The sequence below is a fragment of the Stappia sp. genome, from assembly GCF_965276915.1.
Taxonomy (GTDB): domain Bacteria; phylum Pseudomonadota; class Alphaproteobacteria; order Rhizobiales; family Stappiaceae; genus Stappia.
This window is the reverse complement of the sequence record NZ_OZ255709.1, coordinates 1-57,248: the sequence shown is the minus strand read 5'-3', so window position 1 is coordinate 57,248 and position 57,248 is coordinate 1. Positions and strand designations below refer to the sequence as shown.

Here is a 57,248-nt window from a genome sequence, read left to right as displayed (position 1 = left end):
TGGCCGTGCTGGACGATCTCGAGGTGCTGTCCGCCAAGCCGTGGGACGAGGCGCTGAAGGCGGCCGGCATGCAACTCGTGATGAAGGTCGGCGGGGCGTCCGGTCCGCTTTACGGGACGCTGTTCATGACGCTCGGCAAGACGCTCGACACGCCGCCGACGCGCGCCGGGCTCGTCGCAGCCTTCGATGCGGCCATCGAGGCGGTGATGGCGCGGGGCAAGGCGCATGCCGGGCAGAAGACCATGCTCGATGTGGTGGTGCCGGTGGCCGCGGCCCTGAAAGAGGGCAAGGGGCCTGCGGAAATCGCCGCGGTGGCCGCCGACGCGTGCGCGGCAACCCGCGACATGCTGGCGACGAAGGGGCGGGCGTCCTTTCTCGGCGAACGGTCGATCGGTCACATCGACCCGGGCGCCCGGTCGAGCCAGATCATTATCGAGGCGATAGCCGCCCGTTTTGGAGATGTGAAATGAGCAATGTCGGCATCGCGATCGTGTCGCATTCGCCGCTGGTGGCGGAAGGAACTGCGGACATGGTCCGGCAGATGGTCGGCGACGAGGTTCCGCTCGCCTGGTGTGGCGGAGATCCGGACGGAGGGCTCGGCACCAGTGTCGAGGCGATCCTGAAGGCCATCGACGCGGCCTGGTCGGAAGCGGGCGTTGCACTTCTCGTCGATCTCGGGGGGGCGGAGACGAATTCGGAAATGGCCGTCGAAATGCTGCCGGCCGAACGTTCGGGCAAGGTTGTCGTGTGCAACGCTCCGATCGTCGAGGGGGCAGTGATCGCCGCCACGGAAGCTTCGGGCGGTGCTTCGCTTGAAGAGGTGCGGCGCACTGCCGAGGAACTTTCGGGTCTATGAGGACGAATGACATGAATGACGTGGTGCTGACGGCCAATGTGCTGCTGGAGCACGAGGTGGGCCTGCACGCCCGGCCATCGGTGAAGCTTACCAAGCTTGCCAAGACCTTCAGCGCAGCGGTCGAGGTCAGTCCCGGCCCCGATGGTCCCTGGGTGGATGCCAAAAGCATCGTCAAGGTGATGGCGACACGCGCCCCGAAGGGCACGATCCTGCACTTCCGCGCAAGCGGGGAGACGGCGCAAGCCGCGCTCGATGCGCTGGTGAAACTGGTTGAAGACGACTTCGAAACGGGCACGGGCGATACGGATTGACGGCAATGGTGCAGGTCGGGCGGCAAGCTGAAACGCGAAAGGGACGGGCCGCCTCGCCGGGACTGGCCAGCGGACCCGTCGTCCCGCTTGAAGCGACCGCCATCCGGGCCGAGGCGACGACGGCTCGTCCGGCCGACCCGGCCGCAGAGCTTGCGCGGCTGGCACAGGCGCTTGAGGATGCCTCCGCGCAACTGAGTGTCCTGATCGAACGTGTCGATGAGGACGCGGCCGAAATGCTCGAGTTCCAGTTGGCCATGATCGAGGACGAGGAACTGTCGGCTCCGGCCGTCGCGGCGATCACGGGCGGAGCCGCAGCGCCGGTGGCCTTCGAGGCGGCGCTGGATGCCGCCATTTCCGGATATCTTGCATCGGACGACGACTATTTCCGTGCGCGATCCGCGGATCTTGTCGACATCCGCGACCGGGTGCTCCGCCTGCTTTCGGCGCCCGGTGCCGCTGAAAGTTCGCGTGGCCCGAAGGGTGCCATTCTCACGGGCGTCGACATCACGCCGAGCCGGTTTCTGGAAACCGACTGGAGCGAGGGGGGCGGTATCGCGCTTGCAGAGGGGAGCCCTTCGAGCCATGTCGCGATGCTGGCGCGCGCCCGCGGCGTGCCGATGGTCACGGGCCTCGGGGCCCTGGATGCCGCCGGGCGCGTGACGGCCATTGTCGACGGAGAGACGGGAACCGTCTGGTTCGACCCGGACGCGGCGGTGCAGGCCGAGCATGAGGCTTTGCGAACCCGGCGCGCGCGCGAAGCCGGCGCCGCGCGGGCCTATCTCGACAAACCGGCGCGCACCGCCTGCGGCGAACCTGTGTCGGTAATGGTGAACATCGCCGAGCCCGACGAGGTGGACGGGATCGATCCCGCGCATTGCGACGGGGTCGGCCTGATGCGAACCGAATTCCTGTTCCACGGACCCGGAGGGCTGCCGGACGAGGAGACGCAGTACCGTGCCTATCGCAAGGTTCTGGAGTGGGCGGGAGGGCGCAGCGTCACCATCCGCACGCTGGACGCCGGTGGCGACAAGCCGGTACCGGGACTGACGATCGCCGAGGCAAACCCGTTTCTGGGGTGCCGTGGCATTCGCCTGTCATTGCTGAGACCTGAAATCTTCCGCGTCCAGTTGCGGGCACTCGCAAGAGCTGCGGTGCACGGAAACCTTCAGGTCATGTTGCCGATGGTCAGTCAGCCGGACGAGATCGAACGTGCCGGAGAACTGTTCGATGCCTGTATCGAGGAGTTGCGCGCGGAAGGCATTGAGGCGGTGAGGCGCCCGCCGCTCGGCATCATGGTCGAAGTGCCGTGCGTGGCAATCACGCCGGAGAGGTTTCTTGCCGCGGACTTCTTCTCCATCGGGTCGAACGACCTGACACAGTATGTGATGGCGGCAGGGCGCGACTCCGCCGAGGTGGCGGAGATCGGGCGGGCGGACGATCCGGCCGTGCTGGCGCTTGTCGAGGCGACGGTGCGCGCGGGACAGGCGGCGAAGCGACCGGTCAGCCTGTGCGGTGATGCCGGCAGCGACCTTGCCGTCTTGCCGAAGCTGCTCGCCCGGGGGCTGCGGCGGGTGTCGATCGCGCCGGCCGCGCTGGCCCGGGTGAAAGCCGCGATCGCGGCGACGCGGCTCGATGCAGATGGCTAGGGATCCCGTCAAGGAGCCGCCCGACAGCGCCCAGATGGTGGCGCTCTACAAGAGTGTCCTCCAGAAGGTTCTGGACAAGCGCCCTTCCGGTACGCGGCAACGGGTTGCCGCCGCCCTTGGCAAGAACCGGAGCTTTGTTTCCCAGATCTCCAACCCGGCCTACTCCACGCCGATCCCTGCCGCGCATGTTGAGCAGATAATGGAGATCTGCCACTTTTCGCCAAAGGAACGGGAGGCCTTTATCGAGGCCTATGCGCTTGCCCATCCCAGGCACCAGGGCCTGGTCGACAAGGGGCCTAAGGTGCGCGCGCGGACGCTGTTCCTGCCCGATCTTGGCGACATGGAGCGCAATCGAAAGCTCGACGCCCTCATCGACGACTTCATCCGAAACCTGTCTGATCTCGTCGATGACGGTGGCGGATAGCGGTACTCTTTTCCGGTTTGGGAGGACTGAATGAAAAAGCTGATCAACTCCGTCGACACCGTCCTGAGCGACAGTCTCCGCGGGTTTTGCCGCGCGCACGGGGACATTCTTGTCGCGGGCGAAGACCTGAAGTTCATCCGGCGCAAGGATCTCAAGCAGGGCAAGGTGGCGCTGATTTCGGGAGGTGGTTCCGGTCACGAACCGCTGCATGGCGGTTTTGTCGGTCACGGAATGCTCGATGCCGCGTGCCCGGGCCAGGTTTTCACATCGCCGACGCCCGACCAGATGATTGCCGCCGTCGAGGCGGTGGATACCGGGGCGGGAGCCCTCTTCATCGTCAAGAACTATGAGGGCGACGTGATGAATTTCGAGATGGCGGCCGAGATGGCCGCCAGCGAGATCGCCACGGTGCTGACCAATGACGATGTGGCCGTGGAGGACTCCCTTTACACGACCGGCCGGCGCGGGGTCGCGGGAACGCTGGTCGTGGAAAAGATCGTCGGGGCCGCCGCCGAGGCGGGCGGCGATCTCGCCAGCCTCAAGGCGCTGGGCGACAGGGTGAACGCCCGTACCCGTTCGATGGGCGTGGCATTGACCAGCTGCACTGTCCCGGCCGCCGGCAAGCCGATGTTCGAGATCGGCGATGGCGAGATGGAGATGGGTGTCGGCATACACGGCGAGCCTGGGCGACGCCGCGTGAAGCTTGCCACGGCCGAGGAGATCGCCGCCGAGATGACCGGCGCGATCCTGCGTGACCTGGGCGATGCGGCTGCCGGCGAGGTGCTTCTCTTCGTCAACGGGTTTGGCGCGACACCGGCGATGGAGCTTTATCTGATGTATGGCGAGGCGGCGAAGAGCGTGGATGCCGCCGGACTTTCCATCGCCCGTTCGCTTGTCGGAAACTATGTCACGGCGCTCGACATGGCCGGCTGCTCGATCACCGTGACGGTGCTCGACGAGGAGATGAAGAGGTTCTGGGACGCATCGGTTCACACCGCCGCGTTGCGCTGGGGGATGTAGGAGCAGGGAACGCCCGTTCGGACGGCGTTTCCGGCAGCGACAGGGAGGAGACAGTCATGAAGACGATGAAGGGGCCGGGGATTTTCCTGGCACAGTTCGCGGGCGATGCCGCGCCGTTCAACTCGCTGCCGTCGATTGCCGACTGGGCGGCGTCGCTCGGCTATGCCGGCGTCCAGATCCCGACCTGGGACGGGCGGCTGTTCGACCTCGACAAGGCGGCGGACAGCCAGGACTATTGCGACGAGGTTGCCGGCATCTGCCGTGCGGCAGGGGTCGAGATCACCGAGCTCTCGACCCATCTGCAGGGCCAGCTCGTTGCCGTCAATCCGGCCTATGACGCCGCCTTTGACGGGTTTGCCGCCCCGCATGTGCGCGGCAATCCGAAGGCGCGGCAGGAATGGGCCGTCGACCAGATGATGAAGGCCGCCAGGGCCTCGCGCCGGTTCGGGCTCGACGCCAGCGTCTCCTTCCCGGGCGCGCTCGCCTGGCCCTATGTCTATCCCTGGCCGCAGCGGCCGGCCGGTCTCGTCGACACGGCCTTTGACGAACTTGCCAGGCGCTGGCGCCCGATCCTCGACGCCTATGACGAGGTCGGCGTCGATGTCTGCTACGAGATCCATCCGGGCGAGGACATTTTCGACGGCGCGACGTTCGAGATGTTCCTGGAGAAGGTCGACAATCACCCGCGCTGCTGCATCAATTACGACCCCTCGCATTTCGTGCTGCAGCAGCTCGACTATCTCGCCTTCATCGACATCTACCACGAGCGGATCAAGGCGTTTCACGTCAAGGACGCGGAATTCAACCCCGACGGACGGCAGGGGGTCTATTCCGGCTACCAGCCCTGGGTCAGCCGGGCCGCGCGGTTCCGTTCTCTGGGCGACGGGCAGGTGGATTTCGCCAGTATCTTCTCCCGGCTCGCCGCGCATGACTACGGTTCCTGGGCAGTGCTCGAATGGGAATGCTGCCTCAAGCATCCCGAGGACGGTGCGGCGGAGGGGGCTCCCTTCATCGCCCAGCACATCATCCGGGTGACGGAGAAGGCCTTCGACGACTTCGCCGGAAGCGGCGCGGACGAGGCAGCCAACCGCCGGATGCTCGGCATCGACTGAGGTTTTGACAAGGGATCGGCACCGGGAGGATCACGAGATGGCGATTGAAGGTGGAAAGGACAACGCGGCCGGCGGCCGCATCCGGCTCGGCATGGTCGGTGGAGGCGAGGGCGCCTTCATCGGCGGTGTGCATCGCATCGCGGCGCGTCTTGACGGAGAGTTTGACCTCGTTGCCGGCGCCCTGTCGTCGGATCCCGACCGGGCGCGAGCCTCCGGCGCCGCCCTCGGCCTGATGCCGGAGCGCAGCTATGCCTCTTTTGCCGAAATGGCGAAACGCGAGGCCCGCCTGAAGAACGGCATCGAGGCGGTGGCGATCGTCACGCCCAACCACATGCACTATCCGGCAGCGCGCGAGTTCCTCAAGCGTGGCATCCATGTGATCTGCGACAAGCCGCTGACCTCGACGCTGCCGGATGCGAGGAAGCTCGCGGCATTGGCGGAAAAATCGGGCGCGGTCTTTGTGCTGACGCATAACTACACCGGCTATCCGATGGTCCGCCAGGCGCGCGAGATGATCGCCTCCGGCATGCTCGGCCGCTTGCGGGTGGTGCAGGCGGAGTATCCGCAGGACTGGCTGAGCGAGCGGCTTGAGGCGACCGGTCAGAAACAGGCGGACTGGCGCACCGATCCGGCCCGCTCCGGCGCCGGTGGCTGCGTCGGCGACATCGGCACCCATGCCTACAATCTTGCCTGTTTCGTCACGGGTCTTGCCGCCGAGGAACTGGCCGCCGATCTGACCACCTTCGTCGATGGCCGCAAGCTCGACGACAACGTCCACGTCATGCTGCGATTTTCGGGCGGGGCGCGTGGCATGCTGTGGGCGAGCCAGGTGGCGCCCGGCAACGAAAACGGGCTCCGCCTCAGGGTCTATGGCGAAAAGGGCGGCCTCGAATGGGAGCAGGAACAGCCCAACCATCTTTGGTACACGCCCTTTGGCGAGGAAAAGCGGCTGATCACCCGGGGAGGGGCGGGCGCGGGTGCTGCCGCTGCGCGGGTCAGCCGTATTCCGGCCGGCCATCCGGAAGGCTATCTTGAAGGCTTCGCCAATATCTATCAGGAGGCGGCCCGTGCGATCCGCGCCGCGCGCGACGGCGGGGGGCGACCGGACCCGGATGTCCTCTATCCGACCGTCTCGGACGGACTCGCGGGCATGGCCTTCATCGACGCGTGCGTGCGGTCGTCGGCACGCAACGGGCAATGGGTCCGTCTTTGAACCGCTGATCTGCCGGTGCGGGCGCCAACCGGACAGAAAGTGCCCGGTGCTGGCGTTTTCCGTGTGAGGGCCCTATGTGGGGGGCGCATGACCAGAAGGTCATGCGCCCGTTCCCTCAAAACCGGACCGCAACACCCGCCCATGGATTCACTTACCCAGTTCGTTCTCGGCGCGGCGGTCTCGACGGCCCTGCTCGGCAAGACGCTCGGTCCCCGCAGGGCCGCGCTCGTTGGCGGTGTGTTGGGGACGTTGCCCGACCTCGATGTCTTCCTTCCCTTTGACGACCCGGTCGACAGCTTCGTCCTGCACCGCGGCGCGACCCATTCGCTCTTTATCCAGGCGCTGGCGGCGCCCGTCTTTGGCGAGGTGCTGCGGCGGCTGTTCAAACCGCTTCGGGACAAGCGCCTGCTGGTCTGGCTGACGGTCTATCTGTGTTTCGCCACCCATGCCCTGATCGATGCGATGACGGTCTACGGAACGCGGCTGTTCTGGCCGCTTTCGCCCGATCCGGTCGGGATCGGCTCCGTCTTCATCATCGATCCCCTCTACACGCTGCCTTTGCTGGGGGTGGTCGTCTGGGCGCTTTTACGCAGCACGTGGTCGCCGGGACTTGCCCGCGGCACCGTGGCGGCCCTTGTGGTGAGTACCGGCTATCTCGGGCTTTCCGTCCTGTTGCAGGCGCATATGGAGAGCCGGGCGCGGACGATCTTCGCGGGAGCGGGGTTGGCGCCGGATCGTGTCTTTGCGATCGCGGCTCCCCTCAACACGGTCCTTTGGAAGGTGATCGGTCTGGAAAACGGCCGCTACCACAATCTCTACCTGTCGTTTCTGGATGGCGACACGCCCCCGGTGATCTACACGCACGACCGGGGTGGAGACATGCTGGGATGCCTTGAGGGGAATCCGGCTTTCGCCAAGCTCGACTGGTTCAGCCGCGGTTATTTCCGCGCGGAACATGTGGGAGAACATATCGTCGTGTCCGACTTGCGCATGGGACTGACGCCGGCCTATGCGTTCCGCTTCGCCATCGCTAAACGCAATGGCGCGGGTTTCGAGCCGATCGTGCCGGAACGTGACATGACCTATCGGCGAACCAGCGAAGGCGATGCCGACTGGCTGCTGGCGCGTGTCGGCGGACAGCCTTCACTTCGGCGCGCCGAAGCGGATGCGGCGGGCGCTCTTGGGTCGTTCTCCGCCGGGCTTGCGGGACGTGCGTGCTGAATCTCATTTTGCCGTAACGGCAGCATGGCCGTTCCCTGGGTTTGCCGTTGAAACGGTGCCTTGGCGGATGTAACCGGGTAGGACCACAAGAAACCGCGCCCGGTGGAGACGCGGTTCGCTCCCGGGAAGGACGCCCAGACCATGCAGGCTCGCGAGACCCACGACGCTGGCGGCGTCGACAGTGCGTATGCGTGGTTGCGCCTCGGCCTGTCGATGTTGCTCGCCACGATTGGCGGTGCCGGCATGTGGTCGGTGATCGTGGTGTTGCCGGCGGTGGAACGCGAGTTCGGCGTCGATCGCGCGGACGCCTCGCTGCCCTATACCGCGACCATGGTCGGTTTTGCCCTCGGCAACCTGTTTATCGGACGGTTCGTCGACCGTTTCGGAGTGACGGCACCGCTGGCCATCGCGTCGGTGGCGCTGGGCTCCGGGTTTCTCCTGGCGTCACAGGCCGGGTCGATCTGGATTTTCACCGTGTTGCAGGGTGCGCTGATCGGCTTCGGTTCGGCCGCGACCTTCGGACCGCTGCTTGCCGACGTGTCACACTGGTTCGACAAGCGGCGCGGCCTTGCGATGTCCGCGACGGCTTCGGGAAACTATCTGGCGGGCGCGATCTGGCCGCTGGTGCTGCAGGCGGCGATGGCCGAGCACGGCTGGCGCGGAGCCTATGTACTGGCCGGCACGGTCTGCCTGGCGGTGCTGGTCCCGCTCGCCTTTCTGCTTCGCCGTCCGCCGCCCCACATGGCGCGCAAGGGGGCTCCGGTCCCCAAGGCTCCGCCGCCGCCCAAGCGGTCGACGTCGCTTTCTCCGGGCATGTTGCAGTTCCTGCTGATCATCGCCGGGCTTGGCTGCTGTGTCGCCATGTCGATGCCGCAGGTGCATATCGTCGCCTATTGCGTCGATCTGGGTTACGGGGTGGCGCGCGGGGCGGAAATGCTGTCGCTGATGCTTGCCGGCGGTATTGCCAGCCGGCTCGCCTCGGGATTGCTGGCCGATCGCATCGGCGGGCTGCCGACGCTTTTGATCGGAGCCGTGCTGCAGTGTCTCGCGCTGCTGCTCTATCTTCCCTATGACGGGCTCGCCTCGCTCTATCTCGTGTCGCTGATTTTCGGCCTGTCGCAAGGCGGCATCGTCTCGAGCTATGCGATCGTGGTGCGGGAGTATCTTCCCGCACGCGAGGCAGGTCGCCGGGTTGGCGCGGTGATCACCGCGACGATCGTCGGCATGGCCATCGGCGGCTGGATGTCGGGCTGGATCTACGACCTCACGGCATCCTACCAGGCGGCGTTCCTCAACGGCATCGCCTGGAACCTGCTCAACATCGCGATGATCGTGCTGATCTTTTGGAGGAGCGGCCGGCCCCGGGGGACGGCCGTGACGGCCTGATCGCCGCGATATCGTCCGGGGCCTGGGCTTAGTCGAGAGACGCTCCGGCGTGGACACGCCCGACCAGCGCCAGGGCCTGGCGTCGGCAATCCTTTTCCGCGAGCCAGGCAAGGATCAGCCCGGCCGGCGCATCGCCCAGGTTGTCGGGCAGCACCGACAGATCGAAGTCGCGTAACTCGCTTCCAAGCGAGACGACAAGCCGGCCGTTCTCGCGCGCCATCTCGTCGGGAACGGCGAGCCTGTGTTCCCCGACCGGCCACGCAATTCCGTCGTGGCGGCCGGCGGCGCTGCGCAGGGTGACCGAGGTGGCGGTGTCGGCGTTGCGTCGCCACAAGATGAGTTCGCCGGCGCGCACGCAGCGCGGGCCGGAACTGTCGGCGCTGACATCCCAGACCCCGGGCGGCGGAGGAATGTCGCTGGCGCCGGTGCGGGCCGCGCCAAGAACGGTGGAACTGGCTTCCGGCGAGCCGATCAGCCGCTTCAGCATGCTCCAGTCGGCATCGGTGTCGCCGGTCCTTGAATTGTCCGCAAGAGGAACCGGGCCGTCGAACGCGCCGTCGAGGTTCGTCATGCGGCCACTGCGTTCGATCAGTGTCAGCCTGGCGCCTTCAGGCAGCGAAAGGCTCTCGTCGGTCGCGATCTCGGTGCCAGGGGCGTAGGCGGCGGGCGCCTGGGTCGCGGCAACGACGACATAGTCGGCAAGGGCCGTCGTCGGAGCAATCGCCATTGTCGCGGCGACAAGCAGGTAGGTGGCTCGCATGCGGTCTGTATCCCGTTTCCGTGTCGCTCACCCTCCTGCCACGGGTGATGTCTACTTGCCCTCAAGCACCAGTGTCGCCCCGTGCTCGCCATCCTGCAAGCGCTTCAGGTGAAGACGCGCGAGCGGATCGCCGGGGCGCTGACGCAGCACGGCCTCGAATGCGCTCGCCGCTGCCGGGTCGTCCGCCTTCATCAGTTGGTAGGCGCGAAGGTAGCTTTCAACCCGGGTGACGTCTTGGCCGTCGTCAGGTCCAAGAGGCACGTAACAGGGCAAGGGCGACGAGCGGCCTTTCAGGACGAGTTCCGCCGCAGGCCGAACCGGGTGACCGGTATTGCCGGCGGCAACCGTCTCGCTCATCAGGACGCGCGTGCCGAGGAAACGATTGGCGCCCTCGAGCCGCGCCGCCGTGTTCACGGTATCGCCGATGCCTGTGTAGTCGAAGAACCGGCTTCCGCCGAAATTGCCGATCACGGCTTCCCCGCAATGCAGGCCGATCCGGGTCGCGCCGAGGGCGATCCCGCGTTCCGCCATTCGCTGCCGGTAGTCCTGGGCGAAGCCGTCAAGTGCGAGGGAGAGGGCCACTGCGTGGGTTTCCTGCTCGGGATCGTCGTCCGGAGCTCCGAAGAAGCCGACAACAGCGTCGCCGATGATCTTGTCGATGGTCGCGCCGTGCTCCGTCATCAACCGGCACATCTCGTCGAGATAGGGATTGAGGATGTCGGCCAGTTCTCCCGGGGGGAGCTTTTCCGACAGGCCGGTGAAGCCTTCCAGGTCGGTGAAGACATAGGTCACGCGCCGCTTTTCACCGCCCAGCGCCAGCGCCAGACGGCCGCTTGCGATGCGGGCAACGACCGGGGGGCTGACATAGCGCGAAAACGCCAGCCGCAGGAAAGCGCGCTCGGAGCGTTCGGCCTGCCAGCGCGAAAGGGACATGAGGGCGGCGGCGGCGAGCGCCGCAAGCGGCGGGGCAACCAGAGGCGGAAGAAGAGAACCTGTGCCGACAAGCCACAGGCTGGTTCCGGTCCAGGCGACGAGGGCGATTGCCAGACAAAGGGTCAGCCAGCGCGGCGGCCAGGGCAGCAGAAAGAGAAAGGCGGCAAGCAGCGCCGCGCTTCCCGTCATCGCGACGCGCATCGCGGGCGGTGCCACGGGAAGGGACAGGCCGGCCAGTCTCTGGGCAAGAATATGCGCGTGGATGACGACCCCGGGTATCGTCCCGGCCTCACTGCCCTGCCCGGTGACGAAGGGCGTCGGGTGCCGGTCGATCGTTGGCAGGTCGGTGCCGACCAGAATGTATTTTCCCGAAAGCCAGTCGTTCGGCAGCAGTGAAACGACATGGGCAGGATAGACGGGAAACGGGGCGGACGGGGCATCCGGTTCCGCTGCTTGCTTCGCGGAGTAGAGGATGCGGCTGGACCCCGTCGTGTCGCCAGGCATCGCAACGGCGGCACCGGCGATGCTCGCGGCGAAGGTCGGAAGCCGTGTGCCGCCATCGCCCCTCGGTTTCGGCAGATGGCGGACCACACCGTCGATCTCGTCACGCCCCAGTGCAATCAATCCGTGTCGGCGCGGCAGGACGTGCCGTTCGACATACGCGTTCTGGCGTTCGGTCAGCCCGTCCGCTTTGGTTGCAAGCGCCAGCGTGACCGGTACGCGGGCGCGGTCGATGGCGGCGAAGAAAGCGGTGTCCTTGGCCGGATCGCTCGGCTGGTCGACGAGAATATCGATGCCCACCGCACGGGCACCGGCGGCGTCAAGCCGGTCGATGAGCGCGGCAAGAAAGCGCCGGTCGATGGGAGAGCGATAGGGAAAGGCGGCAAGCGTGTCCTCGGTCACCACCACGACGGCGACATGCGATGTGACGCCTCCTGTCGGGGCGGGTGCCAGACCGAGGGCAAGGTCGCCGGCAAGAGGTTCAAGCCGGGCCGCAGCCAGTAAGGCGATGGCGGAGGCGACCACGGCGACGAACAGGGCCAGTTGCCAGCGGCGGCGGGACTGCGGCGCGCTGGCGGAAGGTCCGGCGGACGTGGCGGTCATTGCGGGGCGTCGAACCGCTTCACGCCTGAACGCGTGCCGTCGCGATAGGTCAGTTCCACCGTCACAAATCGGGTCGATGCGGGTATGTCGGTATGGACCGTCGAGCCCGGACCGGAAGAGGGAACCGCATGCGGATTGTCCGGATCACAGGGGCCTGTTTCGAAGACCCGGTCGGGCGTTTCCGTGTCGAGGCCATAGCGCACTTCCTCAATGGCGCAGCGGTAGCTGATCAGGTGGGTAAAGTAGACAAGCCGCTTGCCGTCCCAGTCACGGAAACTGAGCCAGCCGGTGGACAGTCGCTCCAGAATGTCCTTCTGGCCGGACACAAGCGCATCGCCGGGGGTGAAGCTCACCTTGAACGGGCCCTGCCGCTCGCCGCGGATATCGCGGTAGCTCACTTCGATTTCCGTGTCGCCGGCGTTGCCCGGAAGCTCGAAGGCCGGATAGGGGATCGGCCTGCCGGTGGTCGGGTCGACCGCGCCATTGACGAAACCGGTGGAGCGTTCGTCTTCGCCGGGTAGGCGGACGAATATTTCCTGCGTCCTGTCGGCGATGGCCAATGTCAGCATCCAGCCCTGGTTGGAGCGCATGGCATTGAGGCGCACCGGGTTGGCCATCGCGGCCGGGTTGATGAATGACAAAGCGGCAAGGCGCGTCTTGGCGTCCTCGATCTGCTCCGCCGCCACCTGCTGGTCGAGATAGAAACGCAGGAAGTGGCCGTTTTCCACCTCCTCCATGAAGCGGCTCAAAAGGGCGTGCTCGCGTGTCTTGTCGGAGGCCGATTGCTGACCGAGACGCGCGATGCCGTAGTCCTGCGACAAGGTGTAGAGGGCGGGCGAGAAGTCGGGATTGGCGTCGAGGAACGCGGAAAGGCGACGAACGCGCTCGTCACGCTCCTCCAGCAGGATTTCGGCGAAGAGCGTGGTCGCGTCGCTGCGCCCCTGCGACAGGGCACGGTAGATCTCCTGTGCGCCATTGCGCCCTTCCTGGATCTTGAGGACAGCCTGGAAGCGCAGGTGCGGGTCGACCTGGGGCATGCCGAAGGCGAAGTATTTCAGATAATCCTGGCGTGCGCCGGGGTAGTCGCCGCGGATCTCGCGCAGACGGGCGTTGGAATAGAACTCGTGCGGTTGGGTCGGGTTCTCGACGATCAGCGAGCGGCTTGCAAGCTGGGCGAAGAGACGTTCGACGTCGGCGCCTCCCGCACCGGTGCCGGCATCCTCGAGCCGCGCCTTGGCAAGGGCCGCGAATGCCCCTTCCGGGTAGCGGTCGAGATAGGTCCGGATCTGGTCGGCCGAGCCGCTGTCCTTGACGTCGTTCCAAAGCTGCAATTCGAGCTGGACGACCGAACTTCCGGCCGTGCCGGTCGAGCCGGCGAGAGGGCGCGTGGCGTCGGGCAGGAAGGTGATTTCGGCAGTCAGCGAAGAATGGTCCCAGGGGACCTGCTCGCCGCCGGTTTCGGTGACGACGCGCCGCCGGACGGCCTTGAACACCGCCTCGATGCTGCGGCCGGGTACGAGAAGCTCCGCCGCGATGGCCGAGGTGTAGGGGCTGTTCAGCCCCGTGCCGTCAGCCGCCGTGCTGCCCGGCGCGGTGGCAAACGAGATGAAGCTGCCGCGCGGCGTGCTCTGCAGGAGGGCAAGCCCGTTGCCTCCGGTTCCGGCGGAACGGCTGAGCGCGGTGTTTCGACAGGCATCAAGGATGACGATATTGGCCCCCTTGTGGGCCTTCTCCACGGCGGACAGGACCCAGTCGACCGCCAGTGCCTCGAACTCCGCATCGACCTCGTCGCGCAGGTCCGCGCCGATCGGGGCGAGATAGTTGCGCCCTCCTGCCTGGAAACCGTGACCCGAATAGTAGACGGCGGCGATCGAACCCTCGCCCGCCTTGGAAAGGGTGTCGGTGAAGTCGCGCACGGCGCGCTTCATGCCGCGCAGGTCCGCATCGAGCACCGTGTCGACGGTGAAACCCGCCTGACGCAACGTATCGGCGATCAGGGCCGCGTCATTGGTCGGGTTCTTGAGCGGCGACAGGGCGTCGCCGGAATAGCCCCCGTTGCCGATGACCAGCGCGAGCCGCTCGGCTGCCCGGACCGGGCCGGCAAGCAGGATTGCCAGAATGGCGAGGATTGCGGCGAGCAGGAGAGACAGGCTGTTCCTGTCCGTGTTGTGGCGGCGTTGCGTCAATCTCATCCTGGCACGTCCTTGTTCTTGCTACGCTCGACCCGTCACGGAGGATTCCAGCCGATCCGGCCCCGGGCGTCAATTGCTGCATTTCGAAAGTGCCGCCCCTTGCCCTGGCGCCGGCGATCTCCCAGGATCGCCACCCTGTCGGAAAAGAGGATTGTACATGACGCTGCGCGTTGGATTTTCAGGCTTCGGAGCCGCCGGCCGGTTTCTGCATGCCCCGCTTGTGGAAGCCGCAGGGATGGAGATCGCGGCGGTGGCGACATCGCGCGCGGCCGAGGTATCTGCTCTCCACCCCGGGGCGACGATTGTTTCCGGTTTCGAGGCTCTGCTCGATGTTCCCGGTCTCGACCTGATCGTGGTGGTGACACCGAACGCGCTCCACGTGCCGCAAGTCGAGGCCGCGCTGGAGGCCGGATACCATGTGGTCGTCGACAAGCCGGCGACGCCGACACGGGCGGAAGGCGAGGCGCTTGCCGACCTCGCCGAAGCGCGAGACTTGAAGCTTTCCGTCTATCACAATCGTCGCTGGGACAGTGATTTTCTGACTGCGCGCCGTGTGCTGAGTGAAGGACGCCTGGGGGAGTTGCGCGGGCTTCGCATGCATTGGGACCGTTTCCGTCCGCAGGTCCTCGACCGCTGGCGCGACCGGCCGGCCGTGGCGTCCGGCAATCTCTACGATCTGGGATCGCACCTGATCGACCAGGCGCTGCTTCTCGTCGGGATGCCGGACTGGCTGCAGGCGGATGTCTTCGCGCAGCGCCCCGGCGGGGTCACGGATGACGGGTTCGAGATCCTGATGGCCAGGGGAGACCTGCGAATTTCCCTGGGTGTGACGCTGATCGGCGCAACACCGCGCGACCGCTTCCGGCTGGAGGGGCTGAACGCCGCCTATCGCAAGACCGGCCTCGACGTGCAGGAAGACCAGTTGCGCGCGGGCGTTTCGCCGTTCGATCCCGCTTTCGGCATCGAGCCTGAAAGCCAATGGGGTGAGATCGTCGACGGGGAGGGTGCGCGCAACCCCGTGCGCCCCGAGCGCGGGCGTTGGCTTTCTTTCTACGAGAAGATGCGGGAGGCGATCCGCGGGCAGGGAGAGGTGCCGGTGACCATGCGCTCGGCGGCCAGGACGATCGGTGTCATCGAGGCGGCACATGCCTCCGCGCGCGACGGGCGGAGGATCGCGCTCGACGCCGAGGGGCGCTGGCAATGAAAGGCCCGAACCCGTCGCCGCGCTTTTCGCATCCCTATCTTGCCGAACCCGGGTTCCACGCCTTCGCCCATCGCGGCGGCGGGCTGGAGAACCCGGAAAACAGCCGGCAGGCTTTCGCTGCTGTCGCGGCAATGGGTTATCGCTACATCGAGATCGACGTTCAGGCCTCGCGTGACGAGGAGGTTTTCGTGTTCCACGACGACACGCTGGAGCGGACGACGGACGGTGTCGGGATTGTCGCTGAAAGGGCCATGTCGGACCTTGGCGGTGTGCGGATGGCGGGTGGCGAGACACTCGTGACACTGGCGGAAGCCCTGGAGAGCTTTCCGGCCATGCGTTTCAACATCGACATCAAGACGGATCATGCCCTCGAGCCGACCCTCGACCTGATCGCGCGGATGAACTGCCTGGACCGTGTCTGTGTCGCGTCTTTCTCGGACGCACGCCTTGCGGCGGCGCGCAGGCGTTTCGGCCAGGCTCTTTGCCTGAGTTCGGGGCCTCGCAGTGTCGCCGCCCTCCGGTTCGGCGCCTGGGGCATCCCGGTGGCGTCGCCCGACGTCGCCTGCGCGCAGATCCCGCTTGCCCAGTATGGCATCCCCCTGGCAACCGCCGGTTTCGTGCGCCACTGCAACGCGAAGGGGGTGGCTGTCCATGTCTGGACCATCGACGAGGAAGCCGAAATGCGGCGCCTGATCCGGTTGGGGGTCAATGGCATCGTGACCGACCGGCCTTCCCTCTTGCGCCGTGTGGCGATCGAGGAGGGCGTCTGGCCGGGTGGTGCAGGTGCTTGATTCCGCGCGGCGGGTCACCGATATCTGGCTCGCCCGGTTCGCCATTGCGGGCAAGGCCGTTGGCGGACAAGGCAACATGACGATCAGCACAGCGAGTGAACGGGGTTTGCAACAACAATGAGCACTGAGCAGAAGACCGCCGACGCGAATGGCGCCGCTCCGCAGAGCCATACCTTTCAGGCCGAGGTTGCGCGCCTGCTGCATCTGATGGTGCACTCTGTTTATTCCAACAAGGATATTTTCCTGCGGGAGCTTGTCTCCAACGCGGCCGATGCGTGTGAACGCCTGCGCCATGCGGCGCTGACGGATCCCGACCTCACACGAGACGATCCGGATTTCGCGATCCGCCTGTCCGCCGACAAGGCGGCGGGGCGCCTTGTCGTTTCCGACAATGGCATCGGGATGACGCGCGAGGAGATGATCGAGAACCTCGGCACCATCGCGCGGTCCGGCACGCGCGCGTTCATGGACAAGCTCGGCGAGGCGAAGGACGGATCGGCGCTGATCGGCCAGTTCGGTGTCGGGTTCTACTCTGCCTTCATGGTGGCCGACCGCGTCGAGGTGACAAGTCGCGCCGCGGGTGCGCAGGACGGCTGGCGCTGGCGTTCCGACGGGCTCGGAAGTTTCACCGTCGAATCGGTCGCTGCCGACGACCCGGACCTGCCGGCGCGTGGCACGCGCGTCGTCCTGCATCTCAAGGACGATGCCAGCGAATATGCGCAAGCCGCGACCATCGAGCGGATCGTGCGGGCCTATTCGGCGCATGTGCCGGTTCCGATCCTTCTTGCCGAGGCGGCGCCGGAGGGCGATGACGCCGACGCGGGGAAGGGATCCAAGGAGCGGCAGCTGGCCGACGGCTCGGCGTTGTGGACACGGCCGAAATCGGATATCGGCGAGGACGAGTACCGCGAGTTCTACGGCCACGTCTCGGGCCAGTTCGACGCGCCGGCGCTGACGCTGCACTACCGCGCGGAGGGGCGGCACGAATATTCTGTGCTGCTGTTCCTGCCGTCGATGAAGCCGTTCGACCTGTTCGATCCAGATAGGAAGGGGCGGGTGAAACTCTATGTGCGGCGGGTCTTCATCGCCGACGATGTCGACCTTTTGCCGGCCTGGCTGCGCTTCGTGCGCGGCGTCATCGATTCCGCCGACCTGCCGCTCAATCTTTCGCGCGAGATGCTGCAGCACAATCCGGTGCTGGAATCGATCCGCAAGGGCGTCACCAACCGGGTCCTGTCCGAATTGCAGAAGCTGTCGGAAAACGACGCCGAGGCTTATGGCAAGCTTTGGGAGACCTTCGGGCCGGTGCTGAAGGAAGGCATCTACGAGGATTTCGCACGCAAGGAGAAGTTGCTGGGGCTTGCCCGCTTCCGGTCGGCCAAGTCCGGTGACGCCGGTTGGCGCTCGCTGTCCGACTATATCGCCGACATGCGCGAGAACCAGACGCAGATCTTCTATGCGACGGGCTCAAGCCTGGATGCGATCAAGGCGAGCCCGCAACTGGAGGGCTTTCGTGCCCGCGGCGTCGAAGTGCTCTATCTCTCGGATCCGGTCGACGCCTTCTGGGTGCAAGTGGCGCAAGGGTTCGAGGGCAAGCCGTTTCAGTCGGTGACGCAAGGCGCCGCCGCACTCGACGGGATCCCGCTGGAGACGGACGAGCCCGTTGAAAAACCGGATGACCAGGCGGCCAGCAAGGGCACCGACATCGGACTGGTCACCGCCTTCCTGAAGGAAACGCTGGGCGAGCGCGTCTCGGATGTGCGCGTTTCCGCAAGACTTGCGGAAAGCCCGGTCTGTCTTGTCGCACCCGAGAACGGCCCCGACCGGCAGCTCGAGAAGCTGATGTCGCGTCAGCAGGGTGCTGAGAGGGGATTGTTCGTGCCGATCCTGGAGTTCAATCCGTCGCACGCATTGCTGAAGCGGCTTTCGGGCGCCCTGTCGGGTTCGGGTGACAAGCAGCATCTCGCCGACACGGCCTTGCTGCTCTTCGACCAGGCCCTGATCCTTGACGGAGAGGTGCCGGCCGATCCGGTCGCATTCGCGCGCCGGCTTTCGGCCGTCATGGACAAGGGGTTCTGATGCAGGATGGCGCGGGGTCCCCGTTTTCGGGATCCCGGCTTCGACAGTCGCCGTTCAGGCCCGCTCAAGGATGACGGGCACCATCGAGGCGACCAGGAGAACGGCCATCACTATGTTGAAACCGCGCGCAAGCTTGGGGTTCTCCAGGAGCGTTCCGACCGCGGCGCCGAAGGCCAGCCACGGCAGGCACCCGATGGCGGCAGCAACGACAAAGACACCGGCAAGCGTGCCAGCCTGATACAGAGCGCTCTCGCCATCCGGTTGCATGTAGGCCGTGATCGCGCCGGCCGCGACGATCCACGCCTTTGGATTGACCCACTGGAACAGGGCAGCACCGATGAAGCCGCCCCGTCGGCCGATGTCGCGCGGGCGCATTTCATCGCCGCTCGCGGGCGGGCCCACGGGTGCGGTCGCGATTTTCCAGGCGAGCCAGAGCAGGACGAGAACGCCGACGATCCGGATCGCGTCCATCACGTAGGCAATGGTGAAAAGGGTTCCCCCCAGGCCGATGGCAAGCGCGAAGATCATTGCCGCGAAACCGAAGACGATGCCCCAGAGTGCAGGCATGCCCCGGCGAATGCCGACACTGCTACCGATGGCCGTCAGAAGCACATTGTTGGGGCCGGGCGTCGCCGAGGCGACAAAGGCGAAGGTGGCGAAGGCGATCAGTTGCTCAGGTGCCATTCAGGAAATCCGCCAGAAGGGCGACGACAGACAGTGTCGTTGCCGCCAACAAGACCAGTGCTCCGGCCCACCTGACGACAGGGCAGCCAGTGCGGTGCTACGCCCGTGCAGGCGGGCGCGAGTAGTCGGTTTCATCGACCATCGACCAGCCTGCCCCGGCATAGTCGTAGCCGCCAAGTTCATTCGGTCCGGCAGAGGGATCGCGCGCGGTGGCGTAATAGACCCGCACCTCGTTGATCCGTCCTTGCGGAGTGAAGGCGAACACGTCGACGCCGCGAAAATAGATTTTCTGGGCCGGTTTCACGGCTGTCCACTCCGCCACTGCCGACAGGCCTTGCGCATCGGCAAAGGCGGTGTCGAGCAACCAGTAGGACCCGTTTTCGTCTGCATCCCTTCGCCATTGCCCGAACAGGCTTTCCACGTCCCTGAACGGGCCGAACATGCCCTTGGGCAGATAGTGGCAGGCACCCTCCTCGAACAACTCGAAGAAAGCACTTCTGTCGCCAGAGTTGCAAGCGTCAAAATAGGCACGTACGGCAGCGACGGCGTGGTCTTGCGAAGAGGTCATGCGGCATCCTTTCGGCTTGCAAACAGTTCCGCCGGTGTGAAGCTCAAGGCCGTCGTCGGGGCGATCGATGCCAGTGCCGCAGCTTCCACCACTGACGGTCGTGCGAAGCGTTGCCCGCCCGCGCCTTCGGGCAGATACCGGCGCACGAGATTTTTCGCGCGCGCCAGATAGTTCTCATCGTTCTCCTGCTCGATTGCCTCGACTTCGTCGATGAAGTGCCTTGCCGCGTTTTCGAGAGCGTCCGCGTGGATTTCAAGACGACCGTCGGGCAGGAGAAGAAGTGCGCCGTGCTCTTCCAGCATGGCGAGCAGGATCAGGCCCGTGCCGCTGTCGAAATTGCGATACCAGTCGGGCTCCAGCGGGTAACGGAACGCGCGATCGAGCAGGATGAACTCGGCGACCGCGTCGCCGTCGGGAATGCCGCCGGCGCGGCAGGCGAGAAGCGACTGCAGGTCGACCTTGATCTCTTCGAGAAGGCCGGTGAACCAGCGGGTCTTGATGGAGACATTCCGGTTGAACGGACGCGGACCCTGATGATGGAAATAGTCGTGCAGATAGCCCCAGACACACCGCGCCTTGTAACAGGCGCGGGGATCCGGTGCGGTCGGGTTGGCGATCCCGATACCGGACGTGGCACGGTGCGCGGCCGGAAGCGTGATCTCGTTGAAGATGCGATGGAACTTGTTGAAGAAGAAGACGGCATAGGCCTGCCGGGCGACCGGCGTCGCGGCCTGGATGTTTTCTGGGAAGAAGACAATGTTGTTGCCTTCCAGCAACCCCCGGCTGCCGGCAATCAGGTGCGACGACTGGCATATGTTGGCGGGATGGGGAAACCGCTGGTAGAGGTCGACATAGGCGGCGTCGCCCGGTTCTTCGCGCAGCGAAAGGAAAGTCTCGAGACGCCAACCCTCGCGACCACCATTTGCCAGACGCAAGGGGCCTGCGAAGAAAAAGGGCTCGCCGTCATCGGGTGGGCGGATGGCATCGCGCGCCGCGGTGAAATCGGGGGGCGTGGCAAGGCCTGCCTGACGCCAGCGTTCGGCATCCGCGCAAAACGCGGCACCGAAAGCGGGCTGCCCGCAGATGCCGGCAATCTCCTTCGTGTTTGCCGCGATGGCGGTCAGCAGGTGTTCAGCCTTGCCGTGCAGGCCCGGCACGATGCTGCCGTCGGCTGCCTGCAGGGAGCCGAGCGCCTCGACCGCCTGGATGAAGGACGGTCCGAGAAGGCTGTCGATGCCGCCGGTCCTGCCGATTGTTGCTGTGACGGCCATGCATCACGCTCCGGGAGTGGGAACGTGGATGGTGAAGCCCATCGGCACCGCACCGTGGTCCTTGAGGACTGTCAGCCCTTCCTGTCGCGCGGCGGCCAGCGTGGTGATGCAGGCGTCCACTTTTCCGCTCCGGCAGAGGCGCGCCGCTTCCGAGTTGCTTGTGGCGAGATGAGCCTCGACGCCGCCAGGAACGAGGGAGCGCGGCGCGGGATGGGTCGCGACGGTGCGGATCGGGATGCCGGTGTCGCGAGAGGCCAGAACCATGTTGAACGTGTCGAAAAGAAACAGGTCGGCCAGCACCATGCGCCCGAGATATGGAAAGACGAGCTGGTGCAGGTCCGGATAGACGACACAGCCCAGAAGCGCGGAGCCCGGTTCGTCGATCACTTTCTCGATCGCATCTTCCAGGGTGGCGTGGAGGGCCACGTCCGCCTTGAGGCCTCGGGCATTGCAATAGTGATGCGCCGCAGCCTCGCAATTGGTGCCGGCCGGGCCCAGGGTGCGTATCAGGGTGATGGTTTCGGTTGCAGTGCCGGGAACATGGATGTTCATGCGATGGCCTCCTGTACGGTGGACGCGGATCGGGTGAGTTGCAGATATCTGTCGCGCAAACCGGCCGTCAGCGGGCCGCAGGGCAAGGTGCGGCTGTCGAGACGGCTGACCGGCATCACCTCGTAGGCCGTGCCGGTAAGAAAGATCTCGTCCGCCTGATTGAGGTCGGCAAGCGTCAGGGGCACGACATCGAGCGGTGCGATCCCGTCGAGCAGGTCGATCACAGTGCGGCGCGTCAGTCCGTCCAGAAAGGATGTGGCGGGCGGTGTCGCAACACGGCCATCGCGGACGATGAAGATATTGGCGCCGGTGGCTTCGGCGACCATGCCGTCATGCGTGAGGACCAGGGCATCGTCGAAGCCGGCCTTTTCGGCGGCACGGCGGTTGATGCTGCCAAGCAGGTAGCCGGCGCTGGCCTTGGCCTGAACGGGGAAGCTTTGCGGTGACGGGCGCCGCCACGGAACATCGCTGCTGAGGGCAAGCCCGCGTCGCGAGGCGTTGTCGCCGAAAACGGCCGGCCATTCCCAGATCAGCAGCCCGAGGCGGGTGTCGTTGGCAGGAGCGTGGACGCCCAGATCCGGCCCCGCGTTGTAGACCACGGGACGCAGATAGGCGTCATCGAGCTGGCTGCGGACGATGATCTCGCGGCACAGGTCGATGCATTCGGTGACCGGCATGTGAAAGTCGAGGCCAACCAGTTCGCAGGAATGATACAGGCGCTGGATGTGCTCGCGCAGCAGGAACGGGGCCCCGCCATAGACCCGGACGCCCTCGAAGACGCTGGTGGCGTAGTGCAGCGCGTGGGTCCACAAGAGGTTCGCCGAACCATGCTCGATAAAGCGTCCGTCCTGGTAGGCGAGCCCTGACTTCATCAATGTGCCTCTTGGTTGAATGTGTATGTATATGCAACCAAGAGTTATTGCCGTCGATGGTGTCAATTTTGTGTTGAGAAAGAGGGCTGACCAATATCGTTTTCGAATGGCAAGTAGCTGTTTTGGATAATATTTCCGGTTCGCGAAAACGGCGCGCGAATGGACTTGCGAAACCGTCTGTCGGGCGGGTGCCCACAGATTCCGGCGTGGCGAGGCGCTCAGCCTGTTGGGTGGCGCTTGAACCTGGGCTCCGGTTCCCGGAGGATGCCGGTCGCGGTGATGGCCGCGCCGTCGGGAGGAAGCGCGGGCATGTTCGAGTTGAAGGATGTCGAGATCCTGCAGGATATCGTGCGGGCAGGCGGGTTTCGCGCGGCGGCGCAGAAATACGGCCTGTCGCAATCGGCGATATCGAACCGCGTGCTGGCGCTGGAAAAGCGCCTCGGCATCCAGCTCTTCGACCGTGGCAAGCGCCAGGTGCGTCTCACGCCCGTCGGGCGCCGTTTCCTGGAGGAGGCGCAGCGCCTCAGCGCCGCGCGCGACCGGCTGGTGCAGGAGATCACCAGGCCCGGCGGTTTGAGCGGCACGATCCGCATCGGCGTGGCGGAGACGATTGTTCACACGATCCTCAGCGAACTCCTCAACCAGTTGAAATTCGCGCATCAGCGCGTTCGGTTCGAGCTGTCCGTCGACACGTCGAGGCAGCTCGGTGCAGCGCTTGCCGACGACCGCCTGGATGTCGTGATCATGTTGCGCGAGTGCGTGCCGAACGGTGCCGCCGTGGTGCCGCTGTCGCCGCAACCGCTTGGCTGGTACGAGAGCGCTGCTGCCAGCAGCGCATCGGGCGACGGTTTCAGTGACACGCCGCTGGGCCTGCGGGATCTTGCTGCCAGGACGATTGTCACCTTTCCAAAGGCAACGCCTCCCTTCAGGGAACTCGAGGCCATTCTGGCCGCGCCGGACCTGCCGCAACCGGATCTGCATGGCTCCGCGTCGCTGTCGACGGTGATCCATCTTGTCGCCGACGGCTTCGGCATCGGCGTGCTGCCGGTTCGGATGGCCGAGGCCGACCCGTTTCGAAGTGGAATTCGCCGGTTGAGGGTCGAAGAGGCCGCTGTCCTGAGCGCATTGCGGTTCGTCGTGGCCTACATGCCGGAGCGGAATCGGGAAGTGGGAGAAGAGGTTGCGGCAAAAGCACTGGCCTGTGATCAAAGCGATCTTGAAAAGAGATCATAAAAATATTAAACTGATAACTTGACAAGATCATGAAGGCTCGCAATCCTCCTTGGCAAGAATGAGGAGGGGTGAGCGTGTCTGTGTCTTCCGCGATCGACAGCGCCTTGGCTTCAGGCGAGGGTTTCCGGCAGCTTTCCGCACCTGACCTGCGCCGCGCCATTCGTGGTGGAGGCTTTCGCGGCCCGACTGCCGGCTACGGCCGCGGCTGCCTGCAGGGCAACCTTGCCATCCTGCCCGTGTCGCATGCGGGCGACTTCCTTCGTTTCTGCATCAACAATCCCAAGCCATGCCCGTTGATCGGGGTTTCCGAGCCGGGTAGCCCGCGTCTGCCGGCCCTGGGAGCGGATCTCGATATTCGCACCGACGTCGCCGGCTATCGGGTGTTTCGCCGGGAGGAGGACGGATACCGGTCCGCCGCCAATCTTCTCGATGTCTGGCGGGATGATCTGGTCACGTTCGTTCTCGGCTGTTCGTTCTCGTTCGAGGACGCCATCCTGCGCGCCGGCATTCCGCTCGCGCATGTCGAGGCCGGCCGCAACGTGCCGATGTATGTGACAAGTCTCAAGACGTCTCCTTCAGGGCCGTTCGGCGGCCCGGTCGTCGTCTCGATGCGTGCCTTTTCGGCAGCCGACGCGATCCAGGCTGTCCTCCTGTCGGACCGCTACCGGCTTGCGCATGGCGCGCCGGTGCATTTCGGCGATCCGGCGGAGATCGGCATCGCCGATCTCGCGAAACCCGATTTTGGCGATCCGCCGAACCTGCGTTCCGGCGAAGTTCCCGTGTTCTGGGCCTGCGGCGTGACCCCGCAGATGGCGATCCGCCAGGCCCGGCCGGAGATCGCCATCACCCATGAGCCCGGCCACATGTTGGTGACCGATCTCTCTGCCGATGCCGCGGAATTCTCCCTCGGCGGCGTTCGGCCCGCTTCGACGTGAACGAAAACCAGAGGAGTCCCACATGAAGCGCATTGCATCCAACCTTCTCGCCGCGACGGCCCTGTCGCTGGCTATCACGGCCCCGGCGGCGGCCGAGACGCTGTCGGTCGTCGGCAGCTGGTCCAACCTGCCGCTCCACCAGCAGTTCGAGGCGCCGTTCTGGACCGAGACACTGCCCGCCGCCGATGGCGGCATCGAGGTGCAGCTCACCACGCACAACCAGATGGGCATCCAGGGCGGCGACGTGTTCCGCATGCTGGGCGACGGTGTCTTCGATGTCGGCATGACGGTCGGCGACTATGCCGTCGGCGATGCGCCGGAGCTCGAAGGCCTCGACGTGCCGCTGATCGCGACGACGCCCGAGGAAGCCAAAGCGATGGTCGAGGCCGCCCGGCCGATGGTCGACGATATCTTCGCGCAGCGGTTCAACGCCAAGGTTCTGGCGATCGCTCCTTATCCGCCGCAGGTCGTTTTCTGCAAGGGCGACGTCGCCTCGCTTGCCGATCTGAAGGGCAAGAAGATCCGAGGCTCCGGCCGGATGACGACCAAGTTTCTCGAGGCGCTGGGCGCGGAGGGCGTCAATGTCGCGTTCTCCGAGGTGCCGGGCGCGCTGGAGCGCAGCGTCATCGATTGCGCCGTGACCGGATCCGGTTCCGGCTACAGCGCCGGTTGGTGGGAGGTCACCGACACGCTCATGACCCTGCCGCTCGGCGGCTGGGATCCGGTCGTGACGGCGATCAACATGGACAAGTGGAACAGCCTCTCCGAAGAGACGAAGAGCCTGATCGCCACCGAGGTGGCGACGAAGTTCGAGGCTCCGGCGTGGGCGTCCGCCGCCGCGTCGATGTCCACCGACACCGCCTGCCTGACCGGCAATGGAGACTGCCCGGCCGGCAAGCCTGCTTCGATGAAGCTGGTGGAAGCAAGCGCCGCCGACATTGCCACGGCACGCAAGATCCTGACCGAGACGGTGCTGCCCGAATGGGCGGAGCGTGCCGGCCCGGAATGGGTGAAGCGCTGGAACGACAGCGTCGGCAAGACCACCGGCGTCACCGTCGCAACCAACTGACCCGAGAACCGGCGGAGACCGCGATATGATTGAAACACTTGCCGTGGCTCTCCGCCGTATCAATTCGGGGCTGGCGCTGGTGGTCGGCCTCGTGCTGCTCGCCACCGCCGGTTTCGTGGTGGCGGACATAACGCTCAGGCAGCTCTCTCATTCGTTCGGCGGGTCGGACGAGATATCCGGCTATGTCATGGCCGGCGTCGCCAGCTGGGGGCTGTCCTATGCGCTGACGGAGCTTGCTCATGTGCGCATCGACCTGATCCGCCTGAAGCTCCAGAGCCGCGGCAGGGCGATGATGGACCTGTTCGCCATGACTGTCTCGGCCGCGGCCGTCTCGATCATTGCCTATCAGGCCTGGCCGGTTCTGGAGAAGTCGCTGCTGCGCGGTTCACGGGCCAACACGCCGCTGGAGACACCGCTCTGGATCCCGCAGGCGATCTGGTTCTCCGGCTGGGTCTGGTTCGCCGTCTCCTCCTGCCTCGTCGTGCTGCTGGCGCTCGTCATGGTCATGCGCGCCGACTACCCCGCTGCCGACGCGCTGATCGGCGCGCGCGGCGAAGTGGAGGAGGCGAAATGATCTGGAGCGTCGCCGCCGCCCTTCTCGGTCTCCTGTCCCTGTCCATTCCCGTCGGCATCGTGCTGTTCCTGCTGGGTTTCGGCATCGACCAGTTTTTCTCCGCCTTCCCGCTGATCCGCGGTCTCGGCCAGGTGGTCTGGTCGGCATCGGACTCCGCCACCCTGATCGCCATTCCGTTCTTCGTCCTGCTCGGCGAGATACTCGTGCGCGGCGGTATCGCGGAGAAGACCTATGCCTCGCTCGACAAGTGGATGTCGTGGCTGCCCGGCGGGCTGATCCACGCCAATATCGGCACGGCAACGATGTTTTCGGCAACGTCGGGCTCGTCGGTCGCGACAGCAGCGACGGTTGCGACCGTCGCCATGCCGCAGGCGGAGCGGCTCGGCTACGACCCGAAGCTGTTCTCCGGTGCGATTGCCGCCGGCGGCACGCTCGGCATTCTCATCCCGCCGTCGATCAACCTCATCGTCTACGGTTTCCTGACCGAAACATCGATCCCGCGCCTGTTCCTCGCCGGCCTGCTGCCGGGCCTGCTGATGGCCGCCGCTTTCATGCTGGTGACCGCCGTCCTCTGCCGGGTTCGCCCGGCGCTGGGAGGCCCGAGCCGCAGCTTCTCATGGAACGAGCGCTTCGCCAGCCTGGTGCACCTGCTGCCGATCATGGTCCTTTTCGCGGTCATTATCGGCTCGATCTATGCCGGCTGGGCCACGCCGACGGAATCGGCCGCCGTGGGCGTTGCCATCGCGTTGCTGATCGCGCTCGCAAATGGCGGCGTTTCACCTGTCATGATGCGGGAAAGCCTGCTGGGCACCGTACGCATCACGGCGATGATCATGCTTGTCATCGCCGGTGCCTATTTCCTCAACTTCACGCTGGCCTCCGCGGGGCTCGGGCGCGAATTGCAGGACCTGCTCGGCAATCTGGGATTTTCCCCGTTCGGCACGCTTCTGGTCGTGATCGGCCTCTATATCGTGCTCGGTTTCTTCATCGAGACGCTGTCGCTGATGGTCGCTACCATTCCCATTGTCGTGCCGATCATGGCCGGCCTTGGCTACGACAAGGTGTGGTTCGGCATCCTGATGATCGTGCTTGTCGAGATGGCGCTGATCACGCCGCCGGTCGGCCTCAATCTCTACGTCGTGCAGGGCGCGCGAAAGTCCGGGACGCTCGGCGAGGTCATGCTCGGCACCATCCCGTATGTGGCGGTGATGCTTGCCATGGTGGCGGCGCTCGTCCTGTTGCCGGATATCGCACTGTTCCTGCCCGACAGCTTCTGACGCCAGATATCCCCCAGCTACTCGTTTCCGAAAGAGGCTCAAAATGGATTTCATCCTGGATGACGCGCCGTTCAGCGCGCAGATTGCGGACCTGACCGTTGCTGGCTGGACGGGCCGGGATCCGGCTGCGATCCGGCATCACATCGACGAACTCGCGGCCATCGGCGTGGCGCCGCCCTCCTCGGTTCCGCTTTACTACCGGGTTGCCGCCGGTCTCCTGACCCAGGCGGAGCGGATCCAGGTGGTTGGCGAGGGAACCTCGGGAGAGGTCGAGCCTTTCCTGCTGGCGCAAGATGGCGAGCTGTTCATCGGACTTGCCTCCGATCACACGGACCGTGATCTCGAGGCGCATTCCGTGGCCCTGTCCAAGCAGGCCTGCGCCAAGCCGGTTGCCTCGGTCCTGTGGCGGTTTTCCGAAGTCGAGGATCGGCTCGACGCGCTTGAACTGCGCTCCTGGATCAAGGAGGATGCGGCGTCCGACTGGCTCATCTACCAGGAAGGCACCCTTGCTGCTATCCGCCCCTTGCGGGACCTTGTCGAGGGATCGGGGCTGGACGCTGCCCGTTCGGCCGGGATGACCTCCGCGATGCTGTGCGGAACACTCGGTGCGAAAGGGGGCGTGCGGCCGGCGGCCGCCTTCCGGATGGAGCTGCGGGATCCGGCGCGCGACCGCGCGATCGGACATAGCTATGAAATAAAGACGTTGCCGATCATCGCCTGAGGCGTGAGCGGCCGAAACGGCGACCTCTGTCGGCGTTTGCAAAGGTGAGGAAAGCGCATGGGTGAGATTGTCGAGAAGGCACGGGCCGCGATCGGCCGGGTCGAGGCGCTGGGCGATGCGGCCGACGTGCTTTTTACCGAGTTCACACCAGAGCGCATCCTCGCCGCCGCCGAAGAGGCGCAAGCGCGCGTCGAGGCCGCTGTTCGCCCGCTGCCGCTTGCCGGTCTGCTCGTCTCGGTGAAGGACCTTTACGACGAGGCCGGACAGCGCACGAGCGCCGCCTCGCGGATCCTGCTCGATCGCGAGCCGGCAAGCGCCGACTGTCCCGTCGTCGCCCGGATCAAGGCGGCCGGCGGCGTGCCGTTCGGCCGTACCACGATGAGCGAGCTGGCCTATTCCGGGGTCGGCCTCAACCCCCATTACGGCACGCCGTCCAACGTCTTCGAGGAAGGCGGCATTCCAGGCGGCTCGACGTCGGGTGGAGCCGTCACCGTGGCGCTCGGGCTTTGCGATCTGGCGCTTGGCACCGACACGGGCGGGTCCGTCCGCATCCCGGCGGCGATCAACGGCCTTTACGGCCACAAGCCGAGCCAGGACAAGGTGCCGCTCGACGGCGTTCACCCGCTCGCGATGTCCTTCGATTCCTGCGGGCCGCTGGCACGCGACTTCGCCACCATGCTCTCCGCCTACCAGGTGATGAGCAACGGTGATGCGCTGTCTGTCGAGGTGCCGACCGCCCCGCTGCGTCTGGCCGTTCCGCAAGGTGCCTTCACCAACGACCTGGACGACTGGTCGCGGGGGCACTTTCTGGCGGCATGCGCGGACCTGGAAGCGAGCGGCCATGAACTTGTTCCACTCGATCTCGAGTTCCTGCATGCCGCCCTCGGGCTGAACAGGATCCTCGTCTCTGCGGAGGCGCACGCGCTTTATCATGACGAGCTCGATCGCCTTGCGACCATGGGCGATCCGCGCGTTCTGGCGCGCATCCGGTTCCGGGAAACGCTGAGCGACGAGGATGTCGCCGAAGCAAGGGCTGCGCGGGTCGAACTGATTGCCCGGGTTGCCGAGGCGCTCTCGGGCTTCGATGCGTTGATCGCCCCGACATTGCAGATCCGCCCGCCGAAGATCGCCGAGGCGGAGGCCGATTTCGACCGGATCAACGCGGCGATGCTGCGCAACACCTCGCTGCTGAACCTTGCCGATGCCTGCGCAATGACATTGCCGACACGGCGTGCGGGAGAAGGCCGTCCCGGCGCGCTGATGATCGGCGGCGCCAAGGGCATGGACGCGCGGGTGCTGTCGGTCGGTGCGCGGATCGACCGGGACTTGAACGGCGCGGGCTAACCGGTCGGGGGGAAACGCGCGTCGCGCACCGGGTCGACGGGCGTCTGGGTCATTTCCAGATGCAGGGCGTCGCCGGTCCAGGGGTGCGCACCGGCGACGTCCTCGTCGAGTTCGACGCCGAGGCCGGGGGCATCCGGCACCACGACATAGCCGTTCTCCCAGCGAAGCGGGCTCTTCAGCAGACTGGCATGGAACCCGTCGAAGCGCCGGATCGATTCCAGGATCAGGAAATTCGGCGTGCAAGCCGACAGCTGGATGTTCGCCGCCGCCACGATCGGCCCGCAATAAAGATGCGGAGCGATTTGTGCGTGGTAGGCCTCGGCCATGCCGGCGATCTTCTTCGCCTCCAGAATGCCGCCGACACGGCCGAGGTTCATCTGCAGGATCGAGGCGGCGCCGGATCGCAGGACACGAGCGAATTCCCACTTGGTGCAAAGCCGCTCGCCGGTGGCAACCGGAATGGAGGTGGTGGCTGCGACCCCGGCCATGTGCTCGGGCATGTCCGGCGGCACCGGCTCCTCGAACCAGAGCGGGTCATAGGGTTCGAGACGTTTCGCCAGACGGCGCGCGCCAGACGGGGTGAACTGGCCGTGGGTGCCGAACAGCAGGTCGGCGCGGTTGCCGACCGCCTCGCGGATCCGCGCGCAAAAGCGGACGGAGCGGTCGATGTCATCCAGCGTCGGCTGGTGCCCGCCAAAGACCGAATAGGGCCCGGCCGGGTCGAATTTCACCGCCGTGAAGCCCTCCTCGACATAGGCGGCGGCGCGTTCGGCCGAACGGTCGGCGTCGGCGTAGAAGGCGACGTGGTCCTCGTCGCCTTGCGGGTAGAGATATGTGTAGCTGCGCAGCCGCTCGTGCACCTTGCCGCCGAGCAAGGCGTGGACCGGCTTGTCCAGTGCCTTGCCGACGATGTCCCACATCGCCATTTCGAGGCCGCTTGTCACGCCCATCACCGACGGATCGGGGCGCTGCGAGAAACCCGAGCCATGGGCCTTGCGGAAGAAGACCTCGATGGCGAAGGGATCGGCTCCCTCCAGATAGCGGACGAAGAAGTCCTCCGCCATGCACGTAACGGCTGCGGGGCCGAACGTGGCGTTGTAGATCTCGCCGTAGCCGACGATGCCGCATTCGGTGGCAAGCTTCACGAAGATGAAATAACGCCCGCCGAAGCCCGGTGGCGGGTTCCCGACAACGAAGGTCTCCAGACTGGCGAGTTTCATCTGCTGTGTTCCTCCGGCGCGGTTGACGGGCGCGGTGTTGTGTCCGCGCCCGAAGGCTAACCGAGCCGACGCCCCGGGTCAGCCATTGTCATGCGACCTGGAATGTCGCGGTGCCGGCAGCCGGGATCAGGTCCAGTGAACGCGGGCGCCGAGTTCCGTGAGCTTTTCCACGAAACGCGGATGGGCGCGGCGGATCGGATCGGCGTTCTTGATCAGCGACTGTCCCTCGACCTGGATCGCCGCAAGGAAAAGACCAAGCACGACGCGGATGATATAGGGGGCCTCGACGATCGCCGGGCGAAGCTGGTTTCCGCCAAAGACGATCAGCCGGTGCGGGTCCGACAGCTGTACGCGGGCGCCGAATTTCGCCAGTTCCGAACTCCAGCCGAGCGCACCCTCGTAGATCTTGTTCCAGAACATGATCTCGCTGTTGCAGCCGACGGCGACACCGATGGCCTGCGGCAACAGGTCGGCGGGAAAATAGGGCCACGGTGCGGCCTCGATCTTCGGCAGCATCTCGCGGGTATAGGGCTTCGAGATTTCGCGGGTCCAGCCGACCACGGTGATCGCGTCGTCGGCGACCTCGAACTGCAGGCCGAGCTTGGCGAACTGGCGCAGGATCAGCGTCATGTGAGGGGTGACGTCGGTCTTCACCGTCAACCGGCCGCCGGTGACGCCGCCGATGGCAAGGAAGGTCGCCACCTCGTGATGGTCATCGGGCACCCGCACGCGTGTTCCGCCGAGCCGTTCGACGCCGGTGATCGACAGCCGCGACGTGCCGAGACCGTCGATCCGGGCGCCCATGGCGCGCAGCATCTCGCAGAGCGCCTGGACATGCGGTTCGGAGGCCGCGTTCATCAGGACCGATGTGCCGGCAGCGGTTGCCGCCATCATGGCGAAGGTCTCCGTCGCGGTGACGGAGGCGTAGTCGGCCCAGATCTCCTGGCCCTCGAGCTTTGCTTCACGACGGATGTCGTAAGGATGCGTGGCGACGATGCAGGCCCCGAACTGCTCGAGGATCTCAAGATGCGGATCGATCTCGCGCAGGCCCAGGGCGCAGCCCTTGGCATCGGTGTCGAATGTCAGCGTGCCGGTGCGCACCATGACGGGCGCGAGCAGCAGGACGGCCGAGCGGATGCCGAGCGGCAGGTCGGCGCTGGCCGTGCGGAAGGCATCGAAATCGTGCCGGATCGTCAGCGTCGCGCCATCGTCGGCACGCGCCACCGTGGAGCCCATGCTTTCGAAATAGGCGATGATCTTGGCGACGTCGCTGATCTCGGGAACGTTTTCCAGCGTCACCGGCTCGTCGGTGAGCAGGGTGGCGCAGAGCATCGGCAAGACGGCATTCTTGTTGCCCGACGGAGTGACGGTGCCCGAGATCGGGTGTCCGCCATCGACGAAGAGGTCGGCCATGGGAAAATTGCCTCCGGATGGAAGGGGCTGGATCGTGGTCCGTTACCTACTGGAGAATCCGGCCGGCGGCAAACGGCAGTTGCGGGGCGCCGGCGTGGCCGGATCAGGGCGCGATTTCAAGCTGGGTGCCTGCCGCCTGCAGGCGCTCGGCGATCTCGGGCGGCGGGGCACGGTCGGTGACGAGCCGGTCGACCTCCGAAAAACCGGCAACCCGTACGAGGGCGCGCCGGTTGAACTTGCTGTGGTCGGTGATCACCGTCCGGGTCTCGCCGCATCCCAGAATGGTTCGGGCGAAATCGGCCTCGGCAAGATGATAGTCCATCAGCCCGCCGACCGGATCGACCGCTGAGATCGAGATCACGACATGGCGGACACGGAATGCCTGGACGAACTCGATGGCTGATCGCCCGAAGGCGGCGCCATTGTCGCCATGCAACTCGCCGCCGGCCATGTAGACCCGGTTGCCGTTCACCGTCGCCAGCGTCCTGGCCACGTCGGAGGAGTTGGTGACGATCGTCAGTCCGGACTTGCCGCGCAACTCGCGCGCCAGGACGCTGGTGGTGGTGCCGGTATCCATCATCACGCTGTCGCCGTCGCCGATGCCGGAGGCGACATGCCGGGCAATGCGGAGCTTGGCCTCGAAGTTCTCGCGCATGCGCCGTTCGAAGGGTGCCTCCATGTCCTGGCGGGCGAGGCCGATCAGCCCGTGCGACTTGACGATCTCTCCGGCTTCGGCAAGCGGGCGGATGTCCCGGCGGATCGTTTCCAGCGAGACGTCAAGCTCCGTGGCAAGGTCCGATATGCGGACGCTGCCGGATTGTCTGGCGCGCTCGAGTATGAGGGTCTGACGTTTGTTGAATGCCATGACGTGTCGCTGCTTGGGGATTGAAGGTGTTGGTATTGTGTGAGGTATTTGTGGTGAAATCCAGTTCGAAACATCATAATGCCACATATAAAATCGCGATTGCCAATTTTTAGCCTCGTCCGGATTGACAGTGTGAGGAAACGAGTGCGACGATCCCTCGACGGCGCTGCAAGATCCGGCAAGGACATGCGCTGCCTCCAGAGCGCAATACAGAGGGAACCAGCCATGACACATGTCCGCCCGGCGGCAGCTATCCTGTCCGCCCTGTTGGTCGCCACCACGCTTTCCGGCGCCCCCGCGCTGTCAGCGGAGAACGACGACCCGATCCGCCTGACGCTGCACGACTGGACCGGCCAGCTCATCACCACGCGCATCATGGGCGAGGTGCTGCAGAAGGCCGGCTACAACATCGAATATGTCCAGGCCGACTACATCGCCCAGTTCGCTGGACTGAAAACCGGCGACCTGCATGTCGCCATGGAGATCTGGGAGACCACGGGGCGCGATGCCCTGGACGAGGCGACGGCAACCGGAAAGGTCGAGAACCTCGGCGACAGCGGCATGCTGGCGGTCGAGGAATGGTGGTATCCGAGCTACATGAAAGAGTTGTGCCCGGGGCTGCCGAGCTGGGAGGCGCTGAAGAGCGATGCCTGTGCCGAGGCCTTCGCCACGGCCGAGACCTCGCCCAAGGGGCGCTACCTTGGCGCGCCGGTGACCTGGGGCGGCTATGACGACGAACGCGTCGAGGCCCTGGACCTGCCGTTCGAGGTGGTGCATGCGGGCACCGACGCTGCGCTCTTCGCCGAGCTTGAATCCGCCTACCAGCGCAAGGCGCCGGTGCTTCTGTGGGTCTATGCCCCGCACTGGGCGCCGCAGAAATACCAGGGCGAGTGGGTCGAGTTCCCGAAATACGAGAAGGCCTGCTACGAGGATCCGGCCTGGGGATCCAATCCGGACATGGCCTATGATTGCGGCAAGCCGCGCGGCCCGATCTGGAAAGTCGCGTGGTCGGGCGTGAAGGACAAGTGGCCGGGCGCCCACAAGGCGATTTCAGCGTTCTCCGTCGACAATGACGAGATGGGCGGGATGATCACCGAGGTCGATCTTGACGGAAAGAGCGTCGAGGACGTCGTCGCCGGCTGGATGGAGCGCAATACCGATCGCTGGTCCGGCTGGATCAAGTAACCGCGTTTGCCCGACTGGCTGCCGCCGTTTTTCGTCCCCCTTGGCGGCGGCAGCCGTTTTTCCCGGAAACCCTTCATCTGCCTGCCTGCGTCGTCTGCTTTTTTCGGCCTCCCCGGCAAGCCTCCAGTTCGTGAACCACGCCAGATGACCCAGTCTCCATCCGTGACCGCAGAACAGGTTCCGTCCGCCGCAGGCGCGGCACCGAAGCTCGAGTGCCGCTCGGTCTGGAAGCTTTTCGGAGCGGGGAGCGGGTCCTATTCCGTCGATGCGCCGGATGCGGCGGACAATGCGGCGCTCGCCCGTGCCGGCCTTGTCGGGGCGGTGCGAAGGGTCAACCTCGGTGTCCGGGAAGGAGAGATCTTCGTCATCATGGGTCTTTCCGGGTCCGGAAAGTCGACGCTGGTGCGCTGCCTGTCGCGGCTGGTGGAGCCAACCAGCGGCGAAATCCTGTTCAACGGCGAGAACCTGCTCGACGCCAGCCCGAAGCGGATGATCGAGATCCGCCGGCACCATATGGGCATGGTCTTCCAGCATTTCGCGCTTCTTCCCCACATGAGCGTGCTTGGCAATGTCGCCTTTCCGCTCGAGGTGCAGGGCGTACCGCGCGCGGAACGCGAGGCACGGGCCCGCAGGATGATCGAGCTTGTCGGGCTCGACGGCCGCGAGGCGTTCTACCCGCGCGAACTTTCAGGCGGACAACAGCAGCGTGTCGGCATTGCCCGCTCGCTCGCCGTCGAGCCGGAACTCTGGTTTCTCGACGAGCCGTTTTCGGCGCTCGACCCGCTCATTCGCCGCGAGATGCAGGACGAGTTCATCCGTCTGCAATCGGTGCTGAGAAAGACCATCGTCTTCATCACCCATGATTTCGACGAGGCGATCCGTCTCGCCGACCGCATCGCCATCATGAAGGATGGCGCGGTGGTGCAGACCGGCACGCCGGAAGATCTCGTGCTGCGGCCGGCCGACGCCTATGTGGCGGAGTTCACCCGCGGCGTCAGCCGGTCCAAGGTGGTGCGGGTCGCCAGCGTGATGCAGCCGGGGGAACCGGCATCGGGCGCCCCGTCGGTGATGGAGAGCGTGCCCGTAGCCGAGGCCGCGCCGCTCTTTGCCGATGGTGTCGAGGAACTGCGCGTGACCGGTCGGGACAAGAGGCCGGTGGGCCGGCTGCCGCGCCAGGCCGTGGCAGATGTCATGATGCTGGGCTGACCCATGAGCGATGTCGCGTCTCAAGCCGGGCGAGTGATCGACGCAGGCGCGGTCCGTGCCGGCACCTCGAACGTCTTCGGCCAAAAGGCCTGGCGCGCTACCTGGGCCGTTGCGCTTGCCGCGTTCGTCATGCTCTGGCTGTTCGGTAAACCTGTCGCGGGATGGGCGTTCGACGTGCCGCGCGCCTGGCGCATCCCTGTCCAGCGCTGGATCAGCGATGCGATGAAATGGCTGGTGGACGATGCCAGCTTCGGCCTCTTCTCGTTCACCGACCTGACGCGCTTTTTGGCGACTCTCGTCGAGGTGCCCTATCGGCTCGTCCTGGGGCTTCTGTCGACCGGGATCATGGATGGCCGGGGCAGTTCCGCGCAGGAGATCCTGCCGCCGCTCTCCTGGCTGGCCGTCATCGGAGTGGTTGCCCTGATGGGGCATTTCGCCGGTGGCCGCCGCCTGGCCTTCATCGTTGGCGGGTGTTTCGCCTTTCTGGCGGTGTTCGGCCAGTGGGACAGCGCGATGGTGACGCTCGCCTCGATCCTGATCGCGGTGCCGATTGGTGTGGTTGGCGGACTTGTGCTCGGTCTTGCCGCCTTCCGCTGGCGCGCCGTGGACGTCGCCCTTCGTCCGTTGCTCGACCTGATGCAGACGGTGCCGGTCTTCGCCTATCTGGTGCCCATCCTGTTCCTGTTCGGCTTCGGCCCGACCTCCGCGATCATCGCCACCATCGTCTATGCCCTGCCGCCGATGACGCGGATCAGCCTGCTGGCGCTCAAGGGCGTGCCGGACGAGGTTCACGAGCTTGGCCGCATGACCGGTTGCTCGCGGCGGCAGATGACCTGGCGCATCCTCGTGCCGAGCGCGATGCCCGGCCTGATGATCGGCGTCAACCAGGTGATTATGCTGTCGCTCAACATGGTCATCATCGCCTCGATGATCGGTGCCGGAGGCCTGGGCTTCGATGTCCTCGCGGCGCTGCGCCGGCTGGATATCGGCGCGGGTTTCGAAGCCGGACTCGCCATCGTGGCGCTTGCCATTGCGCTTGACCGGCTAAGCCAGGCCTTTGCCGCGCGCCGTCCGCGCCACATGGCGGAGGGTGCCGGCGCGACGCACATGCTCGCCCGCCACCCGTATACGATCGCCGGTGTCGCACTGGTCGTCCTATGTGGCCTTGCCGGCCTCGTCGCGGCACCCCTGCAAAGCTATCCCGAGGCCTTACAGGTCTCGACCGGGACGCTTGGCAGTGACGTGGTCGTCTGGATCAACATCAATTTCTTCGACCAGCTCGAGGCGGTGAAAAATGCCCTGCTGCTCAATGTCCTGATCCCGGTGAAGCGCTTTCTGGCCGGCCTGCCGTGGATCGGCGTGGCGGGCCTGCTGGCGTTGGCCGGCTTGCGTCTCGGCGGTTGGCGTCTCGGTCTTCTGGTGGGCATGCTCGCCTGCCTGATTGCCTTCACCGGGCAATGGGAAAAGGCGATGATCACCGTCTATCTCTGCGGCATCTCGGTGGTGATCGCCAGTCTGGTCGGCATCCCCATCGGTATCCTCGCCGCCGGCCGCGAGCGGCTCTGGAAATTCGTGGAGCTCGTTGTCGACACGCTGCAGACACTGCCTTCCTTCGTCTACCTGATGCCGGCCGTCATGCTGTTCCGTGTCGGCGACTTCACCGCGATGATCGCGGTCGTCGCCTACGCGGTGGCCCCGGCGATCCGCTACACCGCCTACGGTCTGCGCCGGGTCGATCCGCAACTGGTCGAGGCCGGCGTGGTGGCGGGCGCCACGCCCTGGCAGCTTCTCACCAAGATCCGGCTGAAGCTGGCCCTGCCGGAGATCCTTCTGGGCGTGAACCAGACAGTCATGCTGGCCTTGTCGATGCTCGTCATCACAGCGCTGGTCGGCACGCGGGACCTTGGCCAGGAGGTCTATATCGCGCTGACCAAGGCGGACACCGGACGCGGTCTTGTCGCCGGTCTCTCGGTCGCTTTCATCGCGATCATCGCGGACAGGCTGATTTCGGCCAGCGCCGACAGGATCCGGGCGCGGCTCGGCCTGCCTGACGGGAAAGGGGGACGCCGATGAGCCGGCCAGCGGAAACCGCGACGCAGGAGGCGCAAGTGGCCGGACTGCCGGTCTGGTCGGGCAAGGTCGCGATCGAGCCGCTGCATGGCGGCCTGTCGAATGCCAGCTTTCTCGTGCGGGACGGCAGCGGGGCCTATGTCGCCCGCCTCGGTCGCGATTTTCCCTTCCACCATGTCGACAGGGCGCGCGAGGCAATGGTGACGCAGGCCGCCGTCGATCTCGGTTTCGCGCCCGAACTGGTCTACAGCGCTCCCGGTGTCATGGTCTCGCGTTTCATCGACGGCCACACGTTCACGGCGCAGGATGTCCGCGCCCGCCGGGACGACGTGGCGGATCTCTTGCGGCGGTTCCACAACGAGATGGGGCGCCAGGTCCGTGGGTCCGGCTTCATCTTCTGGGTCTTTCACGTGATCCGCGACTACGCCCGCACGCTTGACGCGGGCGGTTCGCGGCTTGCCGGCCGGCTGCCGGAGTTCCTGGCAATCGCAGGGGAAATGGAGACCGAGCAGGTGCCGATGCCGATCGTCTTCGGCCATCACGACCTGCTGCCGGCCAATGTCATCGATGACGGCAACCGTCTTTGGCTGATCGACTTCGAATATGCGGGCTTCGGGACCGCGATGTTCGATCTTGCCGGCATCGCTTCCAACGCGGATTTCGGCGAGGACGAGGCGGAAGCGCTTCTGTGTACCTATCTCGGCGACCGGCCGATGCCCGCCTTCATTCGCGCCCATGCCGCCATGCAGGTTGCCTCGCTGCTTCGCGAGACATTGTGGAGCCTCGTCTCCGAACTCCATCTCGACGCTCCGGGCGTCGACTATGTCGCCTACACCGCAGAAACGCTCGCCTCCTATGAGGCGGCGCTCGCCAGCTATCGCCTCCGCTTCGGAAAGGGTTGATCCCATGTCGCTTCCCCAGCATGCCCAGATTGTCGTCATCGGCGGCGGCATCATCGGCTGCTCGACCGCCTATCATCTCGCCCGCGACCACAAGGCCGACGTGCTGCTTCTCGAGCAGGGCAAGCTTACCAGCGGGTCCACCTGGCATGCGGCCGGGCTGGTCGGGCAGTTGCGCTCCTCCGCCTCGATCACCCAGGTGCTCAAGTATTCCGTCGACCTCTACAAGCGGCTCGACGCGGAGACGGGGCTGGAAACCGGCTGGCGCATGACCGGCTGCCTGCGCCTTGCCTGCAACGAGGACCGGTGGACCGAATACCGGCGGCTTGCCACCACGGCGCAGAGTTTCGGCATGGAGATGCATCTTCTGTCGCCGGCCGAGGTCAAGGCGATGTGGCCCCTGATGCGGGTGGATGATCTCGTCGGCGCGAGCTTCCTGCCGACCGACGGTCAGGCAAGTCCCTCCGACATCACCCAGTCTCTGGCCAAGGGTGCCCGCATGCACGGCACGCGGATCGTCGAGGGCGTGCGGGTGACGGGCTTCGCCATGGAAGGCGGGCGCATCACCCATGTGGAGACCGATGCCGGCCGGGTTGCCTGCGACATGGTGGTCAATTGCGCGGGCCAGTGGGCGCGGCAGGTGGGGGCGATGGCAGGTGTCAACGTGCCGCTGCAGCCGGTGAAGCACCAATATGTGATCACCGAACCGATCGAGGGGATCGTGTCCTCGACGCCGACCGTGCGCGATCCGGACAGCCGCACCTATTTCAAGGAGGAGGTCGGGGGACTGGCGATGGGCGGCTACGAACCGGATCCCGTCGCCTGGACGACCGGCGATGTGCCGAACGACTTCCAGTTCCAGCTCTTCGATGACGACTGGGACCATTTCGAGCAGCACCTGGTCAATGCCGTGCACCGGGTTCCGGCGCTGGAGACCACTGGCGTCAAGCAGATGATCAACGGCCCGGAGAGTTTCACGCCGGACGGCAATTTCATCCTGGGCGCGGCGCCCGAATGCGCCAACATGTATGTGGGTGCCGGGTTCAACGCCTTCGGCATCGCATCGGGCGGCGGCGCGGGATGGGTGCTTGCCGAATGGGTGATGAAGGGCGAGGCGCCGCTCGATCTGTGGAGCGTCGACATCCGTCGCTTCTCCAACCTGCACCGCGACCGCGACTGGGTCTGCGAGCGCACGCTGGAAGCCTATGGCAAGCACTACACGATCGGCTTCCCGCACGAGGAGTATGAAAGCGGCCGGCCGCGCATCGTCTCGCCGCTCTACGAGCGGCTCAAGTCGCGTCGCGCCGTCTTCGGTTCGAAGCTCGGCTGGGAGCGGCCCAACTGGTTTGCCCGGAAGGAGGACGAGCCGCGCGACATCTACTCGATGGGCCGGCAGAACTGGTTCGAGGCGGTTGGCGAGGAGCACCGCGCGGTGCGCGAGGCCGTCGGGCTCTTCGACCAGTCGTCCTTCGCCAAGTTCGAGCTCAAGGGCAGGGACGCGGCGGCGGCGCTGGAACGGATCTGCGCCAATCGCGTCGGCAAGGCGCCCGGACGCCTCACCTACACGCAGATGCTGAATTCCCGCGGCGGCATCGAATGCGACCTGACGGTGGCCCGTCTTGCCGATGATCTCTTCTACATCGTCACGGGCACGGGCTTTCGCACCCATGACGGCCAGTGGATCCGCGAGCATATCGGCGCCGGCATGGCGGCCGAACTCACCGACGTCACCGAGGCGTTCGGCACCCTGTCCTTGATGGGGCCGCGCGCCCGCGACGTGCTGTCGGCGGTGGCGCCTGCCGATGATGTCTCGAACGCGGCTTTTCCGTTCGGCCATGTGCGAACCGTCACGATCGCGGGCCACGCCGTCAGGGCGCTGCGCGTCACCTATGTCGGTGAACTGGGTTGGGAGCTGCATATCCCGATCGGCGCGACCGGCGAGGTGTTCGACGCATTGATGGCTGCCGGCGCACCGCACGGCATCCGGCCCGCCGGCTACCGGGCAATCGAATCCCTGCGGCTGGAGAAAGGCTATCGCGCCTGGGGGGCGGACATCACCCCCAATGACAGCCCCTTCGAGGCGGGTCTTGGGTGGGCGGTGAAACTGAAATCGGGCCTGCCCTTCATCGGGCGCGAGGCAGCGGAGCGCGCCGCCAACTCAGTCCCGAAGAAGAAGCTCGCCGCCTTTGTCGTCGAGGATCGCGATATCGTGCTGCTCGGCCGCGAGACGATCCTGCGTGACGGAAAATTTGCCGGCTATCTTTCGAGCGGCGGATTTGGTTACACGCTCGACCGGCCGGTCGGGTATGGCTATGTGCGCAATCCCGACGGCGTTACCGGCGACTATCTCGAGCAAGGGCGCTACGAGCTTGTCGTCGCCAATGAGAGGGTGCCCGCGACCCTGCACACAGGAGCGCTCTACGACCCGGAAAACGCCCGCGTGAAGATGTAGGGAAAAGGGCCGGCCGTCGCTAGCTGGCCGAAATGGCGGCGCTCCGCTGCCTGGTGTCGGAGACGATCCGCCCGGCCTCCATGCGGATCAGCCGGTCGCACTTGTCGAAGCAGTGTTCGTCGTGGGTGACCGCGATGATGAGGTGGCCGTCGCGCGCCATCTGCGGCACCAGCACATCGTAGTAGAGAGCCCGGTGCGCCGGATCCTGATCGGCGGCGAACTCGTCGAGCACGATGATCGGGCGCCGCTCCGCCAGCGCCACGGAGAGCGCCAGCCGGCGCTTCTGGCCGCTGGAGAGCGCCAGCGTGGAAAAGGCGTTGTCCCTGACCTCGACGCGATGGGAGAGATCGAGCTGGTCGAGGCTCGCCGGAATGCGGCCGCGTTCCTGTTCGTCCAGGCCGTAGAGCCGCGAAAACAGGTGAAACTCGCTGAAGACCGCGCTGAACAGGCCCCGATAGGCGTCGAGCCTGTCCGGGGTCACGGGTTCGTCATCGAGCAGGATGCGCCCGGCGTCGGGCTGGCGCAGTCCGGTCAGCAGCGAGATCAGCGTCGACTTGCCGGCGCCGTTGCCGCCGCAGATGAAGACGACTTCTCCCGGTGTCAGCGTCAGGTCGAGCGGACCGACGACGAAGCGGTCATCGCCGCCACCCGGGCTCGTCAGCGTCGTGGTGACACCCTCCAGACGGATGGAGCGGAAGCCCTGCCGCGCCGGGGTCGGCGCTGTGCCGGCCGCCGTGCCGGGAACGGGGCCGGGAACGGGGCCGGGGAGGGCCGGGTGACCTTCCAGCTCCTTCTCCAATCCCTGTATCAGCCGATGCGACACGGCCGCGCGCGAGAAGGACGAGAGGTTGCCCATCACCGTCTCCACCGGGCCGTACGTGAGAAGGACGACGGTCAGGACCTGCAGCACCGTTGCCGGGTCGGTACCGGCCATCAGCGGCAACCCGACGACGACCAGGCAGAGCAGTCCCATCATGACGCCCTGGGCCGTCACGTGGCCGAGGCTGAACAGCCGCTCCGAGCGGATCTTCAGCTCGCGCTCGCGGGCGGCCAGGACGACGATGTCGTCCTGCAGGTCGTCCTTGCGGGCGGTGCGCAGGCGCAGTTCCTTGAAGCCGCGCAGCACGTCGTTGATCCGGTCGAAGAACTGCCACTCGACGCGCGAGGCGGCTTCCGCGTTCTCCTGGGCCGGGGCCTGGGCCAGGACATAGCCGACGCACCCGAGCAGCACCGCAATGAGCGTTGCCAGACCGCTCGGCCAGGACAGATAGAAGAGATAGGGAATGCAGAAGGCGATCAGCAGCATCGCCTCGAGCGACTCGATGAGGTTCACCGAGGCGGAGGAAATCTGGTTCACCTCGTGCGTGACGATGGAATAGATCTTGCCCTGGTCGTTGCGGGCGAAGAAGCCGGCATCGGTGTCGAGCAGCTGACGGCTCAGGCGGGTGCGCAGGCGGCGCTTGGTTGTCAGAACCAGCCGGAAGCTGTTGACGCGCGCCAGGTGGGAGAAGGTCAGCGTGGCGGCGATCGATCCGAAGAGCAGGGCGACGTCGCCGGAGGCGATCGCGGCGCTTGCGGCCAGCGCGTTGATCGAGAAGATCATCCCGGACCGCGTCAGGCTGGCGAGCACCGCATAGACCAGAACCGGCGAGCGGAGCAGGTTGCCGTCGCGCAACAGGAAGCGCAACAGTGCGCCAAGCCCGGTGCGGGCATGTTTCGTTGCCCGCTCAGCCCCTGCCTGCCCGTCCGCCTCGTTACTCACGCAATTGCCCCGTTTGCCATGGAAAGACGTGCCCCGCCCCAAGCCCTGCCTTAGCCGAAAACCGCGTGTGAGGAAACCGCGATCCCGGCGACGAGGTGACACGGCCGGGCGGATGGCGAGCAAAGGCGCGCGAGGCAGGTAAGGGCGTGCGCCGGGGACGCGATGAACGCGACGCAGGCGGGGCTGGGGAGAATGCGCGGGCGGCCGCGCTGGTCACTTGACACACGGCTTCGGCGCCGACTATATCCGGCACACATTCGCGCGGGCGATATGCCTGCTGCCGGATCGGCGGAGTAGCTCAGTTGGTTAGAGCAGCGGAATCATAATCCGCGTGTCGGGGGTTCGAGTCCCTCCTCCGCTACCAACCTCCATAATGAAGTCATAGTGTTGCGCGTCGGGGGCGCGGTGGTCCAAGTCCGCTGCGGCCCTTCGTGAGTTAATTTTTACATTGGGCGCGCAAGCAGCGTGATATATCGACGGTATAGGGCGTCGAAGTTTAAAAATTGACCCACCGGTGGCTTGTGACCTGCTCCCCTGAATGTACCCGTTCATAGGCTAGCGCTGTTCACGTTGTGGTCCATTCGTGACCGGGTTGCAAACTCGTTCGGGGTGAGCCCGTCGAGGCTCGTGTGGGGTCGGTTCAGGTTGTAGTCGATCCTCCATTCTTCGATGATCTCGCGGGCATGCCGGTAGTTGCGGAACAGGTGCTCGTTGAGGCACTCGTCCCTCAGCCTGCCGTTGAAGCTCTCCACAAAGCCGTTTTGCATGGGTTTGCCCGGCGCGATGTAGTGCCATTCGACGCTGCGATCCTGCTGCCAGGCGAGCATGGCGTTTGACGTCAGCTCCGTGCCGTTGTCGCTGACAACCATGCAGGGGTAGCCGCGCCGTTCGGCGATCGCATCCAGTTCGCGGGCCACACGTTCACCCGAGAGTGAGTTATCGACCACCGTTGCCAGGCATTCCCGGCTGAAGTCATCGATGACACACAGGATGCGGAAGCGACGGCCGTCGACCAGCGTGTCCGACACGAAGTCGAGGCTCCATCTCTGGTTCGGATCCTGCGGGATCGCCATCGGCGCTCGCGTGCCCAAAGCTCGCTTGCGGCCGCCGCGTTTGCGCACTGTCAGCCGCTCTTCCTTGTAGATTCGATAGAGCTTCTTCCAGTTCACCGCGATGCCCTCCCGCTTCAAAAGCAGGTGCAGGCGACGATAACCGAACCGCCGCCGTTCCGACGACAGCTCACGCAATCGCTGTCGAAGGCCGGCATCGTCCGGCCGGCTCGACTGGTAACGGAAGACGCGCGGCGCAATGCCAACCAAGGCACAGGCCCGCCGCTGAGAATAGTCCTTCATCTCGATTGCCCAACTCACGGCTTTCCTCCTGGAGTCGGGCGTCAGAAGTTTTTGTCAGCATCTCGCGGAGCGTCGATACATCCATCATCTGCTCTGCCAGAAGCTTCTTCAGCTTCGCATTCTCTTCCTCGAGCGCCTTCAACCGCTTGGCGTCTGATACGTCCATGCCGCCGTACTTCTTGCGCCAGGTGTAGAACGTCGCATCAGAGATGCCGTGCTTGCGGCACAGTTCAGCCGGCGTCATGCCCGCCTGATGTTCCTTCAAAATGCCGATGATCTGTTCTTCCGAGAACCGTGACCGTTTCATTGCCTGTCTCCTTCGTTGAGGAACAGGCTAACCCAAAATCGGGAACATCTCAGGGGAGCAGGTCACATCCAGTAAGGGATGCCATGCCACTCACATCCCGATGCCAATCCCGCGCTGCCGGCCAAAGGTCCATTCGATGCCTCCGGTGGTTCGGATATGGGCGCTGATGGTCTGGCCGATCCGCTTTTCCAGCATCGGCTCCCAGGGCACGAGATGGAACCGGAACCCGTCGTCGAGCATCGCGTAGCGGCCGCTGGCGAGATTGGCGGCGCCGACGAGCTTGCCGCGTGCTTCGTCTGCGATTTCCACCGTCGTGAACACTCGCTCTCTGGCCTTGGCTATCTTGCGCCCAACGCGAGCCACCTCCTGGCGTTCGAGCGTGCGCAGCATGCCCCGCGGAAAGGTGATGACGCCGTTTGTCGCATCCCGTGTGGCAATGCCCATCTCGACCAGTTTGAAGGTGCGCTTGTCGAGCGCTTGGGTAAGCTCCCTCCCGAAACCGCTGGGCACGAGCTTGGTCTGGTCGCCTGACGTGAGCTCGCGGTCGAGCCATGTGGCGCCGTCGCTGCCGATCTGCGCTTCAAGATCGAAAGCCGAAAGCATGCGCACGGTGAAGTCCTTGCCCCTGTTGCGGGTGTCATGGGCGAGGCCGCGTTCCGGCAGGTCGGGCGGAACCTTCCAATGGTTCTCGTCGACGCGCTCGACGTGCCCTGCCCGACGCAGCGCTTCGAGGCGACGAACATGGGACCGGATAAAGGCATCAGGATCCCCGCCGATGCGCTTGATCTTGTCGCGCGCCAGCTCCAGGTGGTGGCTTGGCCGGTAGATGCCGTTCTCGTCCGTGGCATCGCGGATGTTGATGTCAGCAGCTCGTGGCTCGGTCTTGGCCTGGACCGGCCCCAGGGCGACGATGTGGCCGTTGTCGATGTCATTGAGCCTTGCCGCGTCGACTGTCTCCACATAGTGGGTGCGGCCGTCGACCCCATTGATGATGACATGCAGCCGGTCGCTCATCTGGTCGCCGGCCAGCCCCTTGGCCAGCACACGGCCGATGATCGGTTCCTTGATGCTTGCCCCATGCATTTCGTAGCTGCCCGGTGATCGCTCTTCGGCCAGGTCATGGGCCGTCAGCGCCCGGTGCATGGTCTTGATGATGTCGTTGCGGATGCCAAGATCCCTCAGCGTCTTCTCGGCCTTGTCGGACAACGACCATTGTCCGGTGTCGATTTCTCCCGCCAGCCCCATGCGCTCCAGCTTGCGCACCCGGTCGATCAGCAGATAGCGGTTGGCGCGGATGGTGTAGCTGTCGCTCGCATTCGGATTGAGATCGACCAGGCCGTGGTCCCGTTGCTGGGAGATCAGCATCCGGTCGAGCCGTGTCAGCCGGTCGGCATCGATTTCCCTGGCGAGCTTTTGGGCAACCTCCCGCTCGCTCTGCGGGCCGAGTTCCAGCGTCAGCCGTTCCGATGCCCGGTGGCGGATGCCATAGGCGATGTAGTCGCCGGCGATGTTGAGGGTCTTGCCGTCCTTGGTCACGCCGTCGCGTTCGAGATTGCGCAGATGTGCATCGACCGCCTTGGCGCTGGTGACGAAGCTGCGGCCACCGCGGGCGCTGCGCCCTGCATTCAGCTTCACGACACGGGCCTTCGCGACGACACGGCGCGAGCGGAAGCGCATCCCGCCTTCATTGGGCTTCCAGCCGCTGCCTTCTTTGGGCAACGCTGCCGCCAGTTTGGAGCCGCGGCCGCGGGCGTTGAACCGGCCGCTCCCCCTTCCGGCCATCCGTCCGATGCGGCGCGGATCGCCGCCCGCCTTGCGCACCGCCATTTCCACCTGGCGGCGGAACGGGTTTCCGCCCGACTTGCCGCCGCCACCCCGGCTGTGCGGCGGTCCCGGCCGGACGCGGAAGATGTCATCGAAATCGTCTGCCATGAGAGCTGACCTGGGCCGACGGTTCCGAGCGTTCAAGGGCGAAAGCCGCGTGATCGCAGGTGGGCGGACATAAAGGCAAGAAGGGCGTAGCTGCCTGGCTTCAGTCTTTCAATGGCACCATACCAAGCCATTGAAACCACGAAGGAATCCGACTCTCCGGCACCATGCAGCCTTCTAATGGTGCCGGAATGGCACTAGGCGGCTGCTCAAAAAACAATGTGCAGACAATGACTTAACGACCAGCGGGAGTGCGAACGCGAGTTCGCTTTATCTTGCACTCCTGATCGGGTCCCTGGTGCGCGCGCCCCTTGTCATCGTCTTCTCACTCCGTTGGGCCGATCCGTCTCTTCGGGTACGCGCTTTTTGTCGCTTTGTCCGGCTGGCAAAGACATGCTGCAAGGGGGTTCAGTGCAATGCTCCAAGCTTGGTACGACGGGCTTCACGTGTTCTGCATCAAAGCCTGAAAGGGCATAGATCGGGGGATATCAGCGCGTCCACCTTGGAGAGGTGGCGGCAAGCAAGACGACGAAATTTGCTCCCTTATTGCGACGTCGCGAGGGCCGTTCGACGCGATAAAATCTCGGTTTTTTCTTCCTGTTTCTCCGGCTTCACAAGGGCCGGCACTCAGTTTGGCCTTCTGTTTGATCCTCGCTTTTGGCGGCTATGACATGCTGGCGACTGCACTCATATACTGGGCAAAGAGTCCGGCGGCGCGCCTTCCTGCTCGGGAACGACAAGGCGGTTGCATCCATATCGTGGCAGTTGGTTTCCCCCGACTTCCCGGTGGCCAGACGTATTCCTGGCGCGCCTCTTCTGCGGTGGAGAGGCGCGAAATTACCTCGCGCCGCGCCTTTGTGCGCACACCGATGCCAATGCGCACGGCTGGAGTGGGGCGGCGTCAAGCGGCCACTCTCTTTCCTTGCATTTGCAGGTCAGCCAGGAACTCTCTGGCCTTGCTGGCGGCAGATGCGGCGGCGAAGATCGCCTTGCGGTCGGCCTTCATGATCTGGAGCCAGTGCGTGATATAGGCCGCGTGATCGGGCCGAGGCTCTGCTGTGATCCCAAGATCGCCGCAGAGGAAGGCCGCGACAAGCTCTTCCATAGCGTAGGCGTCATCGCCGAAGCGATTGCCGAACTGCCGGTCGAGGCGGGGTGTTGCGCCCGACCAGTGGACCTTATGCCGATATCGGCATAAGGTCCATAATGCCGACACCCGGATTATGCCGACATCTGCTCCTCTGAGCCAGAAGCACTCGCCTGCGGCTCACTTGCGTCGGCATAATCAGAGGGATTCGAGTAAGGCGAGCAACTTGTCGTCTGGCGATCGCATTCGTGGGGTCGCCGCCGCAATGGTCTTTGGTACCCTAAGGTTTGTATCGAATTGGCAGAGGGCGATGCGGATGTCGGGATCACTTCAGCGGCAATGGCTCACCGACATTCTAGAAAGCGTTCCTTCTTTCGCATTCCTTGCGTTGCTGCGATCTAACGTTGACCTAGAAACAGCCGGTTGGATCGGTGCGACTCTGGCTGCAGCGGTGCTAATTGTTTTCCGAGCCTGCAAAGTACGCTTTAATCCGATCCTTTTGGGGATAAACATCCATCTTCTGCTCGTGACACCGATCATCGTAACGGTGTTCCGACTCGGGGCGTCGGAGACGGGCGAAACACTCACTCGCTACTCGTATCAGGGCGTGCTCATTACGATCTTCTTGGTTGGCCTCATGCTGACCTTCGTGTCACGGGAAGGCTTTGTAGGACACGAACGGCTTTCGAAGTCGTCCGTTCGAAAATATTCGGTCCTGCTCCTTCTTGCCACGCTGGCCGCGATAGCTTGGTCGTTCATTTACAGCAACGGAGCGCTGTTGGGCGTCGCCCTGCCGATTATCGCGCTATTTGCCTTACGCCGCTTGCTCATCGCACGATCGTTTGACAGCAACAACAGCGGAGTCGTCGCGGTCAGCGGTGGCGCAATGCTCACTTACGGCCCAGAAAACGACTCCAGCTAGATGATCCTGTAGCCGATCGCTTTGCCAAGCCTTTAGTGATGTTGTCACGAGTCCGCGGTGACGAATCTCTCCTCGGGTAATCCTGCATCGTATTGACGCGGGCTCGCCAGTCCATCCCGTGTAGTGATATGTAATTTGCGCTAAACGCAGAATGATCGCCGTCTCTCCTTGTTTGAAACACAAGGAGATCAGGATGACGCTCAATCGATACCGCTACTTCTACGCCTGTGCCTTCTCGATGTTCGAAGAACATCTCGTCGCCTTTGTCGATGAGATGGTCGAGCACGATCATGCGGAGAGCACGGTCAAAATCTACCTGAGCTGCATAAACGATGTTGCCAAGGCAATGGGTGCAGCCGGGATCGCGGCACGCGATCTCGATGAAACGCGAGCCGTTGAACTCGTCGCGGCTATGGGATGGATAAAATCCCGCGAAACCTATGCAAGGTTCATGATGAAGCGCTTCGTGCGCTTCCTCGCAGAGCGCGGCGTCCTGCGGGAGCGCCCAACTCTGTCGCCAAGAGAGGCGGCGCGATTGAAATTGCGGGCGGCCTACGAGGATTATCTTCGGCGCCAGCGGGGATTGAGCGAACGCACAATCATCGACAGTTGGCGGTTTGCAGAGCAGTTCCTCGACTTCCGCTTTCCCGACGCGGCCGATGATCTCGGGAACATATCCGCCGGGGACATCGCTCGCTTCCTGCAAGCGCGCGTCATCCGAAGGGCGCCGCGCGATAAGACCGTGCCGTCGCACTTGCGAAACTTCTTCCGCTACCTGTTCAAGGCAGGCAAGACGTCCACCAATCTGGCGAACGCCGTGCCGCGCGTAGCGCAGCGGTTCGGGACGCGTCTGCCGCGCCATCTCTCCCTCGAGCAGGTCGACTTGATTCTCGATGCTGTGCGCAACACTGCACCATGCAGCCTGCGCAACTACGCGATGGTCCTGCTGATGGCGCGTCTCGGTCTGCGTCCGCCGGAAGTTGTCGCCATGCACATCGACGATATTGACTGGCGCTCGGGAGAAATCCTCGTTCGTGGCAAGGGCGACAGACATGACAGGCTGCCGCTTCTGCCCGAGGTCGGAAAGGCGCTGGCCGATTACATCAAGCTGGAACGGGTGACCACGTCGCGATCGCTGTTCGTGATCAGCCGGCCGCCGCATCGCCCGTTCAAGAATGCCCAGGTTCTGAACGACATACTGGGCAAGGCGTATGACAAGACAGGGTTGAAGCCGCCTGCGCCCTATGTTGGCGCCCAGATCCTACGCCACAGCCTGGCGACCAATCTGGTTCAAAACGGCGCTTCGCTGGAGGAAATCAGCGACACGCTGCGCCATCGCTCCCGCACGACGACGATGCTTTACGCAAGGCTCGATGTCGAAGGCCTGCGCTCCATCGCCCAGTCGTGGCCAACCGCGGGAGGTGTGGCATGAGCACATTGTCTCAAGAACTCGACCGCTATCTCGCCGTCCGCCGAGGCCTCGGCTTTGAGCTGCGCACCGACGAACGAATCCTGAGACGCTTCATCGAATATGCAGAGAGTAAGCGCGTTGAATATGTGAATCCCGAGATATTCATGGGATGGCATGAGTCATTTGGCGTCGCCAACCAGCAAACTTGGGCGCACCGGCTCGGCATCGTCCGGATATTTGCGCAATGGCTCCATGGAATCGATCCCCGGCACGAGGTTCCGTCCCGTGACCTCATCCCAACCCGTCAACGTCGAAACAGACCTTACATTTATACGCCGGACGAAATCCGCGCCATCGTGGAGACCGCAGCGACATTGCCGTCGATCAATGGGATCCGATCGCTGACATATCCGGCCCTGTTCGGGTTGATCGCCGTTACCGGCCTCAGGATCAGCGAGGCACTCTCTCTCAACAGCGGCGATGTCGACATTGAAACGGGCGTTCTCACACTGCGGAAGGGAAAGCTCGGCAAGGCGCGACTGATTCCGGTCTCGAGGTGTACCACACTCCAGCTTGCTACTTACGCGAAGGAGCGGGATCGGCTGCTTGAGCGCAGTTCGCAGCCGTTCTTCGTCGCGGATCATGGCGAGCGGGTCAGCGACTGCGGCGCCAGATACAACTTTGCCGTGATCTGCCAGTCGCTCGGACTTCGGGAGCAGCAAAGGTTCCACAAGCATGGCCGTGGCCCGCGAATCCATGATCTGCGCCACACCTTTGCCGTCCGCACCATGCTGAACTGGTACCGGTCCGGCATGGACCCGGCCCGGGAAATGATCAAGCTGACGACCTATCTAGGGCACGCGAACCCCGAGCATACCTACTGGTACATAGAGGCGGTGCCGGAACTGCTGGCTCTGGCCTCGGCGCGTGCAGAGCACTCTTTAGCGCTGGAGGGGTACTCATGAGCAGATCGTTGCTTCCCTCGCTCGTACAGCAGTTCTTCACCGACCGGCTGTGCACCCAACTGAACGCCAGCCCGAACACGATCGCCGGCTATCGCGACACCTTCCGTTTGCTGTTGCGCTATGCCAGCGAGAAGAGCGGCAGACCACCGACAAAGCTGGCGGTCGAAGACATTGATGTCGAGCTCGTCGCCGACTTCCTCAGCGACATCGAAACGCGACGTGGCAATAGTGCTCGAAGCCGCAACACGAGACTCGCCGGCATCCGCTCATTCTTCCGCTTCGTGGCGATGAGCGAGCCGCGATACATGCTGCACTGTCAGAAGATACTGGCAATGCCCGGCAAGCGATATGTCCGGCGAACGGTCGAGTTCCTCGATCGCGGTGAAATCGACGCTCTCCTAGCTGCGCCGGATCGCTCGACGAGGATCGGCCGCCGCGACCATGCAGTCCTGCTGATCGCGTTGCAGGCGGGTTTGCGAGCCTCCGAGATTACGGGACTCCGGTGCTGCGATATCGTGCCCGGCACCGGGGCTCACATTTGCTGCGAGGGTAAGGGCCGCAAGCATCGCACCACACCGCTGCGACGGGAAACCGTCAAGGTGCTGGAAGCTTGGCTGAAGGAGCGGAGGGGCGCGGAGGACGATCCACTGTTCCCAAGCATTCGGGGAACGCGGCTCAGTCGCGACGCTCTGGAAGACATTGTACGTCGGCACGTGCTCACGGCGTCGAGATCGTGTCCGTCGCTGATTGGCAAACGGGTCAGTCCCCATGTGCTGCGCCACAGCACCGCGATGGAGCTCCTACATCATGGCGTCGACCAAACCGTTATCGCGCTGTGGCTTGGACACGAGAATGTCGAGACCACGCAGGTCTATGTTCATGCAGATCTGCGGCTCAAGGAGAAGGCATTGGCCCTGGTAACGGCCCCTGCTGCCAATCCGGGAAGATATCGGCCGGACGATAAGCTGCTCGCCTTCCTCGAATCCCTCTGATTATGCCTACACAAGTGAGCCGGAGGCGACCGCTTTCGGCTCACCGGAACAGATACCGGCATAATCCTGATAGCGGCATTATGGGTCAACTCGTGCAGAAGGACAGCGTACCAGCTTTCGGTGGCGGTGCTCGTCGTCGTGTCCTTGAAGCGGAAGCGGTCGGGCATGGTGATCGTGTCATGGGTACGGTGGTAGAAGGCGCTCTCGCCGCCCTCGGTGATGACCGCGCCGGTTGCGCGAATGAAGCGGTCCGCCGCCACGATGGGATCGATCGGGTCTGTCGTTTGATCGAGCTCCGGTGCGGTGTAGCCGTCAACCTGCGCGGCGTTGAAGACGTGGGATGCCTTCGCAACAAAGTGGCGGCTCTTGCCCTCATCGGCGTCGCCCTCTGCGACTTCGAGTTCCTTGTAGAAGACGATGAGGGAGGACTTCTCACCCTTGCGAACCTGTGCGCCGCGCTCCTGCCATTGGCGATAGGTTCCCCAAAACCCGTTGCTGAAGCTGCCGGTGATGGCTGCAGCCCAGAGTGCGACTGTGTTGATGCCCCGATAGGGCTTCCCGCTTTCCACATTCACTGGCTGGGTGATGCCCGAACCGGAGCGGTGCCAAGGCATTTCGGTCGGCCCTGTGCCGGTCTCGACGGCCGCAATGATCTGGTCGGTGATCGTCTGATGGATATCGACCCGTCGGCTGGCTTTGGCGGTCATGACCGTGTCTCCTCGTCTGTGTTCGACCGCGCCTGTCGCGGCCTTGACGGGGACGGATCAGCCGCCGGAGGACGGGCGGCGCACCCGAAGGGCGTTCCGCAGGAAAAGACGGGGAAGGCGCTGTTTTTTGGCGGACGGGGAATGGCGCAGCCAGGCGAAAAAACTGCGGCGATGCCGTTGCGCCAAGAACCGGCACCCGGCGGCACGTTCCTCGTGAATCAAGGTCGTGACTGCGCTGTACTTAGAACGGGGAGCGGAGACCGATCAGGCTTGAGCCATGCGACTTGGGATCGTTGCTCGTGCGTGACGGTCACGTTGCATCATCATGCCGATGCTGGAGGACGGGCGGCGAACTTGCGCTGCCATACCTCGATCAGGAACGGGCTGGCGGCATGAATGGAAAGGCGTCCCATCCCGGCATCAGTGCGGGCACAGCTCCATTCCAGCCAGGGAAACCTAAGCGAAAAACTCTAACCAAAAGCGATCCGGTTTGCGGGGATCAGAGCAAGGGGGCATGTTCGAAGAACACAACTGTTGTTTGGAGGTCGCTATATGGATTGACTTCTGACAAACTGTTGTAGTCTTGGTGCTATGAGTGCCTGTTCGCTTAATCATGTCTTTTGCCTCGAAGAGTGACCGATGTTCTTCGCCCATTCGTTGCCGGACAAGCCTGAGAGCCGCTGGCAACCTCTTGCCGATCACCTTGCGGAGGTTTCGCGGCTCGCCGCGCGGTTCGCCGAGCCGTTTGGTGCTTCTCGCGCAGCGACGGCAGCGGGGTTGCTGCATGACCTTGGAAAGTACAATCCGCAGTTCCTTGCCTATATCCGGGGGCAGTCGACAGGTCAGGGCAAGGGACCCGACCACTCCACCGCCGGAGCGCGCGAGATATTGAACGCCTTTCCGGGCGGGAGCGACCGCCTGATTGCCCAACTTGTTGCCCATGCCGTTGCCGGCCATCATGCCGGACTGGCCGACTGGGAGGGCGACGGAGGACTTTCCGAGCGCCTGAAGAAGGACCTGCCTCCGCTTGACCTTGCCTGGCAGCGGGAGCTTCCGCCCGGGCTCACGGTCGCTCTGGAGCGGGCGTTCAAGCCGCATCCCGACAAGGCCCGCCTTCCTTTCCAGCTATCTGTTCTGGGACGGATGATCTTCTCTTGCCTGGTCGATGCGGACTATCTCGATACCGAAGCTTTCTATGAGGCGGCGGAAGGCAGGGTGCCGGATCGCGACTGGCCCTTGCTTGCAGGGTTCAATGAAGAGCTTTGCGCGCGCTTCGACGCCCATATGGCGCAGAAGCAGACAAACGCGCCGGCGAACGACCTCAACCGGCTAAGAGCCGGTATCCTGACGCATGCAAGGGCCAGGGCCGCCCTGCCTCCGGGTCTGTTCACGCTGAACGTGCCGACGGGGGGCGGCAAGACGCTGGCCTCGCTCGGTTTCGCGCTCGACCATGCCCGCCTCCATGGTCTGTCGCGTATCGTCTATGCCATTCCTTTCACTTCCGTCATTGAGCAGACCGCATCGGTCTTCCGGGATGTGCTCGGTGACGAGGCAATTCTGGAACATCACAGCGCCATCGATGAAGATCGACCGGGCGGAGGGCGATCGGACGAGGGGCGAAACGGGCGCGACAAGCTGCGGCTGGCGATGGAGAACTGGGCCGCGCCCCTCGTCGTCACAACCAATGTTCAGCTTTTTGAGAGCCTGTTCGCTGCGCGCCCGTCACGCTGCCGCAAGCTGCATAATCTCGCCGGCGCGGTTATCGTGCTCGACGAGGCACAGACGATCCCGCTGCATGTGCTGCGTCCTTGCGTTGCCGTGCTTGACGAACTGGCGCGCAACTATGGCGCCACCATCGTGCTTTGCACCGCGACCCAGCCGGCGCTCGGCGCGTCCGCCCGCCCCGGGGCGCCGGGTTTCGAAGGCGGCCTCGAGCTGGCGGCGGACCGCGAACTGGCGCCCAATCCGGAGGATCTTCATCGCAGGCTCGGGCGAGTGACCTTCCGGCGGCAGACCGGGGGTACAACCGACGCCGACCTGGTCGGCGAACTGTCCGGGACAGGGCAGGGGCTCGTCATCGTCAACAGCCGCAAGCATGCGCTTGCGCTCTATCGCGAGGCTGCGGCTGCGAGGATGGAGGGGCTCGTCCACCTGAGCACCCGGCAGACAGCGGCCGATCGGCAGGAGATCCTCGCCGAGGTGCGCCGCAGGCTCGATCCGGAGAATCCTTGCCCTTGCCGGCTGATCGCGACGTCGCTGGTCGAGGCCGGCGTCGATATCGATTTTCCGCGCGTCTGGCGGGCGGAAGCCGGGCTCGAACAGGTCATGCAGGCGGCGGGGCGCTGCAACAGGGAAGGGCGAAAGCCCGTCGCCGACAGCATCGTCACCGTGTTCCGGCCGGCGGAGGCCGCGACCCCTCGCGAGATCGCGGGTTTCGCCAGCGCCATGGCGGCGGTGGCCGAAAAGCATGACGACTTGTTCTCGCTTGCTGCGGTCGAGGAGTATTTTCGCGAGGTTTACTGGCGCAAGGGCGAGGCTCTGGACCGCGAGGGGATACTGACCCTGTTTGCGATGAGCGGCGGCAGCCTTGATCTCTCCTATCGCAGCGCCGCCGAACGGTTCCGTCTGATCGAAGAGCGGATGGTGCCGGTAATCATCGACAGGGACAGCGAGACGCGGCGTGTGCTGAAGGCGCTTGAGGGCGGTCACGTGTCACCGGGCGGCGCGGCACGGGCCCTGCAGCGCCATCTGGTGCAGGTGCCGCGCCCTGACCGCGGCCGGCTCGTCGCCAATGGTCATGCGCGCATCGTCAAGGGGTTTGATCAGTTCGTGGTGCTCGCCACCCCGCATTTCTATACGCGCGAGACAGGCCTGGAGTGGGAGCGCGGCGACGAGCTTTCGCTTGACGGGGGTATTGTATAGTCGGAAGGTTAGTTCAGTTGCCGTTTCAGTTTTTTGATAGTGCGTTGCCGAAAAAGGGATTTTGACCATCTAGCTGTTCGCCTGACGGCTATCGGGACTGGCGCGCATTTGCATGCAGGTGAGCTTCTGATGCTGACATTGATCGAGTACGGCTTGGCAGTTTCTTACCGTCTGCGGATGGAGGTTGCCCGCTCGATGGTGAGCGGAATGGGTTGTTTGCGCTGAATTGCTGAGAGCGTATTCTATTGAAGTATGTACTGAGAATGCCTATCTTCCGACTAATGCGGCAGATAGGAGGTTCTCATGCGGTTGCCACCGGTTATGGATCGCGGTTTGTGGTTGAGACTGCTGGTCTGCGCGGGCCTAGGCTTGTTGCGAGGAGTGCCATTGCTATTGCGCGTGGTGGGCGCCCGGATGCTGCGAGTCCTTTGGGAGTCGTTTTCGGAGTGGGTAGGATGGTGATAAGCACACTACGGCCCGCCCTCCCCAAGGTCGCGTAGGTGATTCTGCGTGTGGATTGAAACAATAGAATACGTTCTCGATGGAGCAATAGGGAGGGCGGGCCATGCCGTTCGGAATCCATCTATTCGTATCCGGGCCTTACGCCTGTTTCACGAGGCCGGAAATGAAGGTAGAGCGCGTCTCCTATGACGTGATCACGCCGTCCGCCGCGCGGGGCATCCTGGAGGCGATTCATTGGAAGCCGGCGATCCGCTGGGTGATCGACGAGATCCGGGTGATGAAGCCGATCCGGTTCCAGTCGATCCGCCGCAACGAGGTCGGGGCCAAGGCGCCGGTCGGCAAGATCAGGTCTGCGATGAAATCCGGCCAGATCGGCGATCTCGTGCTGGTCGCCGACGAAAACCGCCAGCAGCGCGCCTCGACCGTGCTGCGCGACGTCGCCTATGTCATCTCCGCTCATTTCGAGCTGACGTCGAAGGCCGGCGCGGACGAGAGCGACGGCAAGCATCTCGACATCTTCAACCGGCGGGCGCGCAAGGGGCAGTGTTTTCACCAGCCCTGCCTCGGCACGCGTGAATTCGTTGCCGACTTCCGCCTGCTGGAGCCGGGCGAGGCGATGCCCGAGGCAATCGAGGAGAGCCGCGACCTCGGTTTTATGCTCTGGGACATCGACCATGCGGGGGGAGGTGGGAGCCTGTTCTTCCGGGCGAGGCTCGAGAACGGTGTCTTGCGCGTCCCGCCGCCCGGCTCGGTGGAGGTCCTGCGATGACGATCCTGTCCTCGCTTGCCGGTGCCTATGAGCGCATGCTGGTGCGCGGCGAGGTGCCGCCCTTCGGCTACAGTCAGGAAAAGATCGGCTATCTCGTCTCGCTGACCCCCGAGGGTCGGCCGGCTATCGATCCCGTCGACCTGCGCGAAGGCTCGGGGCGCAAACGCCAGCCTCGAATGATGGCGGTGCCGCAGCCGCCGAAGCGCACGTCCGGCGTCGCCCCCAACTATCTCTGGGACAAGACCTCCTATGTGCTTGGTGTGACCGCCGGTGCCGGAAAGCGTACCGGCCAGGAACACGCCGCCTTCATCGCCCGCCACCGGGAGTGGCTGGCCGGCGCGGAGGACCCGGGGTTGACGGCGCTGCTGGCCTTTCTCGGCTGGTGGGAGCCGCGGATGTTTGCCGATCTCGACTGGCCGGAGGAGATGAAGGATCAGAACATCGTCTTCGCGCTGGAGGAGGAGAGGTTGCGTGGCCTGTGCCTGCATGACCGGCCGGCGGCGCGGGCCGTGTGGGCGCGCCGGCAGGCGGACGAGGGTGCCACGCGGGCCATCTGCCTGGTGAGCGGGGAGAAGGTGCCGGTGGCGCGCCTGCATCCGGCGATCAAGGGGGTCTGGGGTGCCCAGTCCTCGGGGGCTTCCATCGTCTCGTTCAATCTCGACGCCTTCACCTCCTACGGCCACGAGCAGGGCGACAATGCCCCGGTGTCGGAGGCGGCTGCCTTCGCCTACGCCGCCGCGCTCAACCGCTTCCTGGAGCGCGACAGCGGCCACCGCATCCAGATCGGCGACGCCTCGACGGTGTTCTGGGCGGACGGCAGCGGCGCGCCGGTGGCGGAGGCGGTCTTTTCGGGGCTCTTTACCGAGGTTTCCGGCCCGGATGCGGACAGCGCCGTCAACGAGCCTGTCGAAGTGCGGAAAGTCGGCACGATCCTGGAGAAAATTCGGCAGGGCAAGCCCGTTGCCGATTTTCGTCCCGATCTGCCCGAAGGCGTGCGCT

47 protein-coding genes, 1 tRNA gene and 1 pseudogene (1 of these 49 running past the window's edge) are annotated in these 57,248 nt (G+C 64.8%); 33 read left to right on the top strand and 16 right to left on the bottom strand.

Annotation, left to right across the window (positions count from 1 at the left end; translation table 11 throughout):
• The 10 genes from dhaL to ACQY46_RS00200 all read left to right on the top strand — a co-directional run.
• Positions 1-470, top strand: the 3' portion of a protein-coding gene (gene dhaL / locus ACQY46_RS00245; protein WP_428698332.1) for a dihydroxyacetone kinase subunit DhaL. 139 nt of this gene lie to the left of the window's left edge; 470 of the gene's 609 nt are visible here — the last part of the coding sequence; the start codon falls outside the window, past its left edge; the stop codon is at positions 468-470.
• On the top strand, positions 467-856 hold the full coding sequence (gene dhaM / locus ACQY46_RS00240) for a dihydroxyacetone kinase phosphoryl donor subunit DhaM (protein ID WP_428698331.1): 390 nt from the start codon (positions 467-469) through the stop codon (positions 854-856). The genes dhaL and dhaM overlap by 4 nt, the downstream gene beginning before the upstream one ends.
• Positions 853-1,167: an HPr family phosphocarrier protein gene (locus ACQY46_RS00235; protein WP_428698330.1), complete on the top strand. Its 315-nt coding sequence runs from the start codon at positions 853-855 to the stop codon at positions 1,165-1,167. The genes dhaM and ACQY46_RS00235 overlap by 4 nt, the downstream gene beginning before the upstream one ends.
• Positions 1,168-1,172: 5 nt before the next feature.
• Complete coding sequence (gene ptsP, locus ACQY46_RS00230) at positions 1,173-2,813, top strand: phosphoenolpyruvate--protein phosphotransferase (RefSeq protein ID WP_428698329.1); 1,641 nt, start codon at positions 1,173-1,175, stop codon at positions 2,811-2,813.
• Positions 2,800-3,237, top strand: a complete 438-nt coding sequence (locus ACQY46_RS00225) for a hypothetical protein (protein WP_428698328.1) — start codon at positions 2,800-2,802, stop codon at positions 3,235-3,237. Before ptsP ends, ACQY46_RS00225 begins: the two co-directional genes overlap by 14 nt.
• 30 nt (positions 3,238-3,267) lie before the next feature.
• The gene (gene dhaK / locus ACQY46_RS00220; RefSeq protein WP_428698327.1) at positions 3,268-4,257 is read left to right on the top strand and encodes a dihydroxyacetone kinase subunit DhaK; all 990 of its coding nucleotides are present in this window, start codon (positions 3,268-3,270) and stop codon (positions 4,255-4,257) included.
• 56 nt (positions 4,258-4,313) lie between these two features.
• The gene (locus ACQY46_RS00215) at positions 4,314-5,369 is read left to right on the top strand and encodes a sugar phosphate isomerase/epimerase family protein (protein WP_428698326.1); all 1,056 of its coding nucleotides are present in this window, start codon (positions 4,314-4,316) and stop codon (positions 5,367-5,369) included.
• A 37-nt stretch (positions 5,370-5,406) separates the two neighbouring features.
• Positions 5,407-6,582 (top strand): Gfo/Idh/MocA family protein, encoded by a 1,176-nt coding sequence (locus ACQY46_RS00210; protein WP_428698325.1) that lies wholly within the window; start codon positions 5,407-5,409, stop codon positions 6,580-6,582.
• 141 nt (positions 6,583-6,723) lie between these two features.
• The gene (locus ACQY46_RS00205) at positions 6,724-7,803 is read left to right on the top strand and encodes a metal-dependent hydrolase (RefSeq protein WP_428698324.1); all 1,080 of its coding nucleotides are present in this window, start codon (positions 6,724-6,726) and stop codon (positions 7,801-7,803) included.
• 141 nt (positions 7,804-7,944) lie between these two features.
• Complete coding sequence (locus tag ACQY46_RS00200) at positions 7,945-9,189, top strand: MFS transporter (RefSeq protein WP_428698323.1); 1,245 nt, start codon at positions 7,945-7,947, stop codon at positions 9,187-9,189.
• Positions 9,190-9,217: 28 nt separating this feature from the next.
• On the opposite strand, the gene ACQY46_RS00195 is transcribed toward ACQY46_RS00200, so the two are convergent.
• The 3 genes from ACQY46_RS00195 to ACQY46_RS00185 are packed head-to-tail and all read right to left on the bottom strand — an operon-like array spanning position 9,218 to position 14,178.
• Positions 9,218-9,949, bottom strand: a complete 732-nt coding sequence (locus tag ACQY46_RS00195; RefSeq protein WP_428698322.1) for a hypothetical protein — start codon at positions 9,947-9,949, stop codon at positions 9,218-9,220.
• 51 nt (positions 9,950-10,000) lie between these two features.
• The gene (locus ACQY46_RS00190; protein WP_428698321.1) at positions 10,001-11,986 is read right to left on the bottom strand and encodes a CHASE2 domain-containing protein; all 1,986 of its coding nucleotides are present in this window, start codon (positions 11,984-11,986) and stop codon (positions 10,001-10,003) included.
• Positions 11,983-14,178 carry a caspase family protein gene (locus ACQY46_RS00185; protein ID WP_428698320.1) on the bottom strand — a complete coding sequence of 732 codons (2,196 nt, stop codon included), beginning with the start codon at positions 14,176-14,178 and terminating at the stop codon, positions 11,983-11,985. Before ACQY46_RS00185 ends, ACQY46_RS00190 begins: the two co-directional genes overlap by 4 nt.
• Before the next feature lie 157 nt (positions 14,179-14,335).
• Here ACQY46_RS00185 and ACQY46_RS00180 point away from each other — a divergent pair, with 157 nt between their 5' ends.
• From ACQY46_RS00180 to htpG, 3 genes are all read left to right on the top strand, one after another.
• A complete protein-coding gene (locus ACQY46_RS00180) occupies positions 14,336-15,382 on the top strand; it encodes a Gfo/Idh/MocA family oxidoreductase (RefSeq protein WP_428698319.1) in 1,047 nt (348 codons plus the stop codon).
• Positions 15,379-16,173, top strand: a complete 795-nt coding sequence (locus tag ACQY46_RS00175) for a glycerophosphodiester phosphodiesterase family protein (RefSeq protein WP_428698318.1) — start codon at positions 15,379-15,381, stop codon at positions 16,171-16,173. The genes ACQY46_RS00180 and ACQY46_RS00175 overlap by 4 nt, the downstream gene beginning before the upstream one ends.
• Positions 16,174-16,290: 117 nt before the next feature.
• Positions 16,291-18,252, top strand: a complete 1,962-nt coding sequence (htpG, locus tag ACQY46_RS00170; RefSeq protein WP_428698317.1) for a molecular chaperone HtpG — start codon at positions 16,291-16,293, stop codon at positions 18,250-18,252.
• 54 nt (positions 18,253-18,306) lie between these two features.
• On the opposite strand, the gene ACQY46_RS00165 is transcribed toward htpG, so the two are convergent.
• The 5 genes from ACQY46_RS00165 to ACQY46_RS00145 form a co-directional block, all read right to left on the bottom strand.
• Positions 18,307-18,936 (bottom strand): LysE family translocator, encoded by a 630-nt coding sequence (locus ACQY46_RS00165; protein WP_428698316.1) that lies wholly within the window; start codon positions 18,934-18,936, stop codon positions 18,307-18,309.
• A 97-nt stretch (positions 18,937-19,033) separates the two neighbouring features.
• The gene (locus ACQY46_RS00160; protein ID WP_428698315.1) at positions 19,034-19,504 is read right to left on the bottom strand and encodes a nuclear transport factor 2 family protein; all 471 of its coding nucleotides are present in this window, start codon (positions 19,502-19,504) and stop codon (positions 19,034-19,036) included.
• Positions 19,501-20,775 (bottom strand): DUF6421 family protein, encoded by a 1,275-nt coding sequence (locus tag ACQY46_RS00155; protein ID WP_428698314.1) that lies wholly within the window; start codon positions 20,773-20,775, stop codon positions 19,501-19,503. The genes ACQY46_RS00160 and ACQY46_RS00155 overlap by 4 nt, the downstream gene beginning before the upstream one ends.
• Before the next feature lie 3 nt (positions 20,776-20,778).
• Complete coding sequence (locus ACQY46_RS00150; RefSeq protein ID WP_428698313.1) at positions 20,779-21,327, bottom strand: hypothetical protein; 549 nt, start codon at positions 21,325-21,327, stop codon at positions 20,779-20,781.
• Positions 21,324-22,199, bottom strand: a complete 876-nt coding sequence (locus tag ACQY46_RS00145) for an aminotransferase class IV (protein ID WP_428698312.1) — start codon at positions 22,197-22,199, stop codon at positions 21,324-21,326. The genes ACQY46_RS00150 and ACQY46_RS00145 overlap by 4 nt, the downstream gene beginning before the upstream one ends.
• A 159-nt stretch (positions 22,200-22,358) precedes the next feature.
• On the opposite strand from ACQY46_RS00145, the gene ACQY46_RS00140 reads away from it, so the two are divergent.
• The 7 genes from ACQY46_RS00140 (at position 22,359) to ACQY46_RS00110 (ending at position 29,352) form a co-directional block, all read left to right on the top strand.
• Entirely contained in the window at positions 22,359-23,432 is a 1,074-nt protein-coding gene (locus ACQY46_RS00140) for a LysR family transcriptional regulator (protein ID WP_428698311.1), read from the top strand.
• A gap of 80 nt (positions 23,433-23,512) precedes the next feature.
• Positions 23,513-24,367, top strand: a complete 855-nt coding sequence (locus tag ACQY46_RS00135; RefSeq protein WP_428700553.1) for a putative hydro-lyase — start codon at positions 23,513-23,515, stop codon at positions 24,365-24,367.
• A gap of 22 nt (positions 24,368-24,389) precedes the next feature.
• Positions 24,390-25,436, top strand: a complete 1,047-nt coding sequence (locus ACQY46_RS00130) for a TRAP transporter substrate-binding protein (protein WP_428698310.1) — start codon at positions 24,390-24,392, stop codon at positions 25,434-25,436.
• 25 nt (positions 25,437-25,461) lie between these two features.
• Positions 25,462-26,010, top strand: coding sequence for a TRAP transporter small permease subunit (locus tag ACQY46_RS00125; protein ID WP_428698309.1), 549 nt, complete (start codon positions 25,462-25,464; stop codon positions 26,008-26,010).
• Positions 26,007-27,287, top strand: coding sequence for a TRAP transporter large permease (locus ACQY46_RS00120; RefSeq protein WP_428698308.1), 1,281 nt, complete (start codon positions 26,007-26,009; stop codon positions 27,285-27,287). The genes ACQY46_RS00125 and ACQY46_RS00120 overlap by 4 nt, the downstream gene beginning before the upstream one ends.
• Positions 27,288-27,330: 43 nt before the next feature.
• Complete coding sequence (locus ACQY46_RS00115) at positions 27,331-28,008, top strand: DUF2848 domain-containing protein (protein WP_428698307.1); 678 nt, start codon at positions 27,331-27,333, stop codon at positions 28,006-28,008.
• 57 nt (positions 28,009-28,065) lie between these two features.
• Complete coding sequence (locus tag ACQY46_RS00110; protein ID WP_428698306.1) at positions 28,066-29,352, top strand: amidase family protein; 1,287 nt, start codon at positions 28,066-28,068, stop codon at positions 29,350-29,352.
• On the opposite strand, the gene ACQY46_RS00105 is transcribed toward ACQY46_RS00110, so the two are convergent.
• The 3 genes from ACQY46_RS00105 to ACQY46_RS00095 all read right to left on the bottom strand — a co-directional run bounded on the left by ACQY46_RS00105 (position 29,349) and on the right by ACQY46_RS00095 (position 32,850).
• Entirely contained in the window at positions 29,349-30,572 is a 1,224-nt protein-coding gene (locus ACQY46_RS00105; protein WP_428698305.1) for a mandelate racemase/muconate lactonizing enzyme family protein, read from the bottom strand. The two genes, ACQY46_RS00110 and ACQY46_RS00105, sit on opposite strands and share 4 nt — an antisense overlap.
• A 126-nt stretch (positions 30,573-30,698) precedes the next feature.
• A complete protein-coding gene (locus ACQY46_RS00100; RefSeq protein ID WP_428698304.1) occupies positions 30,699-31,985 on the bottom strand; it encodes a UDP-N-acetylglucosamine 1-carboxyvinyltransferase in 1,287 nt (428 codons plus the stop codon).
• 103 nt (positions 31,986-32,088) lie between these two features.
• Positions 32,089-32,850 (bottom strand): DeoR/GlpR family DNA-binding transcription regulator, encoded by a 762-nt coding sequence (locus tag ACQY46_RS00095; protein ID WP_428698303.1) that lies wholly within the window; start codon positions 32,848-32,850, stop codon positions 32,089-32,091.
• 225 nt (positions 32,851-33,075) lie between these two features.
• Here ACQY46_RS00095 and ACQY46_RS00090 point away from each other — a divergent pair, with 225 nt between their 5' ends.
• The 5 genes from ACQY46_RS00090 to ACQY46_RS00070 all read left to right on the top strand — a co-directional run bounded on the left by ACQY46_RS00090 (position 33,076) and on the right by ACQY46_RS00070 (position 40,662).
• Entirely contained in the window at positions 33,076-34,035 is a 960-nt protein-coding gene (locus tag ACQY46_RS00090) for an ABC transporter substrate-binding protein (RefSeq protein WP_428698302.1), read from the top strand.
• Between the two features lie 144 nt (positions 34,036-34,179).
• A complete protein-coding gene (locus tag ACQY46_RS00085) occupies positions 34,180-35,241 on the top strand; it encodes a quaternary amine ABC transporter ATP-binding protein (RefSeq protein WP_428698301.1) in 1,062 nt (353 codons plus the stop codon).
• Positions 35,242-35,244: 3 nt separating this feature from the next.
• Positions 35,245-37,314, top strand: a complete 2,070-nt coding sequence (locus ACQY46_RS00080; protein WP_428698300.1) for an ABC transporter permease — start codon at positions 35,245-35,247, stop codon at positions 37,312-37,314.
• Positions 37,311-38,213, top strand: a complete 903-nt coding sequence (locus ACQY46_RS00075) for a phosphotransferase (RefSeq protein ID WP_428698299.1) — start codon at positions 37,311-37,313, stop codon at positions 38,211-38,213. The genes ACQY46_RS00080 and ACQY46_RS00075 overlap by 4 nt, the downstream gene beginning before the upstream one ends.
• Before the next feature lie 4 nt (positions 38,214-38,217).
• Entirely contained in the window at positions 38,218-40,662 is a 2,445-nt protein-coding gene (locus ACQY46_RS00070) for a GcvT family protein (RefSeq protein ID WP_428698298.1), read from the top strand.
• A gap of 19 nt (positions 40,663-40,681) precedes the next feature.
• Here the strand turns inward: ACQY46_RS00070 and ACQY46_RS00065 are convergent, their stop codons facing one another.
• The gene (locus ACQY46_RS00065) at positions 40,682-42,424 is read right to left on the bottom strand and encodes a cyclic peptide export ABC transporter (RefSeq protein WP_428698297.1); all 1,743 of its coding nucleotides are present in this window, start codon (positions 42,422-42,424) and stop codon (positions 40,682-40,684) included.
• A 287-nt stretch (positions 42,425-42,711) separates the two neighbouring features.
• Here ACQY46_RS00065 and ACQY46_RS00060 point away from each other — a divergent pair.
• A tRNA-Met gene (locus ACQY46_RS00060) sits at positions 42,712-42,788 on the top strand.
• A gap of 184 nt (positions 42,789-42,972) precedes the next feature.
• Here the strand turns inward: ACQY46_RS00060 and ACQY46_RS00055 are convergent.
• The 3 genes from ACQY46_RS00055 to ACQY46_RS00045 all read right to left on the bottom strand — a co-directional run bounded on the left by ACQY46_RS00055 (position 42,973) and on the right by ACQY46_RS00045 (position 47,228).
• Positions 42,973-44,083 (bottom strand): IS3 family transposase gene (locus ACQY46_RS00055; RefSeq protein ID WP_428698296.1). Its coding sequence is split into 2 segments (ribosomal slippage): positions 42,973-43,831 and positions 43,830-44,083, totalling 1,113 coding nucleotides; the frame shifts between segments, so codons are not numbered across the junction.
• Positions 44,084-44,173: 90 nt separating this feature from the next.
• Positions 44,174-46,015 (bottom strand): DUF3363 domain-containing protein, encoded by a 1,842-nt coding sequence (locus ACQY46_RS00050; protein ID WP_428697110.1) that lies wholly within the window; start codon positions 46,013-46,015, stop codon positions 44,174-44,176.
• 898 nt (positions 46,016-46,913) lie between these two features.
• Positions 46,914-47,228 (bottom strand): zincin-like metallopeptidase domain-containing protein, encoded by a 315-nt coding sequence (locus tag ACQY46_RS00045; protein WP_428698295.1) that lies wholly within the window; start codon positions 47,226-47,228, stop codon positions 46,914-46,916.
• 187 nt (positions 47,229-47,415) lie between these two features.
• Here ACQY46_RS00045 and ACQY46_RS00040 point away from each other — a divergent pair, with 187 nt between their 5' ends.
• From ACQY46_RS00040 to ACQY46_RS00025, 4 genes are all read left to right on the top strand, one after another.
• Entirely contained in the window at positions 47,416-48,021 is a 606-nt protein-coding gene (locus tag ACQY46_RS00040) for a hypothetical protein (RefSeq protein WP_428698294.1), read from the top strand.
• A gap of 193 nt (positions 48,022-48,214) precedes the next feature.
• Entirely contained in the window at positions 48,215-49,453 is a 1,239-nt protein-coding gene (locus ACQY46_RS00035; RefSeq protein ID WP_428698293.1) for a tyrosine-type recombinase/integrase, read from the top strand.
• Positions 49,450-50,397: a tyrosine-type recombinase/integrase gene (locus ACQY46_RS00030; protein WP_428698292.1), complete on the top strand. Its 948-nt coding sequence runs from the start codon at positions 49,450-49,452 to the stop codon at positions 50,395-50,397. The genes ACQY46_RS00035 and ACQY46_RS00030 overlap by 4 nt, the downstream gene beginning before the upstream one ends.
• Positions 50,394-51,389 (top strand): tyrosine-type recombinase/integrase, encoded by a 996-nt coding sequence (locus tag ACQY46_RS00025; protein ID WP_428698291.1) that lies wholly within the window; start codon positions 50,394-50,396, stop codon positions 51,387-51,389. Before ACQY46_RS00030 ends, ACQY46_RS00025 begins: the two co-directional genes overlap by 4 nt.
• Here the strand turns inward: ACQY46_RS00025 and ACQY46_RS00020 are convergent.
• Positions 51,275-52,096 (bottom strand): ArdC family protein, encoded by an 822-nt coding sequence (locus ACQY46_RS00020; RefSeq protein ID WP_428698290.1) that lies wholly within the window; start codon positions 52,094-52,096, stop codon positions 51,275-51,277. The two genes, ACQY46_RS00025 and ACQY46_RS00020, sit on opposite strands and share 115 nt — an antisense overlap.
• A gap of 639 nt (positions 52,097-52,735) precedes the next feature.
• Between ACQY46_RS00020 and ACQY46_RS00015 the strand changes: the two genes are divergently transcribed.
• The 3 genes and pseudogenes from ACQY46_RS00015 to cas8c all read left to right on the top strand — a co-directional run.
• Positions 52,736-55,018: a CRISPR-associated endonuclease Cas3'' gene (locus ACQY46_RS00015; protein WP_428698289.1), complete on the top strand. Its 2,283-nt coding sequence runs from the start codon at positions 52,736-52,738 to the stop codon at positions 55,016-55,018.
• A 565-nt stretch (positions 55,019-55,583) separates the two neighbouring features.
• On the top strand, positions 55,584-56,249 hold the full coding sequence (gene cas5c / locus ACQY46_RS00010; RefSeq protein WP_428698288.1) for a type I-C CRISPR-associated protein Cas5c: 666 nt from the start codon (positions 55,584-55,586) through the stop codon (positions 56,247-56,249).
• Positions 56,246-57,181 (top strand): annotated as a pseudogene (gene cas8c / locus ACQY46_RS00005) (type I-C CRISPR-associated protein Cas8c/Csd1); the annotation flags it as partial. The gene cas5c and the pseudogene cas8c, both read left to right, overlap by 4 nt.
• Positions 57,182-57,248 lie beyond the last annotated feature (67 nt).

Excerpts from the sequence above, each read along its gene's own strand:
- ACQY46_RS00185 (WP_428698320.1), bottom strand. The coding sequence starts at position 14,178 with ATGAGATTGACGCAACGCCGCCACAACACGGACAGGAACAGCCTGTCT.
- ACQY46_RS00040 (WP_428698294.1), top strand. The coding sequence starts at position 47,416 with ATGTCGGGATCACTTCAGCGGCAATGGCTCACCGACATTCTAGAAAGC.
- ACQY46_RS00080 (WP_428698300.1), top strand. The coding sequence starts at position 35,245 with ATGAGCGATGTCGCGTCTCAAGCCGGGCGAGTGATCGACGCAGGCGCG.
- ACQY46_RS00190 (WP_428698321.1), bottom strand. The coding sequence starts at position 11,986 with ATGACCGCCACGTCCGCCGGACCTTCCGCCAGCGCGCCGCAGTCCCGC.
- ACQY46_RS00105 (WP_428698305.1), bottom strand. The coding sequence starts at position 30,572 with ATGAAACTCGCCAGTCTGGAGACCTTCGTTGTCGGGAACCCGCCACCG.
- ACQY46_RS00120 (WP_428698308.1), top strand. The coding sequence starts at position 26,007 with ATGATCTGGAGCGTCGCCGCCGCCCTTCTCGGTCTCCTGTCCCTGTCC.
- dhaK (WP_428698327.1), top strand. The coding sequence starts at position 3,268 with ATGAAAAAGCTGATCAACTCCGTCGACACCGTCCTGAGCGACAGTCTC.
- ACQY46_RS00050 (WP_428697110.1), bottom strand. The coding sequence starts at position 46,015 with ATGGCAGACGATTTCGATGACATCTTCCGCGTCCGGCCGGGACCGCCG.
- ACQY46_RS00015 (WP_428698289.1), top strand. The coding sequence starts at position 52,736 with ATGTTCTTCGCCCATTCGTTGCCGGACAAGCCTGAGAGCCGCTGGCAA.
- ACQY46_RS00095 (WP_428698303.1), bottom strand. The coding sequence starts at position 32,850 with ATGGCATTCAACAAACGTCAGACCCTCATACTCGAGCGCGCCAGACAA.
- htpG (WP_428698317.1), top strand. The coding sequence starts at position 16,291 with ATGAGCACTGAGCAGAAGACCGCCGACGCGAATGGCGCCGCTCCGCAG.
- ACQY46_RS00085 (WP_428698301.1), top strand. The coding sequence starts at position 34,180 with ATGACCCAGTCTCCATCCGTGACCGCAGAACAGGTTCCGTCCGCCGCA.
- ACQY46_RS00180 (WP_428698319.1), top strand. The coding sequence starts at position 14,336 with ATGACGCTGCGCGTTGGATTTTCAGGCTTCGGAGCCGCCGGCCGGTTT.
- ACQY46_RS00175 (WP_428698318.1), top strand. The coding sequence starts at position 15,379 with ATGAAAGGCCCGAACCCGTCGCCGCGCTTTTCGCATCCCTATCTTGCC.
- ACQY46_RS00110 (WP_428698306.1), top strand. The coding sequence starts at position 28,066 with ATGGGTGAGATTGTCGAGAAGGCACGGGCCGCGATCGGCCGGGTCGAG.
- ACQY46_RS00100 (WP_428698304.1), bottom strand. The coding sequence starts at position 31,985 with ATGGCCGACCTCTTCGTCGATGGCGGACACCCGATCTCGGGCACCGTC.
- ACQY46_RS00125 (WP_428698309.1), top strand. The coding sequence starts at position 25,462 with ATGATTGAAACACTTGCCGTGGCTCTCCGCCGTATCAATTCGGGGCTG.
- ACQY46_RS00195 (WP_428698322.1), bottom strand. The coding sequence starts at position 9,949 with ATGCGAGCCACCTACCTGCTTGTCGCCGCGACAATGGCGATTGCTCCG.
- ACQY46_RS00155 (WP_428698314.1), bottom strand. The coding sequence starts at position 20,775 with ATGGCCGTCACAGCAACAATCGGCAGGACCGGCGGCATCGACAGCCTT.
- dhaM (WP_428698331.1), top strand. The coding sequence starts at position 467 with ATGAGCAATGTCGGCATCGCGATCGTGTCGCATTCGCCGCTGGTGGCG.
- ACQY46_RS00115 (WP_428698307.1), top strand. The coding sequence starts at position 27,331 with ATGGATTTCATCCTGGATGACGCGCCGTTCAGCGCGCAGATTGCGGAC.
- ACQY46_RS00090 (WP_428698302.1), top strand. The coding sequence starts at position 33,076 with ATGACACATGTCCGCCCGGCGGCAGCTATCCTGTCCGCCCTGTTGGTC.
- ACQY46_RS00225 (WP_428698328.1), top strand. The coding sequence starts at position 2,800 with ATGCAGATGGCTAGGGATCCCGTCAAGGAGCCGCCCGACAGCGCCCAG.
- ACQY46_RS00020 (WP_428698290.1), bottom strand. The coding sequence starts at position 52,096 with ATGACCGCCAAAGCCAGCCGACGGGTCGATATCCATCAGACGATCACC.
- ACQY46_RS00150 (WP_428698313.1), bottom strand. The coding sequence starts at position 21,327 with ATGAACATCCATGTTCCCGGCACTGCAACCGAAACCATCACCCTGATA.
- ACQY46_RS00165 (WP_428698316.1), bottom strand. The coding sequence starts at position 18,936 with ATGGCACCTGAGCAACTGATCGCCTTCGCCACCTTCGCCTTTGTCGCC.
- ACQY46_RS00200 (WP_428698323.1), top strand. The coding sequence starts at position 7,945 with ATGCAGGCTCGCGAGACCCACGACGCTGGCGGCGTCGACAGTGCGTAT.
- ACQY46_RS00035 (WP_428698293.1), top strand. The coding sequence starts at position 48,215 with ATGACGCTCAATCGATACCGCTACTTCTACGCCTGTGCCTTCTCGATG.
- cas5c (WP_428698288.1), top strand. The coding sequence starts at position 55,584 with ATGCCGTTCGGAATCCATCTATTCGTATCCGGGCCTTACGCCTGTTTC.
- ACQY46_RS00145 (WP_428698312.1), bottom strand. The coding sequence starts at position 22,199 with ATGAAGTCAGGGCTCGCCTACCAGGACGGACGCTTTATCGAGCATGGT.
- ACQY46_RS00130 (WP_428698310.1), top strand. The coding sequence starts at position 24,390 with ATGAAGCGCATTGCATCCAACCTTCTCGCCGCGACGGCCCTGTCGCTG.
- ACQY46_RS00070 (WP_428698298.1), top strand. The coding sequence starts at position 38,218 with ATGTCGCTTCCCCAGCATGCCCAGATTGTCGTCATCGGCGGCGGCATC.
- ACQY46_RS00210 (WP_428698325.1), top strand. The coding sequence starts at position 5,407 with ATGGCGATTGAAGGTGGAAAGGACAACGCGGCCGGCGGCCGCATCCGG.
- ACQY46_RS00205 (WP_428698324.1), top strand. The coding sequence starts at position 6,724 with ATGGATTCACTTACCCAGTTCGTTCTCGGCGCGGCGGTCTCGACGGCC.
- ptsP (WP_428698329.1), top strand. The coding sequence starts at position 1,173 with ATGGTGCAGGTCGGGCGGCAAGCTGAAACGCGAAAGGGACGGGCCGCC.
- ACQY46_RS00030 (WP_428698292.1), top strand. The coding sequence starts at position 49,450 with ATGAGCACATTGTCTCAAGAACTCGACCGCTATCTCGCCGTCCGCCGA.
- ACQY46_RS00140 (WP_428698311.1), top strand. The coding sequence starts at position 22,359 with ATGGACTTGCGAAACCGTCTGTCGGGCGGGTGCCCACAGATTCCGGCG.
- ACQY46_RS00160 (WP_428698315.1), bottom strand. The coding sequence starts at position 19,504 with ATGACCTCTTCGCAAGACCACGCCGTCGCTGCCGTACGTGCCTATTTT.
- ACQY46_RS00025 (WP_428698291.1), top strand. The coding sequence starts at position 50,394 with ATGAGCAGATCGTTGCTTCCCTCGCTCGTACAGCAGTTCTTCACCGAC.
- ACQY46_RS00215 (WP_428698326.1), top strand. The coding sequence starts at position 4,314 with ATGAAGACGATGAAGGGGCCGGGGATTTTCCTGGCACAGTTCGCGGGC.
- ACQY46_RS00075 (WP_428698299.1), top strand. The coding sequence starts at position 37,311 with ATGAGCCGGCCAGCGGAAACCGCGACGCAGGAGGCGCAAGTGGCCGGA.
- ACQY46_RS00235 (WP_428698330.1), top strand. The coding sequence starts at position 853 with ATGAGGACGAATGACATGAATGACGTGGTGCTGACGGCCAATGTGCTG.